The organism is Acidovorax sp. MR-S7, from assembly GCF_000400995.2.
Lineage (GTDB): Bacteria > Pseudomonadota > Gammaproteobacteria > Burkholderiales > Burkholderiaceae_C > MR-S7.
In genome coordinates, this window is sequence record NZ_DF238892.1 from 1 (window position 1) to 56942 (window position 56942).

At 68.1% G+C, this 56942-nt stretch carries 47 protein-coding genes, 1 tRNA gene, 3 pseudogenes and 1 riboswitch (1 of these 52 running past the window's edge); of the genes and pseudogenes, 26 read left to right on the forward strand and 25 right to left on the reverse strand.

Annotated elements, in window-relative coordinates:
• On the forward strand, nucleotides 1-626 hold a 626-nt coding region (locus AVS7_RS00665; RefSeq protein WP_020226577.1), incomplete at its 5' end, for an ABC transporter substrate-binding protein.
• A gap of 24 nt (nucleotides 627-650) precedes the next feature.
• Here AVS7_RS00665 and AVS7_RS00670 read toward each other — a convergent pair.
• The 13 genes from AVS7_RS00670 to AVS7_RS00730 form a co-directional block, all read right to left on the reverse strand.
• Entirely contained in the window at nucleotides 651-1283 is a 633-nt protein-coding gene (locus tag AVS7_RS00670) for a VWA domain-containing protein (protein WP_020226578.1), read from the reverse strand.
• Nucleotides 1284-1333: 50 nt separating this feature from the next.
• Complete coding sequence (locus AVS7_RS00675; protein WP_024000722.1) at nucleotides 1334-2455, reverse strand: ATP-binding protein; 1122 nt, start codon at nucleotides 2453-2455, stop codon at nucleotides 1334-1336.
• Entirely contained in the window at nucleotides 2452-6255 is a 3804-nt protein-coding gene (cobN, locus tag AVS7_RS00680; protein WP_020226580.1) for a cobaltochelatase subunit CobN, read from the reverse strand. The genes AVS7_RS00675 and cobN overlap by 4 nt, the downstream gene beginning before the upstream one ends.
• 58 nt (nucleotides 6256-6313) lie before the next feature.
• Complete coding sequence (gene cobW, locus AVS7_RS00685) at nucleotides 6314-7369, reverse strand: cobalamin biosynthesis protein CobW (protein WP_020226581.1); 1056 nt, start codon at nucleotides 7367-7369, stop codon at nucleotides 6314-6316.
• A 33-nt stretch (nucleotides 7370-7402) separates the two neighbouring features.
• Entirely contained in the window at nucleotides 7403-8167 is a 765-nt protein-coding gene (locus AVS7_RS00690) for a (2Fe-2S) ferredoxin domain-containing protein (protein WP_020226582.1), read from the reverse strand.
• Entirely contained in the window at nucleotides 8160-9167 is a 1008-nt protein-coding gene (locus tag AVS7_RS00695) for an LLM class flavin-dependent oxidoreductase (protein ID WP_020226583.1), read from the reverse strand. The genes AVS7_RS00690 and AVS7_RS00695 overlap by 8 nt, the downstream gene beginning before the upstream one ends.
• The gene (locus tag AVS7_RS00700; RefSeq protein WP_020226584.1) at nucleotides 9157-9924 is read right to left on the reverse strand and encodes an ABC transporter ATP-binding protein; all 768 of its coding nucleotides are present in this window, start codon (nucleotides 9922-9924) and stop codon (nucleotides 9157-9159) included. The genes AVS7_RS00695 and AVS7_RS00700 overlap by 11 nt, the downstream gene beginning before the upstream one ends.
• Entirely contained in the window at nucleotides 9921-10925 is a 1005-nt protein-coding gene (locus AVS7_RS00705) for an iron ABC transporter permease (protein ID WP_020226585.1), read from the reverse strand. The genes AVS7_RS00700 and AVS7_RS00705 overlap by 4 nt, the downstream gene beginning before the upstream one ends.
• Nucleotides 10925-11854, reverse strand: a complete 930-nt coding sequence (locus tag AVS7_RS00710; protein ID WP_020226586.1) for an ABC transporter substrate-binding protein — start codon at nucleotides 11852-11854, stop codon at nucleotides 10925-10927. Before AVS7_RS00710 ends, AVS7_RS00705 begins: the two co-directional genes overlap by 1 nt.
• 8 nt (nucleotides 11855-11862) lie before the next feature.
• Nucleotides 11863-14019, reverse strand: coding sequence for a TonB-dependent receptor (locus AVS7_RS00715; protein WP_234449951.1), 2157 nt, complete (start codon nucleotides 14017-14019; stop codon nucleotides 11863-11865).
• A 254-nt stretch (nucleotides 14020-14273) separates the two neighbouring features.
• Nucleotides 14274-14538: riboswitch (cobalamin riboswitch) on the reverse strand.
• Between the two features lie 208 nt (nucleotides 14539-14746).
• A complete protein-coding gene (trxB, locus tag AVS7_RS00720; RefSeq protein ID WP_020226588.1) occupies nucleotides 14747-15682 on the reverse strand; it encodes a thioredoxin-disulfide reductase in 936 nt (311 codons plus the stop codon).
• Between the two features lie 6 nt (nucleotides 15683-15688).
• Nucleotides 15689-16660 (reverse strand): tripartite tricarboxylate transporter substrate binding protein, encoded by a 972-nt coding sequence (locus tag AVS7_RS00725; protein ID WP_020226589.1) that lies wholly within the window; start codon nucleotides 16658-16660, stop codon nucleotides 15689-15691.
• Nucleotides 16661-16691: 31 nt separating this feature from the next.
• Nucleotides 16692-17462 carry a glutaredoxin domain-containing protein gene (locus AVS7_RS00730; RefSeq protein WP_034689596.1) on the reverse strand — a complete coding sequence of 257 codons (771 nt, stop codon included), beginning with the start codon at nucleotides 17460-17462 and terminating at the stop codon, nucleotides 16692-16694.
• A gap of 136 nt (nucleotides 17463-17598) precedes the next feature.
• Between AVS7_RS00730 and AVS7_RS25415 the strand changes: the two are divergent.
• The 3 genes and pseudogenes from AVS7_RS25415 to dusA form a co-directional block, all read left to right on the forward strand.
• Nucleotides 17599-17730: pseudogene (locus AVS7_RS25415) on the forward strand (LysR family transcriptional regulator); the annotation flags it as partial.
• Nucleotides 17731-17849: 119 nt separating this feature from the next.
• On the forward strand, nucleotides 17850-18521 hold the full coding sequence (locus tag AVS7_RS00735) for a LysR substrate-binding domain-containing protein (protein WP_020226591.1): 672 nt from the start codon (nucleotides 17850-17852) through the stop codon (nucleotides 18519-18521).
• Nucleotides 18522-18627: 106 nt separating this feature from the next.
• The gene (dusA, locus tag AVS7_RS00740) at nucleotides 18628-19632 is read left to right on the forward strand and encodes a tRNA dihydrouridine(20/20a) synthase DusA (protein WP_082176299.1); all 1005 of its coding nucleotides are present in this window, start codon (nucleotides 18628-18630) and stop codon (nucleotides 19630-19632) included.
• A 3-nt stretch (nucleotides 19633-19635) separates the two neighbouring features.
• Here the strand turns inward: dusA and AVS7_RS00745 are convergent, their stop codons facing one another.
• Nucleotides 19636-22311 carry an EAL domain-containing protein gene (locus AVS7_RS00745; protein WP_020226593.1) on the reverse strand — a complete coding sequence of 892 codons (2676 nt, stop codon included), beginning with the start codon at nucleotides 22309-22311 and terminating at the stop codon, nucleotides 19636-19638.
• A gap of 184 nt (nucleotides 22312-22495) precedes the next feature.
• On the opposite strand from AVS7_RS00745, the gene AVS7_RS00750 reads away from it, so the two are divergent.
• The 3 genes from AVS7_RS00750 (at nucleotide 22496) to AVS7_RS00760 (ending at nucleotide 25691) form a co-directional block, all read left to right on the forward strand.
• Nucleotides 22496-23557 (forward strand): GTP pyrophosphokinase family protein, encoded by a 1062-nt coding sequence (locus tag AVS7_RS00750; RefSeq protein ID WP_020226594.1) that lies wholly within the window; start codon nucleotides 22496-22498, stop codon nucleotides 23555-23557.
• Between the two features lie 179 nt (nucleotides 23558-23736).
• Complete coding sequence (locus tag AVS7_RS00755; RefSeq protein ID WP_020226595.1) at nucleotides 23737-25041, forward strand: polyhydroxyalkanoate depolymerase; 1305 nt, start codon at nucleotides 23737-23739, stop codon at nucleotides 25039-25041.
• An 8-nt stretch (nucleotides 25042-25049) separates the two neighbouring features.
• The gene (locus AVS7_RS00760; RefSeq protein ID WP_020226596.1) at nucleotides 25050-25691 is read left to right on the forward strand and encodes an RnfABCDGE type electron transport complex subunit B; all 642 of its coding nucleotides are present in this window, start codon (nucleotides 25050-25052) and stop codon (nucleotides 25689-25691) included.
• Nucleotides 25692-25701: 10 nt separating this feature from the next.
• Here AVS7_RS00760 and AVS7_RS00765 read toward each other — a convergent pair whose 3' ends face one another.
• Entirely contained in the window at nucleotides 25702-27204 is a 1503-nt protein-coding gene (locus AVS7_RS00765) for a methyl-accepting chemotaxis protein (protein ID WP_034689598.1), read from the reverse strand.
• A 168-nt stretch (nucleotides 27205-27372) separates the two neighbouring features.
• Between AVS7_RS00765 and dapC the strand changes: the two genes are divergently transcribed.
• From dapC to AVS7_RS00810, 9 genes are all read left to right on the forward strand, one after another.
• Nucleotides 27373-28575 (forward strand): succinyldiaminopimelate transaminase, encoded by a 1203-nt coding sequence (gene dapC / locus AVS7_RS00770; protein WP_024000726.1) that lies wholly within the window; start codon nucleotides 27373-27375, stop codon nucleotides 28573-28575.
• Between the two features lie 8 nt (nucleotides 28576-28583).
• Complete coding sequence (gene dapD, locus AVS7_RS00775; protein ID WP_020226599.1) at nucleotides 28584-29417, forward strand: 2,3,4,5-tetrahydropyridine-2,6-dicarboxylate N-succinyltransferase; 834 nt, start codon at nucleotides 28584-28586, stop codon at nucleotides 29415-29417.
• Nucleotides 29418-29444: 27 nt separating this feature from the next.
• Nucleotides 29445-30605, forward strand: a complete 1161-nt coding sequence (locus tag AVS7_RS00780) for a PilT/PilU family type 4a pilus ATPase (protein WP_024000727.1) — start codon at nucleotides 29445-29447, stop codon at nucleotides 30603-30605.
• Nucleotides 30606-30668: 63 nt separating this feature from the next.
• A complete protein-coding gene (gene dapE / locus AVS7_RS00785; RefSeq protein ID WP_020226601.1) occupies nucleotides 30669-31844 on the forward strand; it encodes a succinyl-diaminopimelate desuccinylase in 1176 nt (391 codons plus the stop codon).
• Nucleotides 31841-32728 (forward strand): 50S ribosomal protein L3 N(5)-glutamine methyltransferase, encoded by an 888-nt coding sequence (gene prmB, locus AVS7_RS00790; RefSeq protein ID WP_020226602.1) that lies wholly within the window; start codon nucleotides 31841-31843, stop codon nucleotides 32726-32728. The genes dapE and prmB overlap by 4 nt, the downstream gene beginning before the upstream one ends.
• A gap of 79 nt (nucleotides 32729-32807) precedes the next feature.
• Nucleotides 32808-34790 carry an ABC-F family ATP-binding cassette domain-containing protein gene (locus AVS7_RS00795; RefSeq protein ID WP_020226603.1) on the forward strand — a complete coding sequence of 661 codons (1983 nt, stop codon included), beginning with the start codon at nucleotides 32808-32810 and terminating at the stop codon, nucleotides 34788-34790.
• 318 nt (nucleotides 34791-35108) lie between these two features.
• Nucleotides 35109-35447: a YggL family protein gene (locus tag AVS7_RS00800; protein WP_020226604.1), complete on the forward strand. Its 339-nt coding sequence runs from the start codon at nucleotides 35109-35111 to the stop codon at nucleotides 35445-35447.
• 127 nt (nucleotides 35448-35574) lie between these two features.
• The gene (aat, locus tag AVS7_RS00805) at nucleotides 35575-36327 is read left to right on the forward strand and encodes a leucyl/phenylalanyl-tRNA--protein transferase (RefSeq protein ID WP_020226605.1); all 753 of its coding nucleotides are present in this window, start codon (nucleotides 35575-35577) and stop codon (nucleotides 36325-36327) included.
• Nucleotides 36324-37067 (forward strand): arginyltransferase, encoded by a 744-nt coding sequence (locus AVS7_RS00810; protein ID WP_020226606.1) that lies wholly within the window; start codon nucleotides 36324-36326, stop codon nucleotides 37065-37067. Before aat ends, AVS7_RS00810 begins: the two co-directional genes overlap by 4 nt.
• A 69-nt stretch (nucleotides 37068-37136) precedes the next feature.
• Here AVS7_RS00810 and AVS7_RS00815 read toward each other — a convergent pair whose 3' ends face one another.
• Nucleotides 37137-37550 (reverse strand): DoxX family protein, encoded by a 414-nt coding sequence (locus tag AVS7_RS00815; RefSeq protein ID WP_020226607.1) that lies wholly within the window; start codon nucleotides 37548-37550, stop codon nucleotides 37137-37139.
• Nucleotides 37551-37598: 48 nt separating this feature from the next.
• A complete protein-coding gene (locus tag AVS7_RS00820; RefSeq protein WP_020226608.1) occupies nucleotides 37599-38300 on the reverse strand; it encodes a pirin family protein in 702 nt (233 codons plus the stop codon).
• Between the two features lie 117 nt (nucleotides 38301-38417).
• Here AVS7_RS00820 and AVS7_RS00825 point away from each other — a divergent pair, with 117 nt between their 5' ends.
• The 5 genes from AVS7_RS00825 to AVS7_RS00845 all read left to right on the forward strand — a co-directional run bounded on the left by AVS7_RS00825 (nucleotide 38418) and on the right by AVS7_RS00845 (nucleotide 43232).
• Nucleotides 38418-39356, forward strand: a complete 939-nt coding sequence (locus tag AVS7_RS00825; protein ID WP_020226609.1) for a LysR family transcriptional regulator — start codon at nucleotides 38418-38420, stop codon at nucleotides 39354-39356.
• Between the two features lie 69 nt (nucleotides 39357-39425).
• A complete protein-coding gene (locus AVS7_RS00830; RefSeq protein ID WP_024000729.1) occupies nucleotides 39426-40493 on the forward strand; it encodes an NAD(P)/FAD-dependent oxidoreductase in 1068 nt (355 codons plus the stop codon).
• The gene (gene gluQRS, locus AVS7_RS00835; protein ID WP_020226611.1) at nucleotides 40490-41455 is read left to right on the forward strand and encodes a tRNA glutamyl-Q(34) synthetase GluQRS; all 966 of its coding nucleotides are present in this window, start codon (nucleotides 40490-40492) and stop codon (nucleotides 41453-41455) included. Before AVS7_RS00830 ends, gluQRS begins: the two co-directional genes overlap by 4 nt.
• The gene (gene trmB, locus AVS7_RS00840; RefSeq protein ID WP_024000730.1) at nucleotides 41425-42192 is read left to right on the forward strand and encodes a tRNA (guanosine(46)-N7)-methyltransferase TrmB; all 768 of its coding nucleotides are present in this window, start codon (nucleotides 41425-41427) and stop codon (nucleotides 42190-42192) included. The genes gluQRS and trmB overlap by 31 nt, the downstream gene beginning before the upstream one ends.
• 35 nt (nucleotides 42193-42227) lie before the next feature.
• Entirely contained in the window at nucleotides 42228-43232 is a 1005-nt protein-coding gene (locus AVS7_RS00845; protein ID WP_020226613.1) for a diguanylate cyclase, read from the forward strand.
• 56 nt (nucleotides 43233-43288) lie between these two features.
• On the opposite strand, the gene alaS is transcribed toward AVS7_RS00845, so the two are convergent.
• Nucleotides 43289-45913, reverse strand: a complete 2625-nt coding sequence (alaS, locus tag AVS7_RS00850) for an alanine--tRNA ligase (RefSeq protein WP_020226614.1) — start codon at nucleotides 45911-45913, stop codon at nucleotides 43289-43291.
• A gap of 162 nt (nucleotides 45914-46075) precedes the next feature.
• Nucleotides 46076-47203, reverse strand: a complete 1128-nt coding sequence (locus AVS7_RS00855) for an ROK family protein (protein WP_020226615.1) — start codon at nucleotides 47201-47203, stop codon at nucleotides 46076-46078.
• A gap of 152 nt (nucleotides 47204-47355) precedes the next feature.
• Between AVS7_RS00855 and AVS7_RS00860 the strand changes: the two genes are divergently transcribed.
• A tRNA-Gly gene (locus AVS7_RS00860) sits at nucleotides 47356-47429 on the forward strand.
• Between the two features lie 240 nt (nucleotides 47430-47669).
• A complete protein-coding gene (locus AVS7_RS00865) occupies nucleotides 47670-49592 on the forward strand; it encodes an integrase arm-type DNA-binding domain-containing protein (RefSeq protein ID WP_020226616.1) in 1923 nt (640 codons plus the stop codon).
• 12 nt (nucleotides 49593-49604) lie between these two features.
• Here the strand turns inward: AVS7_RS00865 and mobH are convergent, their stop codons facing one another.
• Nucleotides 49605-50903, reverse strand: a complete 1299-nt coding sequence (gene mobH / locus AVS7_RS00870) for a MobH family relaxase (protein WP_082176293.1) — start codon at nucleotides 50901-50903, stop codon at nucleotides 49605-49607.
• Nucleotides 50904-51211: 308 nt separating this feature from the next.
• Here mobH and AVS7_RS00875 point away from each other — a divergent pair, with 308 nt between their 5' ends.
• The 3 genes from AVS7_RS00875 to AVS7_RS00885 are packed head-to-tail and all read left to right on the forward strand — an operon-like array spanning nucleotide 51212 to nucleotide 52389.
• Nucleotides 51212-51529 (forward strand): type II toxin-antitoxin system PrlF family antitoxin, encoded by a 318-nt coding sequence (locus AVS7_RS00875; protein ID WP_008265574.1) that lies wholly within the window; start codon nucleotides 51212-51214, stop codon nucleotides 51527-51529.
• Nucleotides 51529-51987, forward strand: a complete 459-nt coding sequence (locus AVS7_RS00880; RefSeq protein WP_020226617.1) for a type II toxin-antitoxin system YhaV family toxin — start codon at nucleotides 51529-51531, stop codon at nucleotides 51985-51987. The genes AVS7_RS00875 and AVS7_RS00880 overlap by 1 nt, the downstream gene beginning before the upstream one ends.
• Nucleotides 51988-52014: 27 nt before the next feature.
• The gene (locus AVS7_RS00885; protein WP_024000732.1) at nucleotides 52015-52389 is read left to right on the forward strand and encodes a DUF3742 family protein; all 375 of its coding nucleotides are present in this window, start codon (nucleotides 52015-52017) and stop codon (nucleotides 52387-52389) included.
• Nucleotides 52390-52408: 19 nt separating this feature from the next.
• Here AVS7_RS00885 and AVS7_RS00890 read toward each other — a convergent pair whose 3' ends face one another.
• The 5 genes and pseudogenes from AVS7_RS00890 to AVS7_RS23435 all read right to left on the reverse strand — a co-directional run.
• On the reverse strand, nucleotides 52409-53446 hold the full coding sequence (locus AVS7_RS00890; RefSeq protein WP_020226618.1) for a conjugal transfer protein TraG N-terminal domain-containing protein: 1038 nt from the start codon (nucleotides 53444-53446) through the stop codon (nucleotides 52409-52411).
• Between the two features lie 15 nt (nucleotides 53447-53461).
• A complete protein-coding gene (locus AVS7_RS24980; protein WP_020226619.1) occupies nucleotides 53462-53926 on the reverse strand; it encodes a DUF4400 domain-containing protein in 465 nt (154 codons plus the stop codon).
• Nucleotides 53923-55941: pseudogene (gene traD, locus AVS7_RS00900) on the reverse strand (type IV conjugative transfer system coupling protein TraD); the annotation flags it as partial. The pseudogene traD and the gene AVS7_RS24980, both read right to left, overlap by 4 nt.
• A pseudogene (locus tag AVS7_RS00905) lies at nucleotides 55932-56111 on the reverse strand (LysR family transcriptional regulator); the annotation flags it as partial. The pseudogenes traD and AVS7_RS00905, both read right to left, overlap by 10 nt.
• A 260-nt stretch (nucleotides 56112-56371) precedes the next feature.
• Nucleotides 56372-56942, reverse strand: the 3' portion of a protein-coding gene (locus AVS7_RS23435; protein WP_024000735.1) for a TlpA disulfide reductase family protein. It continues 263 nt past the right edge of the window; the window shows 571 of its 834 coding nt (coding positions 264-834); the start codon falls outside the window, past its right edge — the gene reads right to left on this strand; the stop codon is at nucleotides 56372-56374.

Here is a 56942-nt window from a genome sequence, read left to right on the forward strand (position 1 = left end):
CCAGGCTCATTTGCTTCATGTCGGCAATGTCTCACATCACGCGGGTGGCGGCAGGGTTGTGCAGACCTTCCCTAGGTATCAGGGTGCTGGCGCTGGATGCGCAGACTTACGAAGACATGGCTCAGGTACTGGAGACTCTCGCCGTTCTGCTCGGCCGGCCTGGCTCGGGCATACGGTTATGGCGGCGGACGAGCGAGCAACTGGCCATGCTGCAGCGCCAGATCCCGCCAAAGTGGCAGGGCAAAAAGGTGTATTTCGAACTGCACGGCGGCACATCTGCCACGGCCGCTGGCGAGGCATCGTTCATAGGCCAGACGCTGCAAGGCCTGGGCTTGGTGAATATTGCGGGGCGAGACCTGCCCATGTACCCCCGGCTCAATCCGGAATACGTGGTGCGCGCCAATCCCGATCTGATCATCACCATGGCAGAGACTGCCATACCGCCGTCAAACCGCCAGGGCTGGAATCGCATTGCGGCACTGAGGAACAACGGCCATTGCCGCATACCGAATGACGAATACGACATCCTGGTGCGCCCGGGCCCGCGCATCGACGAAGCGGCGAGGTTGATCGTGCAGTGCTTGCAACGGCTGGCGCTACCGAATGCTGCCATGTCAAAACAATAGCCGCCCACCCCCCTTGTCCGAGCCTCATCCATTGGCGGTGATCCGCACCGCACCCGGCCAAGCCTGCACCAAACGCTGTGCTCCGCCGAATACACGGTGGCTGGCGCGCGCCGGAACCTCTCCATCGACCAGCACATGACGCAACCGCAGTGGAGGGGGCTGCCTGACCAGCGACAGCACGTCAGGGCTGCGGAAGTCACTGAGCACCCAAAGGGTCTTGCGCTCCTCGGCCCGCCTGGACATCAGCGCCCAGGCCGCATGCAGCGCCTGGGCCAGTGGGGTCCCGCCACCACCAGGCAGCGGCTCGATCAGATCGGCATTCCATTGCGGCGCGCGACGCGGCGGCAGACGCCATTGGACTTGCCCCGCGCCAAAGCACAGCAGCGCGACCGGCGTGCGTTGCACGTAGGCCCAGCGCATCCATTGCAGCAGCAGGCCCTTGGCCTGGGCGAAGGCGCCACTCTCGCGCATCGAGCCCGAACAGTCGAGTGCGAACACATGCAGCGAATGAAGTTGGCCGAAATGCTGGCGCCAGCGCAAATGCGCGGGCGCGAGCGGCCGGCTGCGCCGCTCGCGCAGCGTGGCGGGCCAGTCAAGCGTGGCGCCGGGGAAGCGCTGCGCCTTGACTTGCGCATGGCTTGCGAGTCCGTTCCCCATCAAGAACGCTGCGTCCTGTTGCCCCCGGCCGGGGCGGTGCGCCGCTGGCGTCAGCGCTGCGGGCCGGGGGCGCGGGCTTTTTTTGCGGCCAGTGCCTCCAGGGCAGCCAGCGCCAATGCGTCGGCCCGCTGTGCATCCACCGGAGCGCTGGCCACGGGCTGAGGTTCGCCCCAATCAAGGGGCGGCTGTTCCTGGCTATGCGTGGCGGCATTGTTCTGATGAAAGTTGGCCGTACTGCTGGAGCGCGCCTGGGGCCCAGGCACAGGCGCGGAGGATGGAGAGGGTGCCGATGCGGGAGCAGGCGGAGCTTGGCGTTGAGGCTCCCCGGCGCGGTGCAGCAGCACCAAGGGCGCGACCTCGGCCACATGGTGCTCCGTGATCGCGTCGCAGCCCTCCCACGCGGCCAGCGCGCGCGCCGCACGCAGCATCACAAGGTCGGCGCGCAGGCCGTCCACCTGCGCTTCTATGCATTGACGCGCCACTTCCTCGTGCACGGCATCGCTCCAGAGCAGTTGGCCGGCATCGGCACAGCGCGTACGCGCCTGTCGCAGGCGTTCGGCGATACGGGCTTGCTCCTGCGCATGGTCTTGCAGAAAACCCGCAGGTTCGAGGTCGAAGCGCAGCCGCGCCTTGACGATGGCGCTGCGCAATCGCGGGTCCTGCGCATTGGCAAGCTGCACGCACAAACCCAGCCGGTCCAGCAGTTGCGGCCGCAGCGTGCCCTCCTCGGGGTTCATGGTGCCGATCAGCACGAAGCGCGCCGCGTGGCTGTGCGAGATGCCGTCGCGCTCCACGCGGTTGACGCCCGATGCGGCCACGTCGAGCAGCACATCGACGATGGCGTCGGGCAGCAGGTTGATTTCATCGACGTAGAGCACGCCGCCGTGCGCCTTGGCCAGCAGGCCGGGCGCGAAGGCCACCTCGCTGCCCGCCAGCGCTTTCGAGAGGTCGAGGCTGCCGACCACGTGCTCGATGGACGCGCCCAGCGGCAGCGTGACGAAGGGCGCAGGCGCCAGCACGTCGGCCAGCGCGCGCGCCGCCGTCGATTTGGCCGTGCCGCGCGGGCCCTGGATCAGCACGCCGCCCAGCGCGGGCTCGATGGCGGCCAGTAGCAGCGCCTGCACCAGTTGCGGCTGGCCTTGAATCGCCGATAGCGGAAATGTCGGGGTCATTGCGGCGCGCGTCCTTCCATGAATTCTTCCTGCGCGAGCATCTGCGCGAGCAGCGCGTCATGCAGATCGCCGGGCTGCTCCCACATGCCCCGGTCGATGGCTTCGAGCAGCCGGCCCACGATGTCGCCCAGCGCCTGCGGGTTGTGCTCGCGCAGGAACTGGCGCACGGCCTCGTCCTGCACATAGGCTTGCGTGACCAGCGCGTAGTGCGTGTCGGAGACGAGCTGCGTGGTCGCGTCGAAGCCGAACAGGTAGTCCACCGTGGCTGCCATCTCGAATGCGCCCTTGTAGCCGTGGCGCATGGCGCCGGCAATCCACTTGGGGTTGGTGACGCGGGCGCGCACCACGCGGCCGATCTCCTCGGCCAGCGAGCGGATCTTGGCGGACTGCGGGTTGCCGTGGTCGCCGTGGTAAATGGCGGGCTCGCCACCGCCCAGGTGACGCACGGCGGCGGCCATGCCGCCCTGGTGCTGGTAGTACTCGCTGGAGTCGAGCAGGTCGTGCTCGCGGCTGTCCTGGTTCTGCAGCACCACGTCGAGCGCCTGCATGCGGCGCTCCAGCGCCTGGCGCGCGGGCACGCCGTCGGCCTGCTGGCCGTAGGCGAACGCGCCCCAGTGCAGGTAATGGCGCGCAAAGTCGCCCGCGTCGCTCCATTGGCCCGAGCGCAGCAGGTCGTGCATGTTGGCGCCGTAGCTGCCTGCGGGCGCGCCGAACACGCGCCACAGCGCCTGTTCATGGGCTTGGGCGCCGTCCATGCCCTGCTCCACCCACGCGGCGGCATCGCGCAGCACGCGCGCACGGATGGGGTTGTCCTCGGCGTCCTCGTCCTGCTCGGCCACGGCGCGCACGGCGGCGTCGAACATCTGCACCACGCCCGGGAAGGCATCGCGGAAGAAGCCGCTGATGCGCAGCGTCACGTCCACGCGCGGGCGGTGCAGGCCCACGCGCGGGATGACCTCGAAGTCCACCACGCGCTGGCTGCCCGGTGCCCATTTGGGGCGCACTCCAATCAGCGCGAACGCCTGCGCGATGTCGTCCCCGCCCGTGCGCATGGTGGCCGTGCCCCAGACCGAGAGGCCGATGGCCGCCGGGTATTCGCCGTGCTCCTGCAGATAGCGCGCGATCAGCCGCTCGCTGGCCTGCTGGCCCAGCGCCCAGGCGGTCTGCGTGGGAATCGCGCGCGTATCGACGGTGTAGAAATTGCGCCCCGTGGGCAAGGTGTCGCAGCGCCCGCGCGAGGGCGAGCCGCTGGGCCCCGGCGGCACGAAGCGGCCTTGCAGCGCGCGCGAGAACTGTCGCAGTTCCTCGCTGCCGCAGGCGTCGAGCGCGGGGGCGATCTGTGCGTGGATGCGGTGCAGGGCCTGCCGTGTCTGCGGCCAGTCCCGGGCGGTCTCGGGCCGGGCCAGCACTTGCAAGGCCAGCAGTTCCAGCCGCTCGCGCGTGTCGCCGCCGTGGCGCCAGGGGCCGGGGTCGAGTTCGGCCAGCACCTGCGGGCGCGGCCCGGTCCAAGCGACGGCCGCGTCCATGTCCAGCGGGTTCCAGTCGCAGCCGGGCAGCAGGTCGGCAGCCAGCGCGTTCAGCAGGCCCTGCTCGCCCGCCGCCGGGTAGCGCGTCAGGGCGAGCAGCGTGGAGTCGCGCAGGCTGCCCTCGGGCGAGCGGCCAAAGATGTGCAGGCCGTCGCGTATCTGGGTTTCTTTAAGCTCGCACAGATAGGCGTCGATGCGCTCCAGGACTTGATCGTCCTGCGCGGCGTCCACGCCCAGTTCGCTCAGCAAATCCTGGCATTTCGCGCAGTCCAGTATCTGACAGCGCAGCAGCACGGCACGGCGCTGATCGACGAGCAGCGCGTCGTAGTACTCATCCACCAGCCGCTCCAGCTCCTGCATGGGGCCGCGGTTCTCGGCGCGCGTGAGCGGCGGCATCAGGTGGTCGATGATGACGGCCTGGCTGCGGCGCTTGGCCTGAGCGCCCTCGCCGGGGTCGTTGACGATGAACGGATAGACGTGTGGCAGCGGCCCCAGGATGGCGTCGGGCCAGCAGTGTTGCGACAGCGCCAAGCTTTTGCCGGGCAGCCATTCGAGGTTGCCGTGCTTGCCCACATGCACGATGGCATCGACGGCGAAGCTGTCGCGCAGCCAGAAGTAGAAGGCCAGGTAGTAGTGCGGCGGCACCAGCTCGGCGTCGTGGTATTGGGCGTAGCCGTTGCGGCCATCGAGCGAGCGTGCGGGCTGTATGCCGACGAAGACGTTGCCGAGTTGCAGCCCGGCCACCATGAACCAGCCATCGCGCAGCATGGGGTCTTGCTCGGGTGTGCCCCACTGGGCGGTGATTGCGTCGGCCATGCCCTCGGGCAGTTGCGCCAGCCGCTCGCTATAGGCGTGCAGCGAATAGCCCTGCTGTGCACGGCGCAGTGGCCATTTTGCCGGGTCATTGGCAATGCCCTGCTGCAAGCGCTCCATCAGCGCCTGGCCGCTGGCGGGGCGCTCTGCTGCATCGCCCAGGCTCCAGCCGTCGCGCTCCAGTTGCGCCAGCAGCGCGATCACGGATTCGGGCGTATCCAGCCCTACCCCGCTGCCCATGCGCGCCTCGCTGCCGGGGTAGTTGGCGAGCACCAGCGCGGCGCGCTTGGCGGCGGCGCTCTTGCTGCGCAGCGCGCACCAGCGCCGCGCCAGCTCCGCGATCCATGCCACGCGGTCGGGCTCAGGCTGGTAGGCCACCACGTCGGTCTGCGTGAGCTCGCAGCGGTGCGCCAGGCCCTTGAAGCTCATGGCGCGCGTCATGATGCGGCCGTCCATCTCGGGCAGCACCACCTGCATGGCGATGTCGCGCGGGCGCAGGCCCTGGGCGTCGGCCAGCCAGTCGTCGCGGTTGGCACCGCTGGCGATCACCTGGAGCACGGGCACGTCGCCCGCCAGCGCATCCGTATCGCCGCCGCCGCGCGCGTGCTCGCCCAGCGCGGCGAAGGCCGTGGTGTTGAGGATGAGTTGTACGTTGTGCGCCACGCACAGCGCGCGCAACGTTTCCAGGCACAGCGCGTCTTTGAGCGATTCGAGCGCCAACGGCAGCGGGTTCAGGCCCTCGGCGAGAAGCGCCCCGGCCATGGCGTCGAAGGCATCGGTGTTGGCGGCCAGCAGGTGCGAGCGGTAGAACACCAGCATCACCACGGGCGCGCCGGGCTTCCAGCGCGCCTGCAAATCGTCGAGGCCGGGAACGCGGCCCGGCGCATCGCCCATCCAGGCCAGCGGCACATGCACGGCCACGGGCGGCAGCACGCGCACCGGCGCGCCCTCCACGGCACGGCCCAGCCCCCAGGCTGCGCCCATGCGCAGGAATTCGCGCGCATTGCCCAGGCCCCCGGCGCGCAGGTATTGCCACAGCGCGCGGCTGTGCTCGGGCGCCAGCGTGCCCTTGACCAGCAGTTCGGCATCTTCCTGGCTGTCGCCCGAGAACATCGCCAGCTTCTGCCCCTGCTGCTGCGCGAGCTTGCGCAGTTGCTCCATGCCATAGGGCCAGGCCGACTCCGCGCCCAGGTGATCGACGATGACCAGCCTGGCGTGTTGCAGCACTTCGTCGATGTACAGGTCGAGCGACGCGCTCTGGCGCAGGTGCAGCAGGTTCGCTAATCGCAGCGTGGGCGCATCGGGCTCGGCCTGCTGCCACAGCCGGTAGGCATCGGCCAGCAGCGACAGCGTGGTGTCGGCGGAACTGAGCACCACCATGTCGGCGGGCGTCTGGTCGAGCCGGGTGACGATGCTCTCGTCTTCGACAAAGCCGCCAGGGCGGGTGCTGAGTAGGTGCATGCTTCAAAAATGGTAGCTACTTGCGCTTGATGGATAAGCGCTAGAGGCCAATTTGACCTTAAATTTCCGCACCCGCCAGCGCTGCGCGCAGCACCGCCGCGTCAAGGTGCTGGCCGATGAACACCAGCCGCGTGGCCTGCGCCTCGCCGTCCTTCCAGGCGCGGTCGAAGTAGGCGTCGAAGCGCCGCCCCACGCCCTGCACCAGCAGGCGCATCTTCTTGCCCGGCAGCGCGGCGAAGCCCTTGACGCGCAGCACGGCGTGCTGCTGCACGATGGCTTGCAGCGCCTGCATCAGGCGCTCCTTGTCCACCGCGCCCAGGTCGATGTGCAGCGAGTCGAAGGCGTCGTGGTCGTGGTCTTCATCGTGGTCGTGGTTGGAGTGGCGCTCGTCGATGTGCGCCTCTGCCGCGCGGTGCTGGCCCAGCAGCACGGCCAGGGGCACGCTGCCTTGCACGGCCTCGACCATCTTGACGGCGGCGGGCACTTCTTCAGCGACGAGGGCGCGCACCTGGGCCAGTTCTTCGAGGCTGACCAAGTCGGCCTTGGACAGCACGACCAGGTCGGCGGCGGAAAGCTGGTCTTCAAACAGTTCGTGCAAGTCGGCCTCGTGGTCGAGGTTGGGGTCGGCCTGGCGCTGTTCATCAACGGCATGCGGGTCGTGCGCGAACTGGCCTGCGGCGGCGGCGGGAGTGTCCACCATGGTGACGACCGAGTCCACGGTGAAGACGCTCGTGATCTCGGGCCACTGGAAGGCCTGCACCAGCGGCTTGGGCAGGGCCAGGCCGCTGGTCTCGATCAGCAACACGTCGATGGCGTCGCGGCGCTCGGCCAGCACCTTCATCACGGGGAAGAATTCCTCCTGCACGGTGCAGCACATGCAGCCGTTGGCCAGCTCGTAGATCTGGCCCTCGGGCGCGTCGGCGCCGCCTTCTTCCTTGCAGCCGATGGCGCAGGTCTTGAGGATTTCGCCGTCGATGCCCAGCTCGCCGAACTCGTTGACGATGACGGCCACGCGCAGGCCTTTGGCCTGTTCGAGGATGTGGCGCATCAGCGTGGTCTTGCCGCTGCCCAGGAAGCCGGTGACGATGGTGGCGGGGATCTTGGTGGTTTGCATGGATCGGGCTCCGAGAAAGAAGAAACTCAAAAATCAGGGCAAGGCCTTCGGGCCGTGGACGCGCAGCGCCTCATCCACCAGGCCATGCAGCACGTGCTGCGTGAGCACCCGCCCCATATCGGCCTCGGCCAATGGGCCGTACCACACACCTTCGGGGTAGACGATCATGAGCGGACCATGGTTGCAGGGGTGCTGGCAACTGGTCTGCAGCAGCATCACGCGCTTCTTGAGGGCCGGCGTCTCGCGCACCGTCTGCGCGAGCTGCGGCCACTGCTGCACGGCGCCCTTGGCCGCGCAGCGCGGGCCCATGCACCACAGCACGTGGTGCCGATGCTCGGGCACGCTGGACCAGCCCACAGGGTCGCGCTCCCAGGCGTCTTCTCCGGTCACGGCGGCCACGTCCGGCAGCGCCAGCGAGCGCCGCACCGTGCAGGCCAGCATCTCGGGCAGTTGCGGCGTCTGCAGCAGCGGGTCGGCGAAGACGAGCCGGGGGCCATCGGCGCGGCCCGCGCGCCAACGCATGACCAGCTTGTGCAGCCAGCGGCGCAGCGGCGGCTCGTCGGGCGACATGACGGGGACGATGACGACGGTGCGGGCAGCGGCGCAGGCGTCGAGCGCCTCGGGCAGCGAGGGGTGCAGACGGTCGGCGAACGCAGGCTGCACCCGCGTCGGCGCGCTGCCCTGGGCGGCCAGCGCCTCGTGCACGCGCTCGGCCAGTTGCGCCAGATCGCTGGCGGCGGCCGAGTAGACGCCGCCCCGGGCCAGGAGGATGACGGCGATCGGCGCAAGCTCAGTCATCGCGGCCCAGCGCAGGCATGACTTCGCGCGCGAACAGCTCCATGCCTTGCAGCGCCTGTTCGTTGTTCCACAGGCCATTGCCGTTGAAGACGCAGCGCAACTGCGCGATGCCCGTGCGCGCCCGCAGCGCGGCGATCTGCGCATGGCACTGCTCGGGCGTGCCCCAGACGAACTGCTCGGCCAGCACCTTAGCCACATCGATCGGCGGCACCTCGGATGCGGGCACGCCGCGCTTGCCCGCGAAGAAGACGCGGCGCGCATGCAGCTTGTCCCACAGCGTGCCGAGTTGTTCCTGCACAGCTTGCGCACTGGCGCCGATGCACACGTAGCGTGCCAGCGACGAGCGCGCGCGCAAGGCCGTGCCGCCCTGCCCCAGCGAAAGCGCCGCGTGGTCCAGGCGTTCGAGCTGCGTGGTCTCGGGCGGCTCCAGGCTGAGCAGCAGGGGGAAATCCTCCTGCACCGCGAACGCGATGGATTCGGGCGTCGAGGCTGCGACGTAGATCGGCGGATGCGGGCGCTGCACGGGCGGCATGCCCAGCGTGCGCGGTGCGAAGCGCCACGGACCCTCGCGCGCCTCGACGGTATCGCCGCGCAAAGCGTCGCGCAGGATGCGCGCGCCCTGCTCGAAGCGCTCGCGCGTGGACTGCGGGTCAATCTCCAGGCACTCCAGCGAATCCGGCTCGGTGCCCCGGCCGATGCCCACGTCCAGCCGGCCGCCGCTCTGGCAGTCCACCTGCGCGATCTCCTCGGCCAGCACCAGCGGGTGGTGCAGCGGTAGCACCAGCACCGACGTGCCCACGCGCAGCCGCTCGGTACGCGCCAGCAGCGCGGCGGCGAGCAGCAGCGGCGACGGGTAAGGCCACGGCGCGCGCGGCACACGGAATTCACTGAACCACACGCCGTGGTAGCCCAGGCGGTCGGCGCGCTCGAAGAGCGAGAAAAAAGCCTGGCTGTCGCCGGCCGTGGCCTCGCGCGTCCAGCCTGCAAGGTCAATGCGCACCAGCGCCCTCCTCCATGGCCTTGCGCCGCGCGCGCAGCAGGGTCTGCGGCGGGATGGCGATGCGCTCGAAACGCACGCCGAACACGTCGTCGAGCGCCGCGTGGTGCAGCAGATCGCCCGGCGTGCCGTCCAGCGCGATGCGGCCCTCGTGCATGACGACCACGCGGTCGAAGCACTCGAAGGCCAGGTCCAGGTCGTGCATGACCACGACCACCAGCCGCTCGCGCCCACGCGCCGCGAGCGATTCCACCAGCGCCAGCCGGTGCTGCACGTCGAGCGCGGCGCCGGGCTCGTCGGCCAGCAGTGCGGGCGGGTCGGTGGCCAGCACCGCGGCGAGCATGCCGCGCGCGCGTTCGCCGCCCGAGAGCGTGCTCCAGCGCCTGGCGGCGAAGGCCTGCAGGCCCGCGCCCTCCAGCACCTGCGCGGCGCTCGCGCGGCCCTGCACGCGCATGGCCACGAGGTCGGCCAGCGTCACGTCCCAATACGGGTCGAAGCGCTGCGGCATGTAGCCGATGCGCCGCGCGCGCTCGGGCACGCCGAGCGCGGCCAGGGGCTGGCCCTGCCAGAGCACCTCGCCCGCGCTGGGCGCGGCCTGCCCGGCCAGCAGGTGGAGCAGGCTGGATTTGCCCGCGCCGTTGGGCCCGATCAGCGCCACCGCGCCGCAGGCGGGCAGGCCAAGCGAAACGCCATCGACCAGCGTGCGGTTCTGCCGCGCCAGGGTCAGGCCGCGCGCGGCCAGCATGGACTGCGCCATCATGCGCGGCCCCCCTGCGCGCGCAGGCGGCGCGCGAGCAGCACGATGAAGAACGGCCCGCCCGCCACGGCGGTGATGAGGCCCAGCGGCACTTCGGCCGGCGGCAGCACGCTGCGTGCGATGGCATCGGCCACCGTCACCACGATGGCGCCTGCCAGGGCGCTTGCGGGCAGCACGCTGCGGTGCCGCGTGCCCACGAACCAGCGCGCGATGTGCGGCGCTGCCAGCCCCACGAAGGCCACCAGCCCGCCATACGCCACGGCGGCCGCGACCACCAGCGAGCCCAGCAGCACCGCGCGCGGCACGAAGCGCTTCACGTCCAGGCCGAAGCCCTGGGCCGTCGCGTCGCCCAGCCCGAGCAGGTCGAGCCCGCGCGCGGCGGCCTGCGTGACCGCCAGGCACGCGAGCGTGATCAGCGCTAGCACGGCGAAGCCCTTCCAGGTGGGTGTCTGTATGCCGCCCAGCACCCAGCTCATGACGACCTGCAGGCTCACGGTTTCGTCCGACAGCGCCAGCATCAGGAAGGAGCGGATGGCGCCGAGCATCGCCGCCATGGCCACGCCGGCCAGCAGCATGCCCGGCGCGTCGAGCGCGCCCGCCACGCGCGCCACGGCCAGCACCAGCACCGTGGCGCCCCAGGCACCGCAGAACGCGAGCAGCGGCAGCAGCCACGATTGCGGCAGCCCCAGCGGCACCAGCAGGGCCACGGTCGCGCCCAGCGCCGCGCCGCCCGAGGCGCCCAGCAGGTAGGGCTCGGCCAGCGGGTTGCGGAACACGCCCTGGAACACCGCCCCCGACAGCCCCAGCAGCGCGCCCACGCAGGCGGCGGCCAGCACGCGCGGCAGCCGCCATTCCCACAGCAGGCGGCTGCGCAGCGTGTCGCTGTCGGTGAACGCGCGCCAGATCTCGGCGGGTGTGGCCCACTGGTGGCCCGCGCAGGCGCCCAACAGCAGGCACAGCGCCAGCACGGCAAGGGCCGGGAGCCAGACTGCGTTGTGCCGCATCAGCCTTGTCTCCCGCGTATCCATTGGGCCAGCGTCTCGATGCCGTCGAACGTGCGCGGCCCGGGGATCAGGAACTCCGAGCGCGATACCGTGATGGCCCGGCGCCACCGCACCGCGCGCATGTCGCGCCAGCCGGGCCTCTGCACCAGGTCGTCCAGCGCAGCCTGGGCACCGGCGAACAGCAGCACGTCGGGGTTGGAGGCCAGCGCCGCCTCGGGCGAAACCTGGGCCAGCGTGCCGATGTCCGGCATCGCGTGCCGCGCGCCCGCGTGCACGATGGCCTCGCCGGTATAGGTTTGCGGCCGTGCCACGAGCAGCATGCCATTGCCCATGCGGCCGGTGACCATCAGCGCGCTGGGCGCGGCGCGGCCCGCCATGCGCGCATCCACGGCGCGCAGGCGCTCTTCCAGCGAAGCGGCCAACGCATCGCCGCGCGCGGGCACGCCTGTCGCCTGCGACACCAGCCGCACGTTGCCGATCACCTCGTCCAGCGTGCGGCTGAGCAGCACCATGATGGGTACGCCGATGCGCTCCATCGGGTCCACGAGCTGGTGCGCGGCTTGGCGCGCGGGCGTGACGATCACCAGGTCGGGCCGGCGCGCCACCACGGCATCCACCGAGAACCCGAGCCGCCCGCCCACCTTGGGCAGGCCGGCGACTTCGGGCGGAAAGCGCGTGTAGTCCTCCACGCCCACGATCCGGTCCGCCAGGCCCAGCGATGCGACCAGCTCCGTGTTCGACGAAAAGATGGTCACGATGCGCCGCGCCAGCGCCGCCAGCGCCACGCTGCGGCCCAGCGCGTCGCGCAGGGCGATGGGCGCCGCGTTCGCAGCGGGCCAATGCGCAGCCACGCCCAGCGCGACACCAGCGCCCACCAGGCTGCGCCGGCTCAGCCGCCGGACATGGCTGCGTCCTGCCTGCAACTGCATCGCCGGCTTCAGAAGTCGGCCTGCAAACCCACCATCCATTCGCGGCCCGGCATGGAGGTGCCGCAACTGCCGTTCTGGAAGAGGGGATTGGCGATGCAGGGCCGCTGGTCCAGTGCAATGAAGATGGGGTGGCGGTTGAGGTTGAAGAGGTTGTTCACGCCGCCGAACAGCTTCACGCTGCGGCTCAGGCGGTAATCCGCACGCATGTTCCACACCGTGAAGGCGCCCTTGCGGTGGATCCAGGTGCTGCTCGGCTCACCCAGGGGAACGAGCAGGTTCTCTTCCGTGTCGTACCACATCGGGCCGCGCAGCAGCGCGGTGAGCTGCATGCTCCAGTCGCCGGCATTGCGGTCCATGCCGCGCGCATAGCGCATGCCGGCGGAGGCTTCGTACTTGTACATGCGCTGCACGCGGTCGGTGTTGGCTGTCGCCGCTGCACCCTTGTCCTTCATCTGGAAGTGGTAGTAGCCGTTGCCGAAAGCCGTCAGGGCGTGCCCGCCCAGCGGCAGGCCGAGCAGCTTGCCCACATCGGCGTTGGCGCTGATTTCGAGACCGCGCGCGACGATGTCCGCGGCATTGTTCGCGTAATCCGACGTATTGGTGGTCGGGCCGCGCGACACAGTGATGATGCGGTCGGAAATCGTGTTCTGGAACAGCGCCGCGTCGAACCTCCATGCGCTTTGCCGGTACGTGGTGCCGATCTCGAACTGGCGGCTCGATTCAGGCTTGAGGTTGGGGTTGCCGAAGATGCGGCCGCCGCCCACCGCCGTGAAATCCGCGGACAGCTCGCTGGCCGTCGGCGCGCGGAAGCCCGTGGACGCACCCGCGCGCAAGCTCCATGCATCGGTCGCCTTCCAGGTCGCGCCTGTCGACCAGGTGAGCTTGTCGTAGTCCCGCGCCGTCGTCACGGCCATGGGCACATTCGGCGTCTGGTCGAAGCGTGTTTCGCCCCATGTTTTGCGTGCGCCCGCACGCAGCGTCAGGCGTTTGTCGAAGAAACTTTGCGCATTTTCGAAATACAGCGCCTTGGTGTGCTCGGTCTGATTGTTGTCGTAGGGCGCGACTTGCCCCGTGGGGCCGCCAGGCATGGGATCGCGCTCACGGTCCGAGCGCAGGCGGTTCTTCTCGTAGTCGAAGCCGAACAGCAGGTCGTTCGTATCCGTGAGCCGCAAACGCGGCTGCAGCCGCAGCCCCGTGGCGTCCAGGGCGCGGTGGTTGTAGTCGCGCGACGTGCCTGGTACGGCATTGACGCCCGACCTGATGACTGGGGAGGCCCAGTTGAATTCATCCACGTCGCGGAAGGTGTAGAGGTGCGCCAGCCAGCTCACGCGCTCACCCGGCAGCGCGCCCTCGTACTTCAGGTCGGCTGACTGGTTATAGCGGTTGTCGCGGCTGTGGATATTCCCCCCCGATCCGCGAAATCCCGCGTTGTAGATGCCATCTGTGCGAGCCTGCAGCTCCACGCGGTGCAGATCAGCGATCTGCCAGCCCAGCGCGCCCGTCGCCCCCCGGCGCTTCCAGCTCGTGTTCTTCATCTCGGAGCCGCCGCTGCCGGAGTGGTAGTCGTCACGCCCGCCGGCACTGGCACCCACGTACCAGTCCCACTTGTCGGTCGCGCCGCCGATCTGCGCGTCGGTGCGCCAGCCACCCCACCCACTGGCCACCACCTGCGCGCGGTTGCGCCCGCCGTCTGCGCCGTTGCGCAGGATGATGTTGATGACACCCCCCATGTTCTGGCTGCCGTACACCACCGAAGCGGGCCCGCGCACGATCTCGATGCGCTGCACGTCGGACAGGCTCAGCTTGGAGAGGTTGGCCGTACCTGCGCGGCGGCCATTGAGCAGCACCAGCACCTGGCCACGGTAGTCGCGCCCCTGCCCGTCCGTCGCAGCGCCGCGCATGTTCAGCGAAGTCTGCGCCGCAGTCCATTCGCTCAGGAACCCGACGGCGTGCTCGGCCAGCAGATCGGTGATCGACCTGGCGGACGAGCGTTCGATGTCTTCCCGGCCGATCGTCTGGGTCGTGGCCGCGATGCGGGAGCGATCCTCGGGACGCGCCGTAGCGGTGACGAACACCTCTTCCAGTGCTTTGGGCTGGCCTATGGAATTGGAACGCTGCTCCTGCGCCATGGCCGAGGTGGCCGCCCAGGCCACAGCGCACAGCACAGCACCACGCTGCAGATGGAATGGAAGGAAGGACCCGAAAGCGTGGCGGCGTACAGCCCGCTGAATATCGATGGAAGGCATGCGATGTTCCTGAGCCACGCTTCGCCCACCCGCGAAGCCACTGGCCGTGTTGTCAAAACACGCCGCGTTCCGCACATTCCACGGGTAGGCCCGGCATGTCACCACGTCCCCGCGTACACCACGAGTCATGCGCAGCCCCTTGCCGGCCAGCCCGGACTGCGCCCTCCCGCGGCGTCCGAAGCGATAACAAAGGCCGGTATCCGGGCTTGCGAAACGCCTGCGCAGTCGTGCTACTGACAAATGCGCAGACTCGGTTCGTCGCCTTCCCACGCCGTATGGAGCGCAGTGACCGCCGTTGGCTCATTGAGCCGGTGGCATGAGAACCGGAGATTTCGCTGACCGTTGCGGGGGCAGCGCAGGAATCGCGAGCCAATGAAGGCCGCTCACCTGCTTCCCGTTTAACCTGGGGAACTGGATGCTTTTGACATCGCAGCCCTATTACAGGCACCTTCGAATCCAAGCGTCCCGTCCAAAACCGGCAGGCTTCGGAAGAATGCTTGGGCGCGATTATCTCGGAAAAACCTGATCTGGTTTCTCGGAAGGCCAACTGCGACAAATTGGTGCAGCACACGTGCAGGAAGCGCTATTCCTCGGGGCTGGGCCATGTCGCACAGGAGCAAACCAGCCTTCGCAACACGGACAGCCATCACTCCAGAAAACTCAAAGCATCCAAAGCAGCCATGCACCCCGTGCCAGCACTGGTGATTGCTTGCCGGTACACATGGTCCTGAACATCGCCGGCTGCGAATACGCCTGGCAGGCTTGTCATGGTTGCCATTCCCCGGTTGCCGGGACGGGTGACGATGTAGCCGTCTTTCATCTCCAACTGGCCCCTGAAGATCTCGGTGTTCGGGTGGTGACCGATCGCGATAAAGCAGCCTTGCAGCGCCAAATCCTCAGACTCGCCAGTCAATACATTCCTGATGCGTACGCCGGTCACCCCGGAGTCGTCACCGAGGACCTCGTCGACAGCGCTGTGCAATCTGAGGGTGATCTTTCCTTCCGCCACCTTTTCATAAACCTTGTCCACGAGGATAGGCTCAGCCCTGAACTTGTCGCGGCGATGGATCAGGGTGACCGACTTCGCGATGTTGGACATATACAGCGCTTCCTCGACCGCCGAGTTCCCGCCACCGACGACGCAGACGTCCTGGCCCTGATAGAAGAATCCATCACAAGTTGCGCAGCCCGAAACCCCGCGTCCCATGTATTGCTGCTCGGACGGCAACCCCAGGTACTTCGCTGAGGCACCCGTTGCCACGATGAGCGCGTCGCACGTGTAAGACCTGCTGGCGCTGGCCAACGCAAAGGGCCGTTTTTGCAAGTCGACCTTGTCGATATGGTCGATCACGATCTGCGTCTTGAACCGTTGTGCGTGCTCCATGAATCGCTTCATCAACTCGGGCCCTCGCACGCCATGAACATCCGCGGGCCAGTTGTCAACGTCTGTGGTCGTCATCAGTTGGCCACCCTCGGCCTGTCCTGTGATGAGCAAGGGCTGAAGATTCGCCCTCGCCGCGTAGACGGCCGCGCTGTAGCCTGCCGGCCCGGATCCCAGGATGATCAATTTCGCATGCGTCATGTCCGCTCAGTCCACCTGGATGTTGGCTTCCTTGACTACCTGCGCCCACCGCTTGTAGTCTGCCTTGTACTGTCGATCAAACTCAGCAGGGGTGTTGCCCGCCGGCTGGAATCCTGCGCGGGCGTAGACCGCACGTACTTCCGGGTCGGCAAGAACCGCTGCGAGTTCCTTTTGCAGCCGATCGACGATGCCGGCCGGAGTCTTGGCCGGAGCAAAGATGCCGTACCAGGACATGACGTCGAAATCGCGCACGCCTTGCTCCATCAGGGTCGGGACCTCAGGCAGGGTGGGAGACCGCTCGCGGCTCGTGATGCCGATGGGTTTCAGCCGCCCTTCCTTCATGAATGCCGCTGCGGTGGGAATGACCGTCACCAGCAGGGGGACCTGTCCGGCCGCGGCGTCCGCCACCGCCTGGCCACCGCCCTTGTAGGCCACATGGGTCAGTTTCACCCCGGTTTTGAGGGCCAGGAGTTCCCCGACCAAGTGATGGGTCGTGCCGCGTCCGGCAGAACCATAGGCCATGCCCCCAGGCATGTTCTTCGTTGCCGTCACCAATTCAGCGAGGGTGTTTTCCTTGACCGACGAGTGGGCAAGCAAAACCAGGGGAGCGTCGGCAAGCTTGGTGACGGCAACGAAATCGTTCAGCGGATCGAACTGCGGCTTGATCAGGTGAGTGGCAGTCACCAAGGATCCATCGAAGCCCATGAGCAGCGTGTACCCATCCGCCGGCGACTTGGCAACGATGGCAGCGCCGATGAAACCCGATGCGCCTGGTTTGTTGTCGACGACGACTGGTTGCCCCAGCCGCTGGCCGAGCTTGTCCGTCAGCGACCGGATGACCAGATCGCCTCCTCCTCCCGGAGCAAACGGCATGACTACGCGAATAGGCCGGTTGGGATAGGAAGGGTCTGCTGCGGCGATGGTGGCGAGCGCGAGGCTGGCAATGGCGCCCAGGCTGCGAATCGAATGGAACTTCATCGTGTCTCCAGTATTTATAGTTCGAAGAAGGTCAGCCCCATACCTTCTCGGGCAGTGGCAGCCCTTGGAGGTCTTCGGGGGTCAGCGGTCCGGCAGCTGCAACGCCATAGTCCTCCAGCATGAGAATGAGCTGGCGCGTGTGCTGCGCTGCGTGGTAGGTAGTGCGGTCCATGACGTTGTGCATGGTGTGCCGGCCGTAATAGGTCGGCACGGTGAACTGCATCGTCTTGTCGGCGCAGCTTTCCCACCACGCAGCAAAGCGGTCGCGCACGCCGAGGCCGAAATCAGCGATCTGCTGCGCGGTCCAGTCTGCAGGAGGGAGGTCATTGAAGCCTTCGAACTCGAGTTCCTTCTGCTCACCAGCCTCCAGCCCCATCTCGGCAACGCGGAAGACGTGGAACGCAGTGTCTGCCGCCGAACGCTTGCGCTCGCGGAAAAACAAGCGGAACTTGTCCTCGGGAAACTGGAGCGTGTAGCGCGCGGCAGCGGCCAAAACGGTGAGCAGCTTCTGTACCAGCACCTCAGGTGGAAGGCGCTCCGCGAGCTGGACATTCAAGCCCAGGAACTTCACCACGTCATCGAACGACTGGCACAGCGTGTACTTGTCTCCCAGCGATACGACCGGCACGCTGCGCGCACCGAGCGCTCGCAATTGCGCCATTCCCTGGGGGTTGCCATGCACATCAATCGACTCGAAATCGATGCCATGCTTGGTGAGGAACTCCTTCGTGCGCAAGCACGATGAGCAGCCCGGCTGCCAGAAGACCTTGATCCTGGTTGACGATGAAGACGCTGTTTCCATGTATGGCCTCGTGAGGTTTGGCGCTGGTTGCGCAGTGATGGGTTGCGCAGATTCTCGAGACCGGGCGACCAGCAGAAAAGCGACATTTTTCGAGCCTGCCATCACGTAAAGTTACGGCTGGAGACCGACCACCACCATGAACCAGATCGACCCTGTCAGCCTGCGGCTTTTCATCCGCGTGGTTGAGACCGGCACCATCGCCGCGGCTGCCGAGGCCGAACACCTGTCTGCCGCAGCCGTGAGCAAGCGTCTGAGCGAATTGGAAACGGTGCTCAGCAGCCAGCTCCTGCAACGCACGAACAAGGGAGTGGAGCCCACGGGAGCCGGCTTGGCCCTGACCAAGCTTGCCCGCTCGGCACTGGCTGAGCTCGATCAAGTGCGGGTGCCATGGAGAGCTTCTCCTCAGGGGTGCGTGGCTTGGTGCGGGTGTGTGCAAGCATGTCGGCCATCACCCAGTTCCTGTCGGAGCCGTTGCGCTCGTTCATGGACGAACATCCCAACGTGCAGGTGCAGCTCGAAGAGAGGCTGAGCCCCATGGTCGTGAAAGCGGTGGCGGAGAACGCGGCCGATGTGGGCATCTTTCTTCCCCTGGTCGCAATGCCGCCCAACCTGGAGCAGCACGGCTACCACTCCGACCGCCTGGCATTGATCACACCCAAGGGCCATCCCCTTTCATTGCGCAAGGCTGTCACCTTGCCCGACCTGCTGGCCCATGACCTGATCGGGCTGCACACGGGCAGCGCGATCAACATCCTGTTGAATCGTGCCGCCCAGGAAGCGCGGCGCGAGGTGAACATCAAGATCCAGGTGACCAGTTTCGACGCGCTTTGCACGATGGTCAGCACCGGCCTCGGCATCGCGCTGCTTCCCGAGAGCATGGCCCGACGCAATGCCAGGACAGTTCCACTGCACATATGCCGTCTCGACGAGCCATGGGCCCGGAGACAGTTCGCCCTGTGCGTCAGAAGTCGGACGACGCTGCCAGCGGCGGCGCAGCTCCTGATGGACCATTTGCTCGCTCCTCTTCAGGCGGGCAGCGAAAAAGAGCGGCAACCCTAGATTTTTCACAAAGTACCTGCCCGCAGGCAAAGCGCGATGACACCAGGTAAAACTTGGGGAAATCAGGAAAAACGAAAATAGCCGCAACCCCATGCCAGAGCGCTTCATGCCTAAAGAACAAGAGAAATTTCCGATGTGGCGGCTTTCGGTTGCCCCCATGATGGACTGGACCGACCGCCACTGCCGCTACCTGCACCGCCTGCTCTCGCACCACGCCCTGCTCTACACAGAGATGGTCACCACCGGCGCGCTGATCCATGGCGACGTGCCGCGCCATCTGCGCTTCCACGACGCCGAGCACCCTGTGGCGCTGCAGCTCGGCGGCAGCGAGCCTGCGGACCTGGCCCATGCCGCGCGCCTGGGTGCGCAGTGGGGCTACGACGAGATCAATCTGAACTGCGGCTGCCCGAGCGAGCGCGTACAGCGCGGCGCTTTCGGCGCCTGCCTGATGAACGAGCCGCGCCTGGTGGCCGACTGCGTGAAGGCCATGGCGGACGCGGTGGATGTGCCGGTGACGGTGAAGCACCGCATCGGCATCGGACGGAGCGAAGACTACGGCTTCGTGCGCGACTTCGTGGGCACCGTGGCCGAAGCAGGCTGCCGCGTGTTCACCGTGCATGCGCGCAACGCCTGGCTGGAGGGCCTGAGCCCTAAGGAAAACCGCGAGATCCCGCCGCTGCGCTACGAGGTCGCGGCACGGCTTAAGCAGGATTTCGCGCACCTGACCATCGCCATCAACGGCGGCTTCCAGACGGACGAGGCGGTGCACGCGCAACTGGCGCAGGTGGACGGCGTGATGGTAGGCCGCGAGGCCTACCACAACCCTTGGTGGCTGGCGCGCTGGGACGCGCAGTTCTTCGGCGCCCCGCCCTCCGCCCTGACGCGCGAGCAGGTGGAAGAGGACATGGTGGCCTACATGGAGCGCGAGGCCGCCGGGCACGGCACGCACTGGTACGCGGTCGCGCGCCACATGCTGGGCCTGCGCAACGGCCTGCCGGGTGCCCGCCGCTGGCGCCAGGTGTGGAGCGACCACCGCCTCAAGCACCTTCCCGCCCGCGAGGTGATGGCGCTGGCCCGCACCAAGCCCGGTGTCGCCGCGGCCGGCGCCTGAACCTCAGGCCGCGATGCGGGCGAGCCAGCCTGCCAAAGGCTCGGGCCTGCCGAACAGGTAGCCCTGCAGGCCGTCGCAGTGGCGGGAGGTGAGGAAGTCGGCCTGCTCCTGCGTCTCCACGCCTTCGGCCACCACACGCAGCCCCAGGTGGCCCGCCACTGAGAGGATGGCCTGCACGATGGCGGCATCGTTGGGGTCGCCCGGCGTGTCCTGCACGAAGCTGCGGTCGATCTTCAGCTCGTACAGCGGCAGCTTCTTCAGGTAGGCCAGGCTGGAATAGCCCGTGCCGAAATCGTCGATCGAGAACCGCACGCCCAGCGCCACCAGCTCGTTCATGCGCTCGGCCGTGTCCTGCCAGTTCTCCACCAGCAGGCCCTCGGTGACCTCCAGCGTCAGCAGATGGGCCGGCGCGCCGGTGTCGGCCAGCGCCTGGCGCACCTGCGCCACGAAGTCCACCTGGCGGAACTGGCGCGGGCTCACGTTGACGGAGATCGACAACGCCCGCCCACGCTGCGCCAGCTCCGCCAGCGCGGCGCAGGCCTGGTGGATCACGCGTGCGCCCATGCGGGCGATGAGCCCCGCCTCCTCCGCCGCCGCGATGAAGCGCGCGGGCGGCACGGCGCCGCGCACGGGATCGCTCCAGCGCAACAGCAGCTCCCCGCCCGTGAGGCGCCCCTTGGCATCGACCTGAGGCTGGACGTAGGTGGCCAGGGCATCATTGGCCACCGCGCTCTTGAGGTCCTGCTCCAGCGCCAGGCGCTCCTGCACCGCGGCATGCATGCCCTGCTCGAAGAAGCACACCTGGTTGCGCCCCTGGTCCTTGGCGCGGAACATGGCCGTGTCGGCCTCGCGCAGCAGGTCGGCGACGCCCTCCGCGCCCTTGGGGAACAGCGTCACGCCGATGCTGGCCGTGCTGCTGTAGCGCGCGCCGTCCATGGCATAGGGCGCGTCCAGGCTGTCGCGCAGGCGCTGCGCGAACTGCAGCGCCTGCAGGCGCGCCGCCCCGGGGTCGCGCCCCAGGCGCGGCACCAGCATCACGAACTCGTCCCCGCCCAGGCGGGCCACGGTGTCCGCCGGCGCGGCCAGGTCGCGCAGGCGCTTGGCCGCCTGCACCAGCAGGTGGTCGCCCACCTCGTGGCCGCGCGCATCGTTGATCTGCTTGAAATTGTCCAGGTCGATGTAGAACAGCCCGCCCAGCTCGCCGCCGTTGCGCGCGGCCAGCAGCACGGCATGCATCTGCTCGAGCAGCAGGCGGCGGTTGGGCAGCGCCGTCAGCGCATCGAAATGGGCCAGGCGGTGCATGGCAGCCTCGGCCTCGTGGCGGCTGCTGACATCGCGCGCCAGCGCGATGAAGCGCAGGGAGCCCCCCTCGCCTTCCTTGCGCGCCACCGACAGCTCGAACCAGCGCAGCGCGCCATGCATCGGCACGCAATACTGGCGCCCCTCGGAGTGGCCCTGGGCACGCGCCTCGGCCAGCGCGGACATGAACTCGGCCGCCGCCTCCGGCGGCAGCACCTCTGCGAGCAGGCGGCCGATCTGGTCCTCTGGCGGCACGCAGGCGAGGTCGGAGCGGGCCGAGCGGTAGTGGTGGATGCGCCCGTCGCCGTCCAGCTCCAGCAGCAGGTCGGGCACGGCGTTGAGCGTGTCCTCCAGCGCATCCCGCGCCCGGCGCAGCTCGCGCGTCATGCCGTGCGCCAGCGCCACGGCGCGGCGGCGGGCGCTGATCTGCATGCCCAGGAACCAGCCCGCCAGCAGGCTGAAGGCAACGCCCAGCAGCGCGATGAGGTGGTGCGTGTAGCCCTCGAAGCGCTGCTCGAACGATGGCTGCGGGTACAGCACCAGGGTCCAGCGCCGCCCACCCACGTCCAGGCTGCGCACCGACTCCAGCCCGCCGTTGACAGCGGCGGGGGCATAGTCCGCGCGGGAGGCGAATATCTGCTCCCCGCCCGCCACCGAAGGCCCGTCGTGGATGGCCAGGGCCAGGTCGGTGTCGAGCTCCTGAGCCAAGCCTCGGATGACCTCGGCGATAAAGAACCGCGCGACCACCCAGCCCTCGATGCCCGCGCGGCGCTGCGCCACCGTGGCCTGGGGAGCGCCCGGAGGGTACAGGGGAAGGTAGATGGCCAGCAGCACGGGCGCGTCCGCGGGGTTCAGCGGCCCGGTCAATGCCATGCCGCCCGAATCGCGCGCACGCTCCAGCGCTTCGCGGCGGGCGGGATGCGCCATCGCATCCAGCCCCAGCTGCCCCTGGTTGGACGGCGTCTGCGGCTCCACGTGCGTGACGGGGGCCTGCACCGGCTGGTCGCTGCGGGGATGCATGCGGTAGCCGGCCAGGCCGAGCGCGCGCATCTGGGCCTCGTGCTGCTCGCGCTGCGCGGCCGGCACCTGCGCCAGCAGGGCGATGCCCTGCAGGCCCAGCCGGGACTGGGGCAGCTTCAGCGCCTCGAAGTAGGCATGGAATTCCGCAGGATCGATGGTGTCGGAGCCCTCGTAATAGCCCTTCACGCCGCGCAGCACGATCTCGAAAGCCGCCAGGCGGTCCGACAGGTTGGACACCACGCGCTCCACGGCGGTGCCGAAGACGTGCACGCGCCGCTCGTGCCGGGCGCGCTCCCCGTTGAGCCAGAAGAGGGACGTCACCCCCAGCAGCACCAGGGCCAGCAGCGGCGCGGCGATCATCCCCGGGTGCCAGGGGCTTGTGCGGTCGAAGGGAGGGGACTGGTCGTGATGCGCCACTGTATTCATGAGGGGCGGAGAGTGGCATATCCCCCGCGCCAATACAAGGGGGCTCCACACATTGCAACGCCCGGGCCGCCGCGTTGCACTACCATGGGCGCCGCCCTCCTTTCCCACAGAGCACTGCATGTCCGCAGCCTCCTCCCACCTCACCCCCGAAGAAGCGGCGTTCCACGCCTACTATGCGCGCGAGCGCGCTGCGCTCGAGCAGACCTGTGCCGCCCGCGTGGCGCTGCTGCAGTCCCTGCTGTCCAAGGCCCGCCACATCGACATCGCCAAGGTCGAAGGCCGGGTGAAGGACCGCGACGAGTGCATCCGCAAGTTCTCGCGCAAGTACCGCGCCGCCCTCGAGGAGAGCGGCGCGCCGTACGAGATCCAGGACTGCATCACCGACCTGATCGGCGTGCGCGTGGTCTGCCTCTACGAGGACGAACTGGAGAAGGTGGCCCAGATCGTGCGCTCGCACTTCGACGTGATCGACGTGACCGACAAGGTCAGCGCCCTGGAGGGCACGGAATCCTCGTTCGGCTACAAGGGCCTGCACCTGGACCTGCGCACCCGCCCGGCGCAGCCGCGGGACGGCGCGCCCCATGCGCATCTGCCGTTCGAGCTGCAGGTGCGCACCATCGTCCAGGACTCCTGGAGCGTGCTGGACCACAAGATCAAATACAAGAAATCCATCCCTGCCGAGCTCAAGCGGCGCATCAACGTGCTGGCGGCCCTGTTCGAGCTTGCGGACCGGGAATTCCGCCAGATCCGCGACGCCACCGACGCCGAGCTGCTCGGCGCCCCCGACGAGACCGCCGAGCCGGAAACCGACACCGCCCGCGCCCCCGCGCCCGGCAGCGAGCTCAACGCCTTCACCTTCCTGAAGATCGCCCGCCATTTCTTCAACGACCAGGAATTCGATGCGCACAAGGTGGATCTGTTCGTGGACGACATCCGCGCCTGGTCGCCCGGCATCACGCGGGCCGGCTTCAACGCGCTGCTGCGCGAGTCCATCGGCACGGTCAAGCGCTACAAGCAGTTCTACGAGGCGCAAAACCCCGAGGGCAGCTTCAACCCGTATACCGTGATGCGCCATTGCCTGTACCTGGGGGACAAGGTGGTTTTCCGCCGGGCGCTGCGCAACAGCTCGCGCGAGGCCTTCGAGGCGTGGCTGCAGCACGAAGCCTCTGCGGCCACATAGAAAAAACGGCTCCAGCGCAATACTGGCAAGCGCCGCCAGCTATCAAAACGCAAGCATCAGCACGGACATGCATTCGTGAAATTCTGTCGCATAAGTGACAATTCATCCGTATTTGCACGACGAGCAGGCAAATGCCACAGCTGTTATATTGCACTGCAACATAACACCCCCGCCGCCCCATGCTGTACACCCTCTACGAGACCCAGCGCTCCCTGATGGAGCCGTTCGCCGACCTTGCGCAGGCAACGGCCAAGCTCTACAGCAACCCCCTGTCGCCCCTCAGCCAGACCCAGTTCGCCCAGCGCATGTCCGCGGGCTACGAACTGCTGTACCGCCTGGGCAAGGACTACGAAAAGCCCGAGTTCGGCATCCGCACGGTAGATGTCGACGGTGTCGGCGTGGCCATCCACGAGCGCATCGAGATCGACAAGCCGTTCTGCGAGCTGCGTCGCTTCAAGCGCTTCTCGGACGACCCCGCCACGCTCGCCAAGCTCAAGGACCAGCCCGTGGTGCTGATCGTCGCGCCGCTGTCCGGCCACTACGCCACGCTGCTGCGCGACACCGTGCGCACCATGCTCACCGGCCACAAGGTCTACATCACCGACTGGAAGAATGCGCGCATGGTGCCGATGTCCGAGGGGGAGTTCCACCTCGACGACTACGTGAACTACGTGCAGGAATTCATCCGCCACCTGCAGGCCACCTACGGCAACTGCCACGTCATGAGCGTGTGCCAGCCCACGGTGCCGGTGCTGGCGGCCGTCTCGCTCATGGCCAGCCGCGGAGAGGCCACGCCGCTGTCGATGACCATGATGGGCGGCCCCATCGACGCGCGTCGCTCGCCCACGGCGGTGAACAACCTCGCCACGCAGCGCAGCTTCGAGTGGTTCGAGAACAACGTCATCTACCGCGTGCCCAGCAACTTCCCTGGCGCCGGCCGCCGCGTGTACCCCGGCTTCCTGCAGCACACGGGCTTCGTGGCCATGAACCCGGACCGCCACGCGACCAGCCACTACGACTATTTCAAGAACCTCATCAAGGGCGACGACGCCAGCGCCGAGGCCCACCGCAAGTTCTACGACGAGTACAACGCCGTGCTCGACATGGACGCGGACTACTACCTGGAGACCATCCGGACGGTGTTCCAGGACTACAGCCTCGTCAACGGCACCTGGGACGTGCGCTCACCCGAGGGCACGCCGGAGCGCGTGCGCCCGCAGGACATCACCGGCACGGCGCTGCTGACCATAGAGGGCGAGCTCGACGACATCTCCGGCTCCGGCCAGACCGAGGCGGCCCAGGGCCTGTGCACCGGCGTCCCGGCCGACAGCCGGCACCATCTCGAGGTCAAGGGCGCGGGCCACTACGGCATCTTCAGCGGCCGCCGCTGGCGCGAGCTGGTCTACCCGCAGGTGCGCGACTTCATCCTCGCGCAGCAGGCCGCCGCCGCGCAGCGTGCACGGCGCGCGCGCAACGCCGCTTGAACGTGGCCATGGCCCCCGCGGGGGCCTGCGTGTCCCTCGCGGACCGCATCGACGCCGCCCTTCCGCAGACGCAATGCACGCGCTGCGGCTATCCGGATTGCGCCTCCTACGCGCGTGCGGTGGCCAGCGGCGAAGCCGAAATCAACCAATGCCCCCCGGGCGGAAGCCAGGGCATCGCGCGGCTGGCCACCCTCACCGGCAGGCCCCTCCTGCCACTGAGCCCTGCGCACGGCCAGGAAGCGCCGCGCACCGTGGCCGTGATCGACGAGAACTGGTGCATCGGCTGCACGCTGTGCCTGAAGGCCTGCCCCACCGATGCGATCGTGGGCCTCAACAAGCGCATGCACACCGTCATCACGCCGCACTGCACCGGCTGCGAGCTGTGCCTGCCGGTCTGCCCGGTGGATTGCATCCAGATGGAAAACGCCAGCGGCCAGGCCACAGGCTGGGCCGCCTGGTCGCTGCCCCAGGCCGAGCATGCCCGCGCGCGCTACCGGGGCCGCCAGGCGCGCCTGCAGCGCGAGGCGTGCGAGGCGGAGCAGGCAGTTCCCGTCGCGCCGCCGCAGGCTCCGGCGGAACAGGACCCCAAGCGTGCGGCCATCGCCGCGGCGCTGGCGCGTGCACGGGCGCAGCGCACCGCCCAAGGCTGAGCCGAGCGGCTCAGGCGGTGAGCGTCTTGTAGACGCCGCAGCCCAGGTACAGATCGCCGGCGCACTGCACGAAAGACATCTTGGTCTGCACCGTGCCCGTGGCGGGGTTGGTGATGTCGTATTCCACCCAGCCCGGGCCGCGCTCGGCCTGCGCGATGATGTCGCGCAGCAGCTGGTCGCCCGCGATGCCCGGAATGTCCTGCACCCGCGTGCCCACCTTGGCCGGGTTGCCGCCGAAGGCGAGGTAGGTGCCCGCGGCATCCAGCGCGAACACGTACATGTCGCGGTCGTGGTAGGGCTGGGCCGGATCGGTCAGCATGCGCAGGAAAGCTTCCTGGCTGCCGCTGCGGTGCAACCCGGCCGCCCGCTCCACGAGCGCGACCGCCTCGTCCGCCGTGCCCTGCTGCAGCCGGAAGCTCATCACCGCCTGCGACAGCGTGGAGGCGCGGCTTTCCAGCGCCTGGGCCTGGCGCAGGGCCTCCCCCACCATCTGCGCGTTGCGCTGGGTGATCTGGTCGATCTGCTGCACTGCCGCGCTGATTTCGCGCAGGCCCGTGCCCTGCTCGTTCACCGAATGCGAAATCTCGCTCACGTTGGCCGCCACGCTGCGGATGCCATCGGCCATGGAGGCGATGCCCTCGCCCGCCGAGCCGATGAGGCCTGCGCTCGCCTCCACCTGCCGCACCGACGTGCCGATCAGCCCGCGAATCTCCCGCGCGGCCTCGGCCGAGCGGCTGGCCAGCATGCGCACTTCGCCCGCCACCACAGCGAAACCGCGCCCCTGCTCGCCCGCGCGCGCGGCCTCCACCGCCGCGTTGAGCGCCAGGATGTTGGTCTGGAAGGCGATGCCGTCGATCACCCCGATGATCTCGCTCATGCGGCGCGCGTCGCTGCGGATGCCCTGCACCGATTCCACCGCGCGCGCCATGGTTTGCGCGCCCGCGTCGGCCGCTTCGCGCACCTGCACCGCGCGCCGGTCGGCCGTCTCTGCGGCCTGGGCATTGCTGTTCACGGCCGAAGACAGCTGCTCCACGCTGGCCGCTGTCTGCTCCAGGTTGGCGGCCTGCTGCTCCGTGCGGTCGGACAGCTCGCGGTTGTCGGCCGCCAGGCTGCGGCCCGCGTGGGCCACCAGGGCCGCGTTGCTGCGGATGTCCGCCACCATGGCCGAGAGGGTGAGCACCATGCGGTCCAGGCGCGCGCCCATACCGGCCAGCTCGTCCTGCCCCACGATGGCGGCGCGTGCGCGCAGGTCGCCCGCCGCCGCGCTGTCCATGACCTCCCCGAGCCGCGCCAGGTCCGCCGCCGCGCTCGCCCACAGCGCCGCGGCCAGATAGGCCGTGGCCAGCACTGCCGCGCCGCACACCGGCCAGACGGCGGCCGGCCCGAGGCCCTGTGCTGCAGCCACCGCCAGCAACGCCACGATCGCCACGCCGCCCAGCAGGGCCAGCTTGGCCCCGAAGCGCAAGCGGCGCATCAGCCACATACCTGGCCGCAAGATGAGTGAGCCCGCCATTGTTCGTGTGTCTCCACCGTTGCTGTGATGAAAGGTGCCCGAAGCATTATGGCAAATGATGCTATTTGTAACCTTGACGCAAACGAAGAAAAGAGCGCGAAAAACCGGCCATTCTCCGGCCCTGCGCGCACCCGTGCGGCTGCGGCGCCATCCCCGATAATCGCCGCCATGAATCCCCTGCTCTCTCTTTTGCAGCCCTACCCGTTCGAGCGGCTGCGGCAACTTTTCGCGGGGGTCACTCCCTCGGCGGCCCACCGGCCCATCAGCCTGGGCATCGGCGAGCCGCGCCATGCCACGCCGCGCTTCATCCAGGAAGCCCTCGCGGACGGCCTGGCCGGGCTGGCGAGCTATCCGTCCACCGCGGGCGAGCCGCGCCTGCGCGAAGCCTGCGCGGCGTGGATGCAGCGCCGCTACGGCGTCGCCGTGGACCCGGCCACGCAGGTGCTGCCCATCAACGGCTCGCGCGAGGCGCTGTTCGCCTTCGCGCAGACGGTGCTCGACGCTTCCCGTCCGGGCGCCACGGTGGTCTGCCCCAATCCGTTCTACCAGATCTACGAAGGCGCGGCGCTGCTGGCCGGCGCCACGCCGTACTACGCGCCCAGCGATCCGGCGCGCAACTTCGCCGTGGACTGGGACAGCGTGCCGGAGGCCGTGTGGCAGCGCACGCAGCTGCTGTTCGTGTGCTCGCCCGGCAACCCCACGGGCGCGGTGATGCCGCTGGACGAATGGGACAAGCTGTTCGCGCTGAGCGACCGCCACGGCTTCGTGATCGCCTCGGACGAGTGCTACAGCGAGATCTATTTCCGCGACGAGCCGCCGCTGGGCGGCCTGGAGGCCGCCGCCCGCCTGGGCCGCACGGACTACCGCAACCTGATGGCATTCACGAGCCTGTCCAAGCGCAGCAACGTGCCCGGCCTGCGCAGCGGCTTCGTGGCGGGCGACGCAAAGCTCATCAAGGCCTTCCTGCTCTACCGCACCTACCACGGCAGCGCCATGGGCCCCGCCGTGCAGGCTGCGAGCATCGCTGCCTGGAACGACGAGACGCACGTGGTGGACAACCGCGCGCTCTACCGCCAGAAATTCGCCGAAGTCACGCCGCTGCTGGCCGGCGTGATGGACGTCGCCCTGCCCGACGCCGGCTTCTACCTCTGGGCCAAGGTGCCCGAGCGCCTGGCCTTGAGCGACGCCGCCTTCGCCCAGGCCCTGCTGGCTCAATACAATGTGACGGTGCTGCCCGGCAGCTATCTGGCCCGCGAGGCCAATGGCGTCAACCCCGGCGCGCAGCGCGTGCGCATGGCCCTCGTGGCCGAAACCAGCGAATGCGTGGAAGCCGCGCAACGCATCGTGCAATTCATCCAATCCCATCCCTGAACGAATCCATGACACAGCAACTGCAGACCCTGATCGACAACGCCTGGGACAACCGCGCCAGCCTCTCCCCCGCCGCCGCTCCCAAGGAGGTGGTGGATGCCGTGGAGCACGTGATCGCCGAACTGGATTCGGGCCGCCTGCGCGTGGCCACGCGCGAAGGCGTGGGCCAGTGGACCGTGCACCAGTGGATCAAGAAGGCCGTGCTGCTGTCGTTCCGCCTCAAGGACAACGCCCGGATGCAGGCCGGCGACCTGGCCTTCTTCGACAAGGTGCCCACCAAGTTCGCAGGCCAGTCGGCCGACGAGATCGCAGCCACCGGCGTGCGCGTGGTGCCGCCGGCCGTGGCGCGGCGCGGCAGCTTCATCGCCAAGGGCGCGATCCTGATGCCCAGCTACGTGAACATCGGCGCCTACGTCGACGAAGGCACGATGGTCGACACCTGGGCCACCGTGGGCTCGTGCGCGCAGGTCGGCAAGAACGTGCACCTCTCGGGCGGCGTGGGCCTGGGCGGCGTGCTGGAGCCGCTGCAGGCCAACCCGACCATCATCGAGGACAACTGCTTCATCGGCGCGCGCTCCGAGGTGGTCGAGGGCGTGATCGTCGAGGAGAACTCGGTGCTGGGCATGGGCGTGTACATCGGCCAGAGCACCCCCATCTTCAACCGCGACACGGGCGAGATCAGCTACGGCCGCGTGCCCTCGGGCAGCGTGGTCATCAGCGGCAGCCTGCCCAAGAAGACCAAGGGCGGCCAGGACTACAGCACGTACGCGGCCGTCATCGTCAAGACGGTGGACGCGCAGACGCGCTCCAAGACCAGCCTGAACGACCTGCTGCGCGACTGATACCGGCAACGAAGGAGGGAGCACGCCATGAGCACGATGGAACGGATTCTTCGCCTCATGGCGGAAAAGAAAGCCTCCGACGTCTACCTGTCGGCCAATGCACCGGCGCTGATCAAGATCAACGGCGAGTGCGTGCCCATCAACAGCCAGGTCCTTCCGCCCGACGCGCCCAAGAACCTGCTCTCCGAGATCGTGCCGCCCGACCGCATCGAGGAGCTGGAAGACACCGGCGAGCTGAACATGGGCGTGCCGCTCACCGGCGTCGGGCGCTTCCGCGTCAGCGCCATGCGCCAGCGCGGCAGCTACGCGGTGGTGGTGCGCTTCATCACGCAGCAGATCCCGCAGCTCGCCACGCTCAACCTGCCGCCGGTGCTCAGCGAGCTCATCATGGAAAAGCGCGGCCTGATCCTCATCGTGGGCGCCACCGGCTCGGGCAAGAGCACCACGCTGGCCTCCATGATCGACCAGCGCAACGAAACGCTCACGGGCCACATCCTCACGGTGGAAGACCCGGTCGAATACCAGTTCAAGAACAAGAAATCCATCGTCAACCAGCGCGAGATCGGCAGCGACACGCAATCGCTGCAGACCGCCCTGAAGAACGCGCTGCGCCAGGCGCCCGACGTGATCCTGATCGGCGAGATCCGCGACCGCGAGACCATGTCCGCTGCCATCGCCTACGCCCAGTCGGGCCACCTGTGCCTGGCCACGCTGCACGGCAACAACAGCTACCACGCGCTCAACCGCATCCTGTCCTTCTACCCCGTCGAGGTGCGCCCGACCATGCTGGGCGACCTGGCCTCGGCGCTCAAGGCCATCGTCTCGCAGCGCCTGGTGCGCACCTTCACGGGCGAGCGCATGCCCGCCGTGGAGGTGATGCTCAACACCAAGCTCGTGGCCGACCTGGTGGAAAAGGGCGACTTCTCCGGCGTGCGCGAGGCCATGGAAAAGTCCATGGCCGAAGGCTCGCAGACCTTCGAGGAGGCGCTGGCGCGCCTGATCCTCGACAACAAGATCGACCGCAAGGAAGGCCTGGCCTACGCCGACTCGCCCACCAACCTCATGTGGCGCCTGCAGAACGACTTCTCCATCGCCGCCAAGGCCGCCGAGGCGCGCAAGGAACCCCAGGCGTCCGAGGACGACGAGCCCTCGTTCACCGAGATCGTGCTGGACGTCAAACCCGCCTGAGCCCTCCCCACCCGACAGGCTGCGTGCAGACGCGCGCGGCCTTCTCATTTCTCCCGCCCCGCCATGTCCCCCACCCTGCTACTCACGGAACAGCTCATCTCCCGCCCCTCCGTCACCCCCGACGACGCGGGCTGCCTCGACCTGCTGGCCGCGCGGCTCGCGCCGCTGGGCTTCGCCTGCGAGCGGCTGGACAGCGGGCCCGACACGTTCCGCGTCAGCAACTTGTGGGCAAAACGGTCTCCAGCGCTTGATGGACAAGCGCAAGCAGCTATCAAAACCATAGTTTTCGCGGGCCACACCGACGTGGTGCCCACCGGCCCCGTGGAGCAGTGGAGCAGCCCGCCCTTCACGCCCACGTACCGCGATGGCCGGCTCTACGGGCGCGGCGCGAGCGACATGAAGACCTCCATCGCCGCCTTCGTCGTGGCCGTGGAGGAATTCCTCGCCGCCACGCCCGCCCCCGCCATCCAGATCGCATTGCTGCTCACCAGCGACGAGGAAGGCCCGTCGGTGGACGGCACCAAGGTCGTCGTCGAGCACCTGCGCGCGCGCGGCGAGCGCCTTCATTGGTGCATCGTCGGCGAACCCACCTCCGTCGAGCAGACCGGCGATATGGTCAAGAACGGCCGGCGCGGCACGCTTTCGGGCCGCCTCACCGTCAAAGGGGTGCAGGGCCACATCGCCTACCCGCAGCTGGCGCGCAACCCCATCCACCAGGCCGTGCCGGCGCTCGCCGAGCTGGCCGCCACCACCTGGGACGAGGGCAACGCCTTCTTCCCGCCCACGAGCTGGCAGATGAGCAACATCCACGGCGGCACGGGCGCAACCAACGTGATTCCCGGCCAGGTGGTCATCGACTTCAACTTCCGCTTCAGCACCGAATCCACCGCCGAGGGGCTGCGCCAGCGCGTGCATGCCGTGCTCGACCGCCACGGCCTGGACTACACGCTGGACTGGACGCTGGGCGGCCAGCCCTTCCTCACCACGCCGGGCGACCTGCTCACCGCCGTGCAGCAGGCCATCGAGGGCGAAACCGGGCTGCGCACCAAGCTGTCCACCACCGGCGGCACCAGCGACGGGCGCTTCATCGCCCAGATCTGCCCGCAGGTCGTCGAAGTGGGCCCGCCCAACGCCAGCATCCACAAGATCGACGAGAACGTGCGCCTGGCCGACATCGAGCCACTCAAGAACATCTACCGCCGCACGCTCGAACTGCTGAACGCGCAGGCTGCGGCATGACACTGGGCGAACTGATCGCCAGCGGCGCGCGCCAGCTGGAACAAGCCGGCGTGGCCTTCGGCCACGGCACCACCAACGCGCACGACGAGGCCGCCTGGCTCGTGCTGTGGCGCCTGGGCCTGCCGCTAGACAGCGACCTCGATTCCATGAAAAATCAGCCCGTAGCGCCCGCCAGCCAAGCGCAGGTAGCTACAATTTTTGAAGAACGCATCGCCACCCGCAAGCCCGCCGCCTACCTCACGCGCGAGGCCTGGCTGCAAGGCGTGCCCTTCTACGTGGACGAGCGCGCCATCGTGCCGCGCAGCTTCATCGCCGAGCTGATAGCGGGCGGCGGCATCGACGAATTCCTCAGCGACCAGACCCGCCGCGTGCTCGACCTGTGCACCGGCAACGGCAGCCTGGCCGTGCTGGCCGCCATGGCCTGGCCCGAAGTGGAAGTGACGGGCGCCGACCTCTCGCCCGACGCGCTGGCCGTGGCCCGCGTCAACGTGGACCGGCACGGCCTGCAGGAGCGCATCACGCTGGCGCAGTCCGACGGCCTCGCCGCCCTGCCCGGCCCATGGGACCTGATCCTGTGCAACCCGCCCTACGTCAACGCCGCCAGCATGGCCGCCCTGCCCCCCGAATACCGCGCCGAGCCCGAGCTGGCCCTGGCGGGGGGCGACGACGGCATGGACTTCATCCGCCAGCTGCTGGCCGACGCACCCGCGCGCATGGGCGAAAATGCGGTGCTCGTGCTGGAGATCGGCAATGAGCGTCCCTACTTCGAGGCCGCCTTCCCCCAGCTGCCTGTTTTCTGGCTGGAAACCAGCGCGGGCGAAGACCAGGTTGTGCTGGTCACCCGGCAGGCGCTGGCCGCCCACCACCCGCACACGGCACAATAGCGGCCCGGGCCGCCCCGCCGGCCCCCTGTTGATTGCACGCCACCCGCCTCGCGCGGGTGTGTCTTTTTCTGAACCCCGAATGATCACCCTCAAGAACGTTACCCTGCGCCGCGGCACCAAAGTCGTGCTCGACAGCGTGTCCACCACCATCAACCCCGGCGAAAGCGTGGGTCTGGTGGGCCGCAACGGCGCGGGCAAGTCCAGCCTGTTCGCGCTGCTCAGCGGCAAGCTGCACGAAGACGGGGGCGACTTCCACATCCCCGCCAGCTGGCGCATGGCCGAGGTGGCGCAGAACATGCCCGAAACCGACCAGTCGGCCACCGACTTCGTGCTGGAGGGCGACACCCGCCTGGCCGAGGTGCAGCAGCAGCTGGCCCAGGCTGAGGCCAGCGACGACGGCATGGCCATCGCCCATGCGTATTCCGACCTGCACGACGCGGGCGCGCACGACGCCGTGGCCCGCGCCCAGGCCCTGATCCTGGGCCTGGGCTTTCGCGTGAGCGAGCTGGACCAGCCCGTCAACAGCTTCTCCGGCGGCTGGCGCATGCGCCTGCAGCTGGCCCGCGCGCTGATGTGCCCCAGCGACCTGCTGCTGCTGGACGAGCCCACCAACCACCTGGACCTGGACGCCCTGGTCTGGCTCGAAGCCTGGCTCAAGCGCTACGCGGGCACCATGATCGTCATCAGCCACGACCGCGAGTTCCTGGACGCCATCACCAACGTCACCCTGCAAATCCAGCAGGGCGAGCTGAACCGCTACGGCGGCAACTACAGCAAGTTCGAAGAACTGCGCGCCCAGCAGCTCGAACTGCAGCAGGCCAGCTTTGCCAAGCAGCAGGAGAAGATGGCCCACCTGCAGAAGTTCATCGACCGCTTCAAGGCCAAGGCCAGCAAGGCCAAGCAGGCGCAAAGCCGCGTCAAGCAGCTCGAACGCATGGAAAAGATCGGCCCCGTGCTGGCCGAGGCCGAGTTCACCTTCGAGTTCAAGGAACCCGCCAGCCTGCCCAACCCCATGCTCGCCATCAGCGATGCCGCGTTCGGCTACGTGGACGACGAAGGCTCGCCCACCACCATCCTCACCGGCGTCAACCGCTCGGTGCTGGCGGGCCAGCGCATCGGCATCCTGGGCGCAAACGGCCAGGGCAAGTCCACCCTGGTCAAGACCATCGCCCGCACCATGAAGCCGCTGGCCGGCAGCATCACCGAAGGCAAGGGCCTGAGCATCGGCTACTTCGCTCAGCAGGAGCTGGACGTGCTGCGCCCCGCCGACAACCCGCTGGAGCACATGGTCCGCCTCGCCAAGGAGCTGGGGCCGGACGCCAGGCAGCCCAGCCGCGAGCAGGACCTGCGCAGCTACCTGGGCAGCTTCAACTTCACCGGCGACATGGTCAAGCAGGCCGTGGGCACCATGAGCGGCGGCGAAAAAGCCCGCCTGGTGCTGGCCATGATCGTCTGGCAGCGCCCCAACCTGCTGCTGCTGGACGAGCCCACCAACCACCTGGACCTGGCCACCCGCGAGGCCCTGGCCATGGCGCTGAACGACTTCGACGGCACCGTCATGCTGGTCAGCCACGACCGCGCGCTGCTGCGCTCGGTCTGCGAAGACTTCTGGATGGTGGGCCGGGGCGTGGTCGGGCCGTTCGACGGCGACCTGGACGACTACCAGCGCTACCTGCTCGAAGAATCCAGGCGCCTGCGCGAAGAAGCCCGCCTGGCCGAGCAAGCCCAGGCCGCGCCCGAAGCCCCAACCGCCGCTGCGCCGGCACCCACCCCGCCCCGCGATGGCCGCGACCAGCGCAAGCAAGACGCCCAGGCCCGCCAGCAGCTTGCCGAGAAGACCCGCCCCCTGAAGAAAGAACTGGAGCAGATCGACAAACGCCTGGCCGCCCTGGCCGCCGAGCGCGCCGCGCTGGAGCAAAAACTGACGCAAGAAGCCCTGCCCCCGGTGGAAATCGCCGAATGCGGCCGCCGCCTGAAAGCCGCCAACGACGAAACCGAGGCGCTGGAAGAGCGCTGGCTTGAAGTCTCCACCGCGCTGGAAGCGGCCGCGGCAGCAGGTTGATTTTTGGGTGTTTTCGACCTCTAGCGCTTTTCCAGCAAGCGCCAGCAGCTATCATTTTTAATGAGCAAGACAGGGTTGCATTTTTTTGCAGGAGGCCTGTCAACGCCGGGCGGACGGGCCGCGTTGTGGGTACATCAAAGGAGTTTTTCCATGAACACCACTGCAATGCTCTCTGCCTGGCCTGAAGACGAACGCGACCGCAAGCGCTCCCCCGCCCGCCTGTAAGCGGCCCCCGTGGCCGCCCAGGCCACGCAAGAATTCCGCCCTCCCCGAACCATGCCAGTCCATGCGGCTGGCATTTTCATTGGCCCCTCCTCCATGTCCCTGCCTCCCAACAAGCAACGCAGCCGCCGCCTCCGCAAGAAAATGCGCGTGGGCGAATTCCAGGAACTCGGCTTCGAGTACGAGCTGAAGGTGAAGCAGGCCCTGGCCGCGGAGCAGGAAGAGGTGCTGATGGACCGTTTCGTGCGCGAACTGCTCGTGCCCCGCAACCTGGCCGCCGCCGGCTGGGTGCGCGACGGCTTCGTGACGGCCTACGGGCGCGGCTGCGCCACCGAGGACGACCGCCAGGCCACCCAGGCCTGGCTCGCGGCGCAGCCCGAAGTGGCCGAAGCCACGGTGAGCGCGCTCAAGGATGCGTGGTACGTGGAGGGCTGAGCAAGCCTTTTCGGCCTCCAGCGCCTGCCAGCCAAGCGCAGGCAGCTCCCCTTTTGGAAGCAAAAAAGCCGCCAGTCCTCCGCAGGGCTGGCGGCTTTCGTCCAGGTGCGGGGCCACAATGCAGCACATGACCACGCCGCTCCCCTGGCTGGGTCCGCAAGACCCGTTTCCCCCGCCCGCCCGCAGCTGGGGCCCCGACTCGCCCGCGCCGGGCCTGCTCGCGGCCGGCGGCTCGCTCGACGTGGACCGGCTGCGCTCGGCCTACGCGCACGGCATCTTCCCGTGGTTCAGCAGCGGCCAGCCCATCCTCTGGTGGAGCCCGGACCCGCGCATGGTGCTGCACGTGCAGGAATTCCGGCTGCACCGCTCGCTGCGCAAGACCCTGCAGCGCTTCCGCGCCACGCCGGGGTGCGAGGTGCGCATCGACAGCGACTTCGCCGCCGTGATCCGCGCCTGCGCCCAGACGCCGCGCGCGGGCCAGTCCGGCACCTGGATCGTGCCGCCCATGGTGGCCGCCTACGAGGCGCTGCACGCCGCCGGCCATGCGCACAGCGTGGAAACCTGGGTGGACGGCCGGCTGGTGGGCGGGCTCTACTGCATCGCCATCGGCCGGGCGGTGTTCGGCGAATCCATGTTCGCCCACGCCACCGATGCCTCCAAGATCGCCCTGGCCGCGCTGGTGGGCCTGTGCCGCCACCAGGGGGTGGCGCTGATCGACTGCCAGCAGAACACGCCGCACCTGGCATCGCTGGGCGCGCGCGAGGTGGCGCGGGCCGGCTTCCTGCGCCACGTGCAGGCGGCAAGGGAGCAGCCGCCCTGCGACTGGCGCTTCCAGTCCGTATACTGGGACGCGCTTCTTGACGCGAACCCTCCGGCGTGACCCAGCTCAACGACCTTCCGCTGCAGAGCCTGCAGTTCTATGCCACCGCCCCCTACCCCTGCAGCTACCTGCCGGGGCGCCAGGCGCGCTCGCAGGTCGCCACGCCCAGCCACCTGATCCAGAACGCGGTCTACTCCGGCCTGGTGGCGCAGGGCTTCCGGCGCAGCGGCATGTTCACCTACCGCCCCTACTGCGACGGCTGCCAGGCCTGCACGCCCCTGCGCGTGGTGGTGGAGGGCTTTCGCCCCGACCGCAGCCAGCGCCGCGCCTTCAAGCGCCACGGCGGCCTGCAGGCGCGCGTGCTGCGCCTGTGCTACCTGCCCGAGCACTACCAGCTCTACCTGCGCTACCAGACCCTGCGCCACGCGGGAGGCGGCATGGACCACGACAGCATCGACCAGTACACGCAGTTCCTGCTGCAAAGCCGCGTCAACTCGCGCCTGGTCGAGTTCCGCGAGACGGGCGCCGACGGCCAGCCGGGGGCGCTGAAGATGGTCTCCATCCTCGACGTGCTGGAAGACGGCCTTTCCGCCGTCTACACCTTCTACGAGCCCGAGGAAGGCGCCAGCTACGGCACCTACAACGTGCTCTGGCAGGTGCAGCAGGCCCGCGCGCTGGGCCTGCCCTACGTCTACCTGGGCTACTGGATCGCGCAGAGCCCGAAGATGAACTACAAGTCGCGCTTCATGCCGCACGAGCTGCGTATCGACGGCCAGTGGCAGCGGACCGCGGCCGCCTAGCGCTTCATAGCCAAAAATGGCACCCAGCGCTTGACAGACAAGCGCTGGATGCTCACCTTTCAGGAGCGTTCAGCGGATGCGGCGCGTACCGTCCACGCTCCAGGCGCCGGCGCCGAAGGCCGCGAAGGCCAGCAGCCCGCCGGTGATGGCGAGGTTCTTGAAGAACATCAGCTGCTGGGTCGCCTGCTGGGCTTCCGGCAGGCTCCAGTAGGCGTGGAAGACGAAGCTGGCCGCCAGCGTGAACACCGCCAGCGCCAGCGCCGCCCAGCGCGTGCCCCAGCCGATGAGCAGCGCCAGCCCGCCCAGCAGCTCGATCGCCAGGCCGATGGCCACGCCCACCGAGGGCAGCGGCATGCCCATGGACGCGGCGTAGCCCACGGTGCCGGAGAAGCCGGCGATCTTGCCGTAGCCCGCGGGCACGAACAGCAGCGCCAGGAGAATGCGGCCCGCCAAGGCCAGAGGGTTTTGCAGGGCAGTGAACATGGTGAAGCTCCTTGGAAAGGGAAAAACAGGCTGGCCGCCGGATGTGTCTCAAGCGGCCAGATCGAACACCAGCACCTCGGCGTCGTGCCCGCCGTCGAGCGCCACGCCGTCCTCATTGTCCAGCAACGCCGCGTCGCCGCCCTGGAGGGGCTGGCCGTTGACCCGCAGCGCGCCGCGCACCAGGTGCACATAGGCCTTGCGGCCCGGCGCCACGGCCAGGCGGGCGCTCTCGCCGCGGTCGAAGAGGCCGGCGTAGAGCGAGGCATCGGCGTGGAGGGAGACCGAGCCCTCGGCCCCGTCGGGCGAGGCCACGAGGCGCAGCCGGCCGCGCTTGTCGGCATCGGTGAAGCGCTTCTGCTCGTAGCTCGGGGCGATGCCGCGCACGTTGGGCTCGATCCAGATCTGCAGGAAGTGCGTGACCTGCCCCTGCGCATGGTTGAACTCGCTGTGCATCACGCCCGAGCCCGCGCTCATGCGCTGCACGTCGCCGGGCGGAATGCCCTTCACGTTGCCCATGCTGTCCTGGTGGGCCAGCTCGCCCGACAGCACGTAGCTGATGATCTCCATGTCCCGGTGGCCATGGGTGCCGAAGCCCGTGCCCGGGGCGATGCGGTCCTCGTTGATGACGCGCAGGTTGCCCCAGCCCATGTGGCGCGGGTCGTGGTAGCCCGCGAACGAGAAGCTGTGGTGCGACTGGAGCCAGCCATGGTCGGCATGGCCCCGGTCCTGCGATTTGCGGATGGTCAGCATGGTGCGCTCTCCTGGGGGTGTTGGGGTATGGCTTCACTGTAGGCGCGCCCGCCTGGTTGCAGGCACAGGCGACTTGAATGCATCATTCAAATGGTTTGAATCGAAACACCCTCCACCATGCAAAACGCCCGCGATGCACTGACCCCGGACAACCTCTCCATGCTGCAGGCCATCGCCGACACGGGCAGCTTCGCCGCTGCGGCGCGGCAGCTCGGCCTGGTGCCCAGCGCGCTCACCTACCGCGTGCGCCAGATCGAGGACGCGCTGGACGTGCTGCTGTTCGACCGCAGCGCGCGCCAGGCGCGTCCCACCGCGGCGGGCACCGAGCTGCTGCGCGAGGGCGCGCGCCTGCTGGAGGACGCGGACGCCATCGCCAACCGCGTGCGCCGCGTGGCCACGGGCTGGGAGCCGCAGCTCACCCTGTCGGTCGACGGCGTGATCTCCCCCACCACCATGCTGGAGCTGGTGGAGGCGTTCTATGCGCTCGATCCGCCCACGCAGCTCAAGTGGCGCGACGGCATCCTGAGCGGCACGCTGGAGGCGCTGACCTCGGGCCATGCCGACCTGGCCATCGGCGTGGCCGTCGGCACGCCCACCGTGGCTGGCCTGCAGAGCGCGCCGCTGGGCGGCGTGCGCTTCGTCTTCGCCGTGGCGCCGCACCATCCGCTGGCCCGGCTGCCCGAGCCCCTCACCGACGCCGTGCTGCGCGCCCACCGCCAGATCGCCGTGGCCGACTCCGCGCGGCGCAGCAGCGTGACCATGGGCATCCTGGCGGGGCAGGACGTCTTCACCGTGGACACGCTGCGCGCCAAGATCCAGGCCCAGCTGCGCGGCCTGGGCGGGGGCTTCCTGCCCGAGCCCATGATCCGGCCCTACGTCGAGGCCGGGCACCTGGTGGTGCGCGCGGTGGCCCGCCCCGCGCGCGAAGTGCCGGTGAGCTACGCCTGGGGCGGCGCCAGCCAGGCCGCGCCGGGGCGCGCGCTGCAGTGGTGGCTGGAGCAGCTGCAAAGCACCGCCACGCGCCGCGCCCTTCTGGAAAACCACCACGGCGTTTGACCCGCCCGGGGCGACGGCGGGCCGGCGCGCGTGTAGAGTGTGGCGCACCCTTCTTCGCACCTCCTTCCCATGACACGTCCCCTTCCCCGCTCCAGCCAGCCCGCACGCCGTTTCGCCGTGGTCGGCGCCGGCATGGCCGGCGTGGCCTGCGCGCGCACGCTCGCGCAGGCCGGCCATGCCGTCACCATGTTCGAGCAGGCCCTGCGGCCCGGCGGCCGCACCACGGCGCAGGAATCGCCCTGCGGCAGCTTCGACGCGGGCGCGCAGTACTTCACCGTGCGCGATGCGCGCTTCCAGCGCGCGCTGGACACCGTGCCCGGCCTGTGCCGCCCCTGGAGCGCCACCACCGTGCGCGTGCTCGACGCCGCAGGGCGCGTGGCCGCCGCCGCCCCGCCGCCCGGCGAGCCGCACTGGGTCGCCACGCCCGCCATGGACGCGCTGGTGCGCACCTGGGCCGAGCCGCTGGCGCAGGCAGGCCAATTGCTGGCGCGCACGGCCGTCACGCGCATCGAGCGCGACAGCCTGCGCCCCGGCGGCTGGCAGGTGCGCACCGAGACGCTGGAGGGCGCCACGCAGGTGCATGCCGGCTTCGACGCCGTACTGCTCGCGCTGCCCGCGCCGCAGGCCCAGGCGCTGCTGGAGCAGTCGGCCCTCGCCGCGCCCTGGGGCCCGGCGCTGGCCGGTGTGGACATCGCCCCCTGCTGGACGCTGATGCTCGGCTTCGCCCAGGCCGTGCGGCCGGGACTGACCACCCTGGGCCCGCAGTGGAACGCCGCGCGCAGCACCCACCACCGCATCGCCTGGCTGGCGCGCGAGTCCAGCAAGCCCGGCCGCTCGCAGGTCGAGCGCTGGACCGTGCAGGCCAGCCCCGCCTGGTCGCGCGAGCACCTGCAGGACGACGCCGCCCGCGTGCAGGCCAAGCTGCTCAAGGCCTTCTCCGAGGTGACCGGCATCCGCGCGGTGCCCACGCACAGCGAAGTGCGCCGCTGGTCCTACGCCCAGACCCAGTCGCCCCTGGGCCGCCCCTTCCTGTGGGACGCGGCCACGGGCCTGGGCGCCTGCGGCGACTGGTGCCTGGGCCACCGCCTGGAGGACGCCTTCGTCTCCGGACTGGAGCTGGCGCTGGCCGCTGCATGAGCTACGTGGGCCGTTTCGCGCCCTCGCCCACGGGACCCTTGCATGCCGGCTCGCTGGTCGCCGCGCTGGCCAGCTGGCTGGACGCGCGCGCGGCCGGCGGGCGCTGGCTCGTGCGCATCGAGGACGTGGACCTGCCGCGCTGCATGGACGGCGCGGCCGGGCGCATCCTGGCCCAGCTCGCGGCCTGCGGCCTGGTGCCGGACGCGCCGCCGCTCTACCAGTCCACGCGCGGCGCACGCTACCAGCAGGCGCTGGACCAGCTCGTGGCCTGCCGCCTGGCCTACCCCTGCGCCTGCACGCGGCGCGACATCGCGCAGGCGCTGGCCGCCCAGGGCCACGCGCGCCAGCGCCATGAGGAGCTGCCCTACCCCGGCACCTGCCGTCCCGAATCCGGAAAAGGCCTGGGCGGGCGGGCGCCGCGCGCCTGGCGCTTCCATACCACGCAGTACCAGTCAAAACAGCTTCCAGCGCCTGACAGTCAAGCGCAAGCAGCTCCCTTTTCGATAGCGAACGATGGCGTCCGCTGGACCGACAGGCGCCTGGGCCCGCAGCAGCAGGACGTGGCGCGCCACACCGGCGACTTCGTCCTGCGCCGCGCCGACGGCCTGTGGGCCTACCAGCTCGCCGTGGTGGTGGACGATGCCGACCAGGGCATCACCGACGTGGTGCGCGGCGAGGACCTGGCCGACAACACGCCGCGCCAGATCCTGCTGCAGTCGGCCCTGGGCCTGCCCACGCCGCGCTACCTGCACACGCCGCTGGTGCGCGCCGCGGACGGCGAGAAGCTCTCCAAGCAGCACGGCGCCCCGCCCCTCGACGACAGCCGGCCGCTGCAGGCGCTGGCGGCCGCGGCGCAGGTGCTGGGCCTGCCCGCTCCGGCAGCGGGCGCCGCCGCCACCGTGGGAGATGCGCTCACGCACTGGTCCAAGGCATGGGCTCGAATCTACAATCGCGCACCGTGATCGCAACACTCCATCCCGAAGCCGCACAGGCCCCCATTTCCGCCCCCGGCGAAGCGCCGGCAGACGTCGCCCACCCCAAGGGCATCAAGAGCTATGTGCGCCGCGCCGGCCGCACCACCAGCGGCCAGGCCAAGGCGCTGGAGGAGCTGGGCCCGCGCTTCGTGCTCGACTACGCGCCCGCCCTGCTGGACGCCGCCGCAGCGTTCGGCCGCAGCGCGCCGCTGGTGCTGGAGATCGGCTTCGGCATGGGCGAGGCCACGGCCCACATCGCGCGCGTGCGCCCTGGCGACAACTTCCTGTGCTGCGAGGTGCACGAGCCCGGCGTGGGCGCGCTGCTCAAGCGCATCGGCGAGCACGGCATCGAGAACATCCGCATCCTGCAGCACGACGCCGTGGAAGTGCTGGACCACATGCTGGCGCCGGCCTCGCTCGCCGGCGTGCACATCTTCTTTCCCGACCCCTGGCACAAAAAGCGCCACAACAAGCGCCGCCTGGTCCAGCCGCCGCTGGTGGCCAAGCTGGCCGAGCGGCTCCAGCCCGGCGGCTACATCCACTGCGCCACCGACTGGCAGCCCTACGCCGAGCAGATGCTCGAGGTGCTGTCGGCCGAGCCGCTGCTCGCAAACACGGCCGACGGCTATGCGCCGCAGCCCGAGTACCGTCCCCTGACCAAGTTCGAGAACCGCGGCATGCGGCTCGGCCACGGCGTGTGGGACCTGGTGTTCGCGCGGCGCTAGCCCTTCTGCCACGCACCTTCCTGAAAGCCCCGCCGATGAAACCCATACTGCAGAACCTGGTCGAGATGACCGGCCACCGGGACCATCTGCGGCTGGAGGTGTCGGTGCTGTCCACGCTGCTCAAGCTTGGGCACATCGTGCAGGTGCGGGCGCTGGAGTTCTTCGTGCAGGACCAGGTCACCATGCTGCGCCCGCGCAGCTGGAGCCAGGACGGGCAGATCGTCTCCAGCGCGCACGATGCCTGCTCCGACCCGCAGGGCGTGCCGCTCACGCAGCTGCCGGGGCTGGCGCAGTGCATCGAAAGCCGCCAGGCCAGCGCCCAGCATTCCGCCACCGGGCGCCACACCCTGTGGCTGCCCGTGTGGCTGGCCGACCGCGCCCACGCCTGCCTGGAGATCACGCAGTCGCGCGCCCTCACGCGGCACCAGCGCGACGTGGTCATGGGGGTGTTCCTCGTCTACCAGAACTACCAGAGCCTGCTGGACTACAGCGAGCGCGACGCGCTCACGGGCCTGTTCAACCGCAAGACGTTCGAGGAGCAGTTCGCGCGCCAGGCCGGCGCCCGGCCGGACGCCGCGCAGGGCGACGACCCGCCCCGCCAGTGGCTGGCCGTGATCGACATCGACCACTTCAAGGCGGTCAACGACCGCTTCGGGCACCTGTACGGCGACGAGGTGCTGATCCTCGTGGCCAACCGGCTGCGCTCGCTGTTCCGCAGCCAGGACCGCATCTTCCGCTTCGGCGGCGAGGAGTTCGTGGTGCTGCTGCGCTCGGTCACGCTCGCGCAGGCACGCCAGGCGCTGGAGCGGCTGCGCGCCGCCATCCAGGAGCACACCTTTCCGCAGGTGGGCCACATCACGATCAGCATCGGCTTCGCGGCCACGCAGGCGGGCTCGCCCGTGGAGATCCTGGGCCGGGCCGACCAGGCCCTCTACCACGCCAAGGAAAACGGCCGCAACCGCGTCTGCTTCTACGACGACCTGCTGCACAGCGGCGCGCTGCAGGCCAAGGTCGCCCACGACGAGGTGGAGCTCTTCTAGGAAAAAGAACACCCGCCGTCAGGCGGGTGTTTCGCACGGGATGCGGCCGCGGGTTATTACGCGCGCTCGCCCACCCAGCCCGCCACCGAGGCCAGCGCCTGCGGCAGCGCCGCGGCGTTGGTGCCGCCGGCCATGGCCATGTCGGGCTTGCCGCCGCCCTTGCCGCCCACCTGGCCGGCGACGAAGTTCACCAGCTCGCCCGCCTTGACGCGGCCCGTGCTGTCGGCCGTCACGCCGGCGGCGAGCTGCACCTTGTCGCCATCGACGGCGGCCAGCACGATGGCGGCGGTCTTGAGCTTGTCCTTGAGCTTGTCCATGGTGTCGCGCAATGTCTTGGCGTCGGCGCCGTCGAGCTGGGCCGCCAGTACCTTGATGCCCTTGACCTCCACCGCCTGGCCCGCCAGTTCATCGCCCTGGCTGGACGCCAGCTTGCCCTTGAGCGCGGCCAGCTCCTTTTCCAGCGCCTTGATCTGCTCCAGCGCGCCGCCGATGCGGGTGGTCAGTTCGGCCACGGGAGCCTTGAGCACGGCGGCGGCATCGTCCACCGTCGTTTCCAGCGACTGCAGGTAGGCCAGCGCGTTCTCGCCGGTCACCGCCTCGATGCGGCGCACACCGGCGGCCACGCCGCTTTCAGCCACCACCTTGAACAGGCCGATGTCGCCCGTGCGGCGCACGTGGGTGCCGCCGCACAGCTCGCGGCTGGCGCCGATGTCGAGCACGCGCACGGTCTCGCCGTACTTCTCGCCGAACAGCATCATGGCGCCGGTCTTCTGGGCCGATTCGATGTCCATCAGCCGCGCCTGCGTGTCCGTGTTGGCCAGCACCTCGGCATTCACGCGGCGCTCGATCTCGCGGATCTGCGCGCCAGTCACCGGCGCGTTGTGCGCGAAGTCGAAGCGCGTGCGCTCAGGCGTAACCAGGCTGCCCTTCTGCTGCACGTGGTCGCCCAGCACTTCGCGCAGGGCCTTGTGCATGAGGTGGGTGACGGAGTGGTTGCGCATGGTGGCCGCGCGCAGCTGTGTGTCCACCTGCGCCTGCACCGTGTCGCCCACGTTGAGCGTGCCTGTCTCCAGCACGCCGTGGTGGCCGTAGACGTCGGCCTTGATCTTCTGCGTGTCGGCTACCACGAAGCGCGCGGAGCCCACGGCTATTACGCCCTGGTCGCCCACCTGGCCGCCGCTCTCGGCATAGAACGGCGTGCGGTCCAGCACCACCACGCCGCTCTGGCCGGCGCGCAGGGCCGCCGCGGCAGTACCATCTACATAGAGTGCGACGACCTTGGCGCTTTCGGCCAGCTGCTCGTAGCCCGTGAATGCGTTGGCCGCGCCCGTGTATTCCAGCGCGCGGTCCATCTTGAACTTGCCCGCCGCGCGGGCTGTGTTCTTCTGGTGCTCCATGGCGATGTGGAAGCCCGCTTCATCGACGCCCACGCCGCGCTCGCGGCACACGTCGTTGGTCAGGTCCAGCGGGAAGCCGTAGGTGTCGTGCAGCTTGAACGCCACGTCGCCGGGCAGCACCTGCGTGCCGCCCTCCAGCGCCGCGTCGAGGATCTCCATGCCGTGCGCCAGGGTCTCGAAGAAGCGCTCTTCCTCCACTCGCAGCACGTCGGTGATGCGCGCCTCCTGCTCGCGGATCTTGGGATAGGCGTCGCCCATCTGCTGCACCAAGTCCTTAACCAGCTTGTGGAAGAACGGCGTCTTGCGGCCCAGCTTGTAGCCGTGACGGATGGCGCGGCGCACGATGCGGCGCTGCACGTAGCCCCGGCCCTCGTTGCTGGGGATCACGCCGTCGGCCACCAGGAAGGCGGTGGCGCGGATGTGGTCGGCGATGACCTTGAGCGAGGGGTTGGCCGGGTCGCTCGTGCCGGTCTCTCGCGCGGCGGCCTTGATGAGCGCGTCGAACAGGTCGATCTCGTAGTTGCTGTGCACGTGCTGCAGGATAGCGGCCAGGCGCTCCAGGCCCATGCCGGTGTCCACGCAGGGCGCGGGCAACGGGGAGACGGAGCCGTCTTCCTTCATGTCGAACTGCATGAACACGTTGTTCCAGATCTCGATGAAGCGGTCGCCGTCCTCGTCGGGGCTGCCCGGGGGGCCGCCGGGGATCCCGGGGCCGTGGTCGTAGAAGATCTCCGAGCACGGGCCACAGGGGCCGGTGTCGGCCATCATCCAGAAGTTGTCGCTCTTGTAGCGCCCGCCCTTGTTGTCGCCGATGCGGATCACGCGCTCGGGCGGCAGGCCGATTTCCTTGGTCCAGATGTCGTAGGCCTCGTCGTCCTCCGCGTAGACGGTGGCCAGCAGGCGCTCGGGCGGCAGCTTGTAGACCTCGGTGAGCAGCTCCCACGCCCACTTGAGCGACTCGCGCTTGAAGTAGTCGCCGAACGACCAGTTGCCCAGCATCTCGAAGAAGGTATGGTGGCGCGCGGTGTAGCCCACGTTCTCCAGGTCGTTGTGCTTGCCGCCGGCGCGCAGGCAGGTCTGCACCGAGGTGGCGCGGTTGTAGGGGCGCTTGTCGGTGCCCAGGAACACGTCCTTGAACTGCACCATGCCCGAGTTGGTGAACATCAGCGTCGGGTCGTTGGCCGGCACCAGCGGGCTCGAAGGCACCACGGTGTGCCCCTTGGCGGCGAAGAAGTCCAGGAAGGTCTTGCGGATGTCCGCGACGGAAAAGGTGGGAGTGCTCATGGTGTGTAGGGGGTTCGTGGGCGGGCGCGTGCGGCGGTGCGCCGCCCCGTCGTGACCAACCGGACATTATAGATTTTCGCCGGCACCTGCCCTGCGCGCTGGTTACTACGCTTTCGATAGCTGCCCGCGCTTGCTACACAAGCGCCAGAGGCCGAAAACGCTTCAAACCTTGGGCACGCGGTTGGCGTAGCTGGCGTTGCCCAGCCCCGTGCCCACGGTGACCACCGCCCAGCGCCGCACGTCCTGCGTGAACGGCAGCTCCGACAGGCCCTGCACCACCGCGTCGTTGTGCAGGCAGACCTGCGTGCGCCCGCCGCCGATCTCGGGCAGCCGCTCGCACAGGTCCTGCGGCAGGTGGAAGCGCGCGCTCTCCCAGTTGCCCGGCAGGTTCTGCGTGCCGCCGGCCAGCGAGCCGTCCTCGCAGACCAGCCCGGGGCAGGCCACGCCGATGAAAGGCGCCACGCGAACGCCCTTGCGCTCGGCCTGCGCGGCCAGATCGGCCAGCATCTGCGCGATGCCGTCCACCAGTTCGTCGCGCCGGGGGCCGTGTTCGGCATGGCGCCATTTGTCGCGCAGCAGCACCTCGGCACGCGAGAGGTCGGGCGCCTTGTGCAGGTGCGTGAGCACCACGCCGCAGCGCACGTTGGTCCCCCCCAGGTCCACGGCCAGGATGGCGTCGTAGCTCTGCAGCAGCGCCGTGGGGGCCAGGTGCACCCAGCCGATCAGGCCGCCGTCGTCGGCGTCATGGTGCAGCGTGCGCAGCTCCACCATGGAGCGCTTGCGGCCCACGAGTTCGGCAGCGCGGGCGATGGCGCGCTCGCCCACCACGCTCTGGTGAAAGCCTCCGCCCACGATCACGCGGCGTACGCCGCGCCAGCTCTTGTGCCGCAGGAAGCGCAACACCACGTCGGCCAGCTGCAGCGCGTAATCCTCCTGCGCTGCCGCGATGGCCTGCGCGGCCGGCCCACCCTCCTTGAGCAGCGCGTCCAGCTTGCGCTTGTCCAGCGCATCGGTCGGCCTGGAGCCCAGCGGATCGCGCCCTGCCATGGCAGCGAACAGCGCACGCCACGCATCGAGCATGCCGCGAAAGGCCGCGCTGCTGGCGCTGTCGCCCACGAAACCGCCTTTGCCGTCGCGCAACTCCAGGCTGTAGCCCAGAATGCGCACCGAGGGCAGTTCCAGCTCGCCATGCGGGCCGAGCGTGCGCAGCTCCAGCAGTGCCTGCGCCTCGCGCTCGCTCACGGGGCCGCGCCCCTTCGTTGCATCCCTGGATGGGTTCTTCACCGCCATGCAGCCCTCTCTTGGCGCCCGCCGCGCGGGCAATGCGGCCATGGTGGCGCCATCCGGGCGCGCGGCACGTCAGCCCATATGCCGTGTGCGCCGCGGACAGGCGCGCATCCGGCTTTTTGCGGGCCCGCCGTGCGCTAGAATGCGCGGCTCGTGCGGGTGTAGTTCAATGGTAGAACGGCAGCTTCCCAAGCTTCATACGAGGGTTCGATTCCCTTCACCCGCTCCACTTCGACTTTCCAGGGACTTCCAGAAAAGACCGCGGAACGTCGCAAGTGATTGTCAGGGTTCAGCTTTTTCACCATCGCTGAATCCAGTGACTTCCAGCGAAAACCACTGACTGCCGGTACAAAACGGTACATCAAGTGGTACATCGGAAAGCGGAGCTTCCCGCTTCCGCATAGTTGCTGGAGCGGTGTGGGGTCGGACAGGACCATGACAGCCAACTCGGTTTTCAGGAGTTGGGCTCATGCTCTCAGACCTCATGGTTCGCCAGGCCAAAGCCACCGGCAAGACGTACACGCTGGCCGATTCGGACGGCCTCGCCCTCTTCGTTTCCGCCAACGGCACCAAGGCCTGGCACTTCCGCTTCACCTGGGGCAGCAAGCGCGATCGCATGTCCTTCGGCAGCTACCCGGTGCTCTCCCTGAAGGAGGCGCGAGAGCTTCGCGATGAAGCCCGCAACCTGCTCGCCAAGGGCGTCAATCCGCACACCGAACGCAAGCGCAAGCGCCACGCCATCGTGCTGGCGGGCGAGCACACGTTCCAGGCGGTCTACGACCAGTGGCTGACACATCGCAAGCTGTCGTTGGAGGAAGGACGGCAGACCAGCCTGGAGCAGATCGCCCGCGTCTTCAAGAAGGACGTGTTCCCGGTGCTGCGTCACCTGACCATCTACGACATCACCCGCGCGCACCTGCTGGACATCATCGGCAAGGTGGAAAAGCGCGGCTCGCTGTCGGTGGCCGAGAAGCTGCGGACGTGGTTCACGCAACTGTTCACCTATGCCACGGTGGCGATCCCGAACATGCACGACAACCCTTCCAAGGACTTGGAGGTCGTCGCATTGCCGCTGCCACCGGTCGAACACAACCCGTTCCTGCGCATGCCCGAGCTGCCGATCATGCTGCAGACGCTGCGCAAGTACCGCGGGCGACTGAACACGCAGTTGGGCATCCGGCTGCTGATGCTCACTGGCGTGCGCACCGGCGAGCTGCGCTTCGCCACGCCCGACCAGTTCGACCTGGAGCAAGGCCTGTGGATCATCCCGGTGGCCAGGCTCAAGCAGCGCGCACTGCTCACCAAGAAGAAGCGCAAGCGCCTAGTGGACATCCCGCCCTACATTGTGCCGTTGTCGGTGCAAGCCCAGGAGATCGTTCGCCACCTGCTGGACCAGTGCAAACCGGCCCAGGTCTACCTGATCCCGGGCGACTGGTGCCTCAAGCATCCCGTCAGCGAGAACACGTTCAACGGCGCGCTCAAGCGCATGGGCTACGAGGACCAGCTCACGGGGCACGGCATCCGCGCCACGATGTCGACCGCGCTCAACGAACTTGGCTACCCGAAGAAGTGGGTGGATGCCCAGCTCTCGCACGCCGACCCGGACAAGATCAGCGCGACCTACAACCATGCCGAGTACGTCGAGCAGCGCCGCGTGATGATGCAGGATTGGGCCGATCGCCTGGACCTGTTCGAGCAGAACCAGGTCGAGGTCGCCAGCCGCCACCTGACCATCACGCTGCAAGGCTTGCCGACCATCGCCGGCCAGGCGGCCGTGCAGCCGCCGGTGGTCGATCTCACCGCGCCGCAGTTGATCGTGACCGCGCCGACGCCCGACCTGCCTGAAGCGCCGGCATCGGTGCAGCGGCTGTCGGCCGTGCGCATGCCCGAGTACGCGCGGCCGCGCCTGTCGGAGGTGCAGCGCGAACGCCTGCAGGTGCTGGAGACCTTCGAGGCACCGCACAACCTCTCGGTGGCTGACTACGCCAAGCTCGCCGGCAAGTCGCGCCGCTGGATCACCTACGAGATCCAGGCCGGCAACCTGCTGTCGATCCACATGGGCCACCGTGGGCAGCGGGTGCCGGACTGGCAGCTCGATCCGCTCAAGCGCAGGCTGGTGCAGTCCGTGTTGAAGCAGGTGCCGCGCGGCCTCGACACCTGGGCGATCTACCACGCGCTGCTGCAGCCCTATGACGCGCTCGGCGGGCGCTCCGCCATCGAGGTGGTCAACCCGAAGAACCTGCATCTGGCTGCGCGGCTGGTCGCGGCGCAGAGCGTCGCGGCGGATGATCCCGAGGACTCCGACATTCCGATGCAGGTGCGGCGCAGCGTGCAGCGCCTGGTGCAGGACGCTATCACGGCCGATGCCGCCGAAGACCTGATGGAGCCTTGACGCGGCTGGCGTTCAGGTCACGGAGCGGACGCGGCGCGCGAACCGCTCCTGGGGTTCGGTCAAGGCCTCGCACGTGTGCAGCAGGTAGGCCATCACGATCGGCGGTGCACTGGCCAGCGGTCGCACCGCGATGCCGCGGCACTGGTATCCCGCCAGCCGCGCGGCGGGCGCGATGGCGATGCCGTACCCCGCGGCGACCAGCGTCATCGCCATGTCGAAGGTGCTCACGACCTGCTCGTGTGGCGCGTCGCCGATCAGCCGATGCACCAGGGCCTGCCATGGCTCGTCCGCGGTCGATTGCGCACAGATGAGGGGCTGCTTCTTCAGTTCATGGCATGGCACTTCGCGATGGACCAGCAGGTGCGAACGCTTGCCGTCGATGCCCTGGGACAGCAAGTGCGCCCGCAGCTTGTCCGAGACCGTCTTGCTCACCAGCCACAAACCATCCTCGGTGAGCCAGCCATCGGAGGCTTCGGGTTGGTTCAGCTTCAGCTCCTCCTTGAGCAGGTAACGCAGACCGTCCAGCAGCTTGCGTTGCAGTGCGTGCTTGGGCGCGGCCATGGCGCGTGTGGGATCGCCGCCCAGTTCCTGGGCCACGGAAGCTCGGTCGGCCTGCACCACCAGTTCGCCCAGCACCCCAGCGTGCTCATACTGCCCGGCCAGAACGTAGAGCAGTGGCGACCACAGCGACGGATAGCCGCTGAGCCAGTCCAGGACTTCGCGGTCAAGCAGTTGCCGGTAGAGCAAGCCCGTCGCGGCGCTGTGGAGCCGGTACTCGCGATCGTCACGGTAGCGGAAGCGGTATGGCTGATGCAGTGGTCCGTGCCACGGGTGCCAAGTGCTGCCGTCGGCGTGTTCGACGTGCAGATCGACGGCGATCTTGCCTATGTCGTGCAGCAGTGCGGCGTAGGCGACGGCAGCAGTCCAGGCCTCGGCTTGCGCGGCCTGATCCTCGGGACTAGCGCCGATAGGCAGCAGATGAGACTGCCGCAGCTTCAGGCTGTAGGCGACGATTTCCAGGCCGTGGTCAAGCATGCCGCCTGGGTAAGCGTGGTGATGCGCCTCGGATGCAGGGAAAGCCTGAACCAACTCGGCATAACGTTCCAGCGGCGCGCGGTACAGCGCGGCGAACTGCTTGCGCGAGAGCGAGGTGCGCTGCCAGATGTGTTCCAGCAGCTTCTGCCGGCGCGGTGTCGCCAGCAGCGATGCGGCCGATTCCGGTTGCAGCAGCCCTTTTGGGAGATCGGTGACGGGTGCTGGCGACGGAGCGGCAGCGCCCGAGGTCCGTTTTCGCTGGAACAGAGAGAGCATGTGGGTGTCCTGATGGCGGGCCAAGCGGGAGGCCTTTTCGCCTTTTCGGGTAGGGCCTTTCCCCTTGCACCCCATTCCCTTGCCATTTCGGCCCTTTGGCCTTTAGAAGCCTTTGGATATAGAGAGGTGAGCATTGGTCGTCCACCGTCAATGCGGGTGTAGCGGGGCCGGATTGATGCGGGAAGGCTGGCTGTTCCCGCCCTACGATGAGGTTCATTGTTGGATGCTGGAGAACCTCGGTGAGACCTCTCATTGACGCGGTAAGGATAATTCCTTACAATGCAGGCATTGCGATCAGGAGAGCCACCATGCCTGCCATTCACGAAGTTGCCACACTGACCTCCAAAGGCCAGATCACGCTGCCCAAGTCCATCCGCCAAGCCCTGGGCGTGGACACTGGCGGTAAGGTTGCGTTCGACCTGCGTGGCGGCGAAGTCGTCGTCACCCGCGCCGATGCCGAGCACGAGGACCCTGCCATTGCCGCGTTCCTGACCCTGCTGGCCCGCGACATTGAAGCGGGCCGGAATGTGCGTGGCCTGCCCGAGGATCTGGCTCGCACAATGCTGGAGCACGCGGGGCACAAGGTGGACCTGGGTGATGATTTCGATGAGGATGTGGAAATCTGATGCAACAGCATGGCTGGACACTGCTGTTCCACGACAACCTGATCGAACAGATGATGAAGCTGCGCGCGGCCGTGCTGCGCGCCCAAGAGAACGACCCGGAAGGGTTCGGATCGAACGCCAACGTCAAGTTCTTCCGGGCGTTGACCCAGTTGATACAAGACGTGGTACCGAGTGATCCGGCGCGCGACGAATACCGCCAGGGCAACACCATGGGGCCGGCCTATCGCCACTGGCGGCGGGCCAAGCTCGGAAGGCGATACCGGCTGTTCTTCCGCTACGACTCGAAGGCGAAGGTCATCGTGTACGCCTGGGTCAACGATGAACAGACCCTGCGGTCTTCGGGGAGCAAATCGGATCCGTATGCCGTGTTCGAGAAGATGCTCGGGCGCGGGAACCCGCCGGACGAATGGAGCGCATTGGTACAGGCAAGCAAGCAGGATTGGAGCAAACTGGAGTAGCGATTTCACATGTAGCAGGTGACGACCATGAACACCACAACCCGCATTAGCACTGCAGAACGTCTCGGTCGCAGCTTTGGCCGTGGATGGCGCGCCTATGCTCGCTGCGAACGGCGGGCGTCGAGCTGGTTGGTATCCAGGGGCGTGCCGGTAGCTGGTGCCACCGTGCTGTTGTGGGTGGTCAAGCTGGCCGTGCTCGGTGTACTGCTCTATTCCGCGTTCTGGCTGGCACTGCTGTTGGTTTGTGTCGTGGCTGTGGGATGGGCAGCAAATCAGAGCCATTCAGACGAAGAGTTCCATTTGCAGTTTCCTACCACCTTGGAAGAACTTCGAGAGACACCGGGTTATGACCCGAATCTCTACAACGACACCTCTCATGAGATGTACAAGGATGATGACTGACACTCGGCTTGAGCGTGCGTCACTTCAATTTCCTTGAGATCGCGCCAGCTCCCTTTCCGCCGGCGCTCCCTGCGTCCCTCGTGCCGGCTGAGAAGCTGTTTGCAATCGTCCCGGCGCGGATTCCGGCCCAGGTCAGTGCACCGATCCAAAAGGTGGGCAGCACGATGAACATTGTCCCCATAACGAAGTTCAACAACAGATCGCCGAAGGCGTTGTTCAGCCCCACCAACGGGTCGAAGTTGGCGTGTGGCCGGTTCCAGCCGAAGCCCCAGCCATAGAGCGCATCGAGGATGGTGCTGTCGATCCAGCGCGCGAGTTGGAACCAGAAATCGACGAAGAACAGCGCGAACTGCACGACGCTCACGGTAACGACGGTCTTCAGGTCGTAGGTGCCCACGACCAGCACCAGCGGGATGCAGATGACCAGCGCCATCTTGAGCAAGGCGAGCACCATAGGCAGCGCCTGGCGCACCACGTCCATGGCGGGAAACGCGGCAATCGCGCCGACAGCCATGCCGACGTCGCCCGTGGCCCGTGTCACGATGTTCGGTAGGGTCTTGTCGATCTGGCCGCCGTAGTCCGTATAGACGGTGCCCTGGTTCAATTTCTGCTGCCGTGGCGAGGCGATGGTGCGGATTACTGAGTCGTCCACATCGGCTCGGCTCAGGAATCCGGCCCAGCCCGCCAAGCGATTCAGCAGGCTTGGGTCTACCTGCCCCAGCAGGCGTGCACGCAGGCCATTGCTGCCATCGGCCCACCACTGCCTGCAGGACGGATAGCCGCCACCGCTGGCCACCTGTGCAAGCCCCGCGTCGCGGGTGCTGTCGTAGGGCCAGTCGTCGCGTGGTGTGCTGGAGCGGTAGCTGTCGTAGTAGCCCCCGGTGTTGCCTTCGTCGGCACCCTCCGCACGGGCCTTCAGCCATTCCTGCACGATGATGGCAATGAAAGGCAGCGCGAAGACACCGCTCGCCACCAGTACTGCCCAGATGCCGTTATGGACGATCCAGGACACCAGCGTCAGGTAGTACTCCAGGTAGTCGGTCGTGAAAAGCGTCATGGCCCCGATCTCCCCTCAAGCGGCCTGCAGCAACAGGCTGGCTTCCAGCGCGAGGATGGCGGCGATGCCGGCGATCTCGCTGCGCAGCAGGCGCCGCCGCTCCTGCCTATCCGCCCCGCGTTGGGCCTCGCGCGCCAGCAGCCGGCGACGCATCCAGACCCAGCCATAGGCTGTAGCGCCGTACACCCATTCGTAGCCGGTGTCCACCAGCGCATGCGCCGTGCGCCCTGGCTCCTGCACGACCACGCTGCGCGTGAAGTGGTTGGACAGGTGCCCCAACTCGTACTGCAGCATCTGCTGGGAGTGCTGCCAGCCCTGGTCCTTCCAGAACAGGTGCATGCCGATGCACTCCATCAGGATCGAGAACAGCAGCGAGCCGACCAGCACTCCGAGCAGTCGGAACGGCAAGGTGATGGTGCCGACGATCAGGCCCTGGCGGCGGTTCTGCTCGCGCTGCGCAGTGGAGGCGGCATCGCTCATGGCGCGGCCTCTTCGCTGGCCGTGTCGCCCGTGTCGGTGATGGGTATGGCGATGGCCGCCTCATCGAGCAGGTCGTCCGGCAAGGCCGCGTCCTGCAAGACCGGGGAGCTGGTGAACTCCCACCACTGCGTGGCCTCGCTGTAGCTCTGGCGCATGTGCCCGGCCAGTTGCTGCAAGTCCGCCGGCATTACCTCGTCCGGGTCTGGCGCCGGCAACGGCATGCGCACCTTCCAAAGCTGGCCACCTTGCAACAGCGCGAAGCACTGGCCTTTGGGCAGGCCGACGACGTGCGACGGCTCGATCATCGGCACGCTGGACATGCTGATGCGGTCTTGGGTGTTCGACGTAAAGTCCGTCGCGCCGCGAATGTCGGAGCTGTCGGTTGCGCCGCTGACGATGGTGGTCGTATAGACCTCGACCTTCGGCAATTGCCGGGTTAGCAATTCAGCGGTAGCCGTCTCGCGCACGCGCAGCATGAACAGGTTGTTGAAGTTGCCGATCACCTGACCGGCCTTCGCGCGGTTGCCGATGCGTGCTTCGATGTCCGAGAGGGTCTGCGTGTACGCGGTGACTTGCAGGCCAGCACCGCCGCCCTTGTTGATCAGCGGGATGAACTCGTCGCCCATCAACTCGTTGAACTCATCGGCATGGACGTTGATCGGCACGCGCGAGCCAGCCGATGCGCCCGGCAGGCCGTCGTCGATCCCGTGCTTGTAGATGTGGCCGGCGACCGAAACCAGGTCGGAGAACATGGAATTGCCGACCGCTGCGGCGACCTCGGCATCGGATAGCGCATCCAGGCCAACATAGACCACGGCGCGCTTTCGGATGACCTGCATCCAATCAAAGATCGGACGCGGGTCGGCCAGGTCGGAGTAGTTCGGGGCCAGAAGCTGGGCGATCTTGCCGCTGGTGAGCTTCTCCAGCAGCGGCAGCAGCGATGCAACGATCTTGTCGAAGTAGGTCTTGTCGTAGCGCACAGCCGAGCGCAGGCCGTCGAGCACCGGGTCGTAGTTGCGCGCCTGCGAGAGGTACTGCTCCAGCGCCACCACGCGCTTTTCGCGCCCGATCATGTTGCGCGGGATGTTCTTCTCGTTGAGCTTGGCCTCGATCTGGACGATCACCTCCCAGGCCTTGGGCTCGGTCTTGGCGAAGTAGTGCTGGGCATACTCGATGAACAGCGCGTCGATGTTGATCACATGGCGCTGGATCAGCATGTAGTCCGGGCGCTGCCCCAGTTCCACCAGGGCGCGGGCGATGATGTTGACGAAGCGCCACGCAAACTCGCGAAATGCCGCGCTGTTTCCTTCGCCGGAAAGCTGGCCCGCAACACGGGTGGCCACTTCGCTGATGCGCCCAAAGCGGCCCACAGCGTTGTAGCGCGCGGAAATGTCCGGCCAGCCCAAATAGAAGACATAGAACTCGCCCTCGCGCCCCGCACGCTTGGCCTCGACGTACACCCGCTTCAAAAGATCGGCATCGCCCTTGGGGTCGATGACGATGACGACCTCGTGCTCGCCGTCGGCGTTCTTGCGTCGAATGTCCTGGGTCACGAACAACTCGGCCAACCGCGTCTTGCCCACGCGCGTGGTGCCCAGCACCAGCGAATGCCCGACGCGCTCACCCAGCGGCAGACTGACATCCACCTCGTCGGGTTCGATGCCGTGCAGGCGCGGCAGGCCACCCACAGGCGGCAGTGGGCGCACCGGGTTGAAAGGCACATCCCAGCCCGTGAGCGCAGGCAGCCGGGACAGCGGGAACGGCGCGAACTCCAGCCGTTCCTCCAGCCTGCGCGCCAGCCGGTAGGCCGGCGTTGGCTCGACGTAGCGGCGGAACTCCGGTCGGTACGTCTGCATCAGCCGATGGGTGTGTTTCTGCTCCCACAGAAACCCGCGCCCCACGAACAGACGCTGCTGGCTGACCGGCACGTCCTTGCTGGTCATCACGTAGCGCGGCAAGCGGCGAATGTTGCGCCGGTAGCGCAGAATGACGCGGGCATCGCGGTAGCGGATGGCAGCCGCACGCCACGCCCGTTGCGGTGGAGCAGCGTCACGCCCAGGTCCGCCTCCAGCCGGCTGATCCGGCGCGACAGCGGCGACTGTTCGATGTGCAGGCGCTTGGCAGCCCGGCCAAAGTGCAGTTCCTCGGCCACTGCGACGAATGCCTCGATATGACGCAAGTTCATGTTTTCTCCCTATCTGTGGGGCCACTGCCTATGGCCCTGGTCGCAGTTAAGGAGAAGAATGCAGCCGTTGCAATCACCCCTCGCAGCTCGCGATGCCTACCGGATGCATTGACCAGCAACGTGCCAACTCGATCACGCCTGCTGGGCTGCCGACATCATGGAACAAGTATGTTGATCAGGCTCAGACGGAATAACTGTGAGCATCAACTCCTCCCGTAGTGCCGTGACTGCTGCACTACAGATGCTTATCCCAAAGTGGCTCACGTCTTTCCGCCAGCCTCATGACCGAGCTTGAGCGCATCAATACGCTGGTTGAGGGTTGGGTAAGAAAACTCGCCGACGCGAACATCGACCAAGCGGCCAGCCGCGTTAAAGAACAGGGTTGTTGGTAGGCCTTTTTGGCCCATTGAGCGGGCAACTTCGCCCTGCGTGTCAATCAACACATTTCGTAGCGACAGCTTGCTTCCTGCAAGAAATTGCTGGATCTTGGCCGGTGCCTCCCCTTGATTGAGAAACACGATGTTGATGTCAAGATGCTCGTTCTGAGCGCGCTCGAAGACGGGCATTTCGCGCCGGCAAGGTGGGCACCAGGTGGCCCATAGATTGACCACCGTAGGCTTTCCGACGTAGGACTGCAGCGCGATTTGGTCGCCCTTTATGGAGAGCGTGTTGAAATCCGGCAGGAACTGCCTTTCACGAAACGGCAAGGCCAGGACCACCGTTCCGGCGATCCAAATCGCACTTGCAGCAGTCAAGCCCGACAGCAGGGGCTTCCTTATTGTCGGGAAACGTAAAACGACCGTCGCGGCATAGAGCCATGCTGCAAGTAGC

Coding starts and splice junctions, on each gene's coding strand:
- AVS7_RS00670 (WP_020226578.1), bottom strand. CDS start 1,283: ATGGGGAACGGACTCGCAAGCCATGCGCAAGTCAAGGCGCAGCGCTTC.
- AVS7_RS00675 (WP_024000722.1), bottom strand. CDS start 2,455: ATGACCCCGACATTTCCGCTATCGGCGATTCAAGGCCAGCCGCAACTG.
- cobN (WP_020226580.1), bottom strand. CDS start 6,255: ATGCACCTACTCAGCACCCGCCCTGGCGGCTTTGTCGAAGACGAGAGC.
- cobW (WP_020226581.1), bottom strand. CDS start 7,369: ATGCAAACCACCAAGATCCCCGCCACCATCGTCACCGGCTTCCTGGGC.
- AVS7_RS00690 (WP_020226582.1), bottom strand. CDS start 8,167: ATGACTGAGCTTGCGCCGATCGCCGTCATCCTCCTGGCCCGGGGCGGC.
- AVS7_RS00700 (WP_020226584.1), bottom strand. CDS start 9,924: ATGATGGCGCAGTCCATGCTGGCCGCGCGCGGCCTGACCCTGGCGCGG.
- AVS7_RS00705 (WP_020226585.1), bottom strand. CDS start 10,925: ATGCGGCACAACGCAGTCTGGCTCCCGGCCCTTGCCGTGCTGGCGCTG.
- AVS7_RS00710 (WP_020226586.1), bottom strand. CDS start 11,854: ATGCAGTTGCAGGCAGGACGCAGCCATGTCCGGCGGCTGAGCCGGCGC.
- trxB (WP_020226588.1), bottom strand. CDS start 15,682: ATGACGCATGCGAAATTGATCATCCTGGGATCCGGGCCGGCAGGCTAC.
- AVS7_RS00725 (WP_020226589.1), bottom strand. CDS start 16,660: ATGAAGTTCCATTCGATTCGCAGCCTGGGCGCCATTGCCAGCCTCGCG.
- AVS7_RS00730 (WP_034689596.1), bottom strand. CDS start 17,462: ATGGAAACAGCGTCTTCATCGTCAACCAGGATCAAGGTCTTCTGGCAG.
- AVS7_RS00735 (WP_020226591.1), top strand. CDS start 17,850: ATGGAGAGCTTCTCCTCAGGGGTGCGTGGCTTGGTGCGGGTGTGTGCA.
- dusA (WP_082176299.1), top strand. CDS start 18,628: ATGCCTAAAGAACAAGAGAAATTTCCGATGTGGCGGCTTTCGGTTGCC.
- AVS7_RS00745 (WP_020226593.1), bottom strand. CDS start 22,311: ATGATCGCCGCGCCGCTGCTGGCCCTGGTGCTGCTGGGGGTGACGTCC.
- AVS7_RS00750 (WP_020226594.1), top strand. CDS start 22,496: ATGTCCGCAGCCTCCTCCCACCTCACCCCCGAAGAAGCGGCGTTCCAC.
- AVS7_RS00755 (WP_020226595.1), top strand. CDS start 23,737: ATGCTGTACACCCTCTACGAGACCCAGCGCTCCCTGATGGAGCCGTTC.
- AVS7_RS00760 (WP_020226596.1), top strand. CDS start 25,050: ATGGCCCCCGCGGGGGCCTGCGTGTCCCTCGCGGACCGCATCGACGCC.
- AVS7_RS00765 (WP_034689598.1), bottom strand. CDS start 27,204: ATGGCGGGCTCACTCATCTTGCGGCCAGGTATGTGGCTGATGCGCCGC.
- dapC (WP_024000726.1), top strand. CDS start 27,373: ATGAATCCCCTGCTCTCTCTTTTGCAGCCCTACCCGTTCGAGCGGCTG.
- dapD (WP_020226599.1), top strand. CDS start 28,584: ATGACACAGCAACTGCAGACCCTGATCGACAACGCCTGGGACAACCGC.
- AVS7_RS00780 (WP_024000727.1), top strand. CDS start 29,445: ATGAGCACGATGGAACGGATTCTTCGCCTCATGGCGGAAAAGAAAGCC.
- dapE (WP_020226601.1), top strand. CDS start 30,669: ATGTCCCCCACCCTGCTACTCACGGAACAGCTCATCTCCCGCCCCTCC.
- prmB (WP_020226602.1), top strand. CDS start 31,841: ATGACACTGGGCGAACTGATCGCCAGCGGCGCGCGCCAGCTGGAACAA.
- AVS7_RS00795 (WP_020226603.1), top strand. CDS start 32,808: ATGATCACCCTCAAGAACGTTACCCTGCGCCGCGGCACCAAAGTCGTG.
- AVS7_RS00800 (WP_020226604.1), top strand. CDS start 35,109: ATGTCCCTGCCTCCCAACAAGCAACGCAGCCGCCGCCTCCGCAAGAAA.
- aat (WP_020226605.1), top strand. CDS start 35,575: ATGACCACGCCGCTCCCCTGGCTGGGTCCGCAAGACCCGTTTCCCCCG.
- AVS7_RS00815 (WP_020226607.1), bottom strand. CDS start 37,550: ATGTTCACTGCCCTGCAAAACCCTCTGGCCTTGGCGGGCCGCATTCTC.
- AVS7_RS00820 (WP_020226608.1), bottom strand. CDS start 38,300: ATGCTGACCATCCGCAAATCGCAGGACCGGGGCCATGCCGACCATGGC.
- AVS7_RS00825 (WP_020226609.1), top strand. CDS start 38,418: ATGCAAAACGCCCGCGATGCACTGACCCCGGACAACCTCTCCATGCTG.
- AVS7_RS00830 (WP_024000729.1), top strand. CDS start 39,426: ATGACACGTCCCCTTCCCCGCTCCAGCCAGCCCGCACGCCGTTTCGCC.
- gluQRS (WP_020226611.1), top strand. CDS start 40,490: ATGAGCTACGTGGGCCGTTTCGCGCCCTCGCCCACGGGACCCTTGCAT.
- trmB (WP_024000730.1), top strand. CDS start 41,425: ATGGGCTCGAATCTACAATCGCGCACCGTGATCGCAACACTCCATCCC.
- AVS7_RS00845 (WP_020226613.1), top strand. CDS start 42,228: ATGAAACCCATACTGCAGAACCTGGTCGAGATGACCGGCCACCGGGAC.
- alaS (WP_020226614.1), bottom strand. CDS start 45,913: ATGAGCACTCCCACCTTTTCCGTCGCGGACATCCGCAAGACCTTCCTG.
- AVS7_RS00855 (WP_020226615.1), bottom strand. CDS start 47,203: ATGGCGGTGAAGAACCCATCCAGGGATGCAACGAAGGGGCGCGGCCCC.
- AVS7_RS00865 (WP_020226616.1), top strand. CDS start 47,670: ATGCTCTCAGACCTCATGGTTCGCCAGGCCAAAGCCACCGGCAAGACG.
- mobH (WP_082176293.1), bottom strand. CDS start 50,903: ATGCTCTCTCTGTTCCAGCGAAAACGGACCTCGGGCGCTGCCGCTCCG.
- AVS7_RS00875 (WP_008265574.1), top strand. CDS start 51,212: ATGCCTGCCATTCACGAAGTTGCCACACTGACCTCCAAAGGCCAGATC.
- AVS7_RS00880 (WP_020226617.1), top strand. CDS start 51,529: ATGCAACAGCATGGCTGGACACTGCTGTTCCACGACAACCTGATCGAA.
- AVS7_RS00885 (WP_024000732.1), top strand. CDS start 52,015: ATGAACACCACAACCCGCATTAGCACTGCAGAACGTCTCGGTCGCAGC.
- AVS7_RS00890 (WP_020226618.1), bottom strand. CDS start 53,446: ATGACGCTTTTCACGACCGACTACCTGGAGTACTACCTGACGCTGGTG.
- AVS7_RS24980 (WP_020226619.1), bottom strand. CDS start 53,926: ATGAGCGATGCCGCCTCCACTGCGCAGCGCGAGCAGAACCGCCGCCAG.